This window comes from Acidobacteriota bacterium, from assembly GCA_016196035.1.
In the GTDB taxonomy this organism is placed as follows: domain Bacteria; phylum Acidobacteriota; class Blastocatellia; order RBC074; family RBC074; genus JACPYM01.
In genome coordinates this window covers 57672-115342 of the sequence record JACPYM010000007.1, presented here as the reverse complement: position 1 = coordinate 115342, position 57671 = coordinate 57672, and the positions used below count along the sequence as shown (strand labels likewise).

Here is a 57671-nt window from a genome sequence, read left to right as displayed (position 1 = left end):
CAAACGAGCTTTGACTTCAGGCGTCAGCTTGATGCCGCGACGGTCACTGTAAAGCGCCCCGTCTTTGGTGAAAAGTTCAGTGATCATTTCCCCCAGACTTGCACCGCGCGCCGCCACCATTTCCGCGACTAAGAGACAGGCGAGAATGCCGTCTTTTTCGGGGAAATGGCCTTTGACCGTCAGGCCGGCGCTCTCTTCGCCACCCAAAATGATCTTGTCCGCGTTGATCAATTCGCCGATGAATTTGAAGCCCACCGGCGTTTCAAAGCTCTCGCGTCCGTGCCGCGCGGCGACGCGATCCAGCAGATGCGTCGTGGCGACCGAACGCGCCACGCCGCCCGACCAATGCGGGCGCGTATCACATAAGTAATCCAACAAAATTGCCAACAAATGGTTGGCTGAAATGAACGTGCCATCGCGGTCTATGAATCCGAACCGGTCGGCATCGCCATCGGTCGAAAGGCCCAGCGCCAAACCTTTCTCAAGCACCAGCGCGCGCAGCACGGCCAGGTTGCGTTCTGAAGGTTCCGGGCTAAAACCACCGAAAAGCACGTCGCGGTAATCGTGCACGTTCGTGACTTCGCAACCGTGCCGCCGCAACGCTTCGTCCAGATAGCCTCGGCCAGTTCCCCAAAGTGGATCGTAGGCCAGCTTGAGTTTGGCCGAGGCTATCTTGGCGAAATCAATCTTGTCAGCCAGCGAATTGAGATAATCTTCCAGCGGATTCAACTCAATCGCTTTGGCCTTGCTTGTCATCGCAGGCGCTGGGGCAGAACCTGTCTGCAATTCGGCGATGCGATGTTCGATCCGCCGGGTGATCTCCGGCAAAGCCGGTGCCCCATCTGCGGTCGAGAATTTCATGCCGTTGTATTGCGGCGGATTGTGGCTGGCGGTGAAGTTAATTCCGCCGCGCGCGCCCTTGGTGCGGATGCAATACGAGATCACCGGCGTCGGCGTTTCACGGTTGGTCAGGTAGGTTTCAAAACCCAACCCGGCAAACTCCGCCGCGCACGCCGCCGCGAAATGCTCACTCAAAAAGCGCGTGTCATAGCCGACGATCATGGCTCCGCCCGCACGCTCTTCGTTGAGCACAGAGGCAATCGCCTGCGTGACCAAACGCACGTTGGCGTAGGTGAACTCTTCGGCAATGATCGCACGCCAACCGGATGTACCGAAAGTGATGCCCATTGCACCCCCTCTTTCCGTCTTCCGTAGGCAGGAAGATGGCGCTTCAATCGTCTGTTTTGAATTGTTGTGGAAAAATCAGAATCACCTGGCCGTTGCGGAAGCGTCTGCTTGCCCGCTGCTTCCGTTACCCTCACACCAAAAATGCTTGCTTCTCCTCAAGCGTAAGCAAAGTAACATAGGTCGAAAATTGAGTAAAGGTCTTATTTGGCAATGGTTTCAAGCGTGAAACTTAAAGCCATACCTAACAACTTAAATAAATGCTTTTTGCACATTGTGGAAAACTTTCCGACAGGCTGTCTGGCGGAAGCTTTAACGAGAATCAAGGCAGTTTTTGCTGCTTTCGCGTGCAGCCAAAACTGTTTCGTTTGTTTAGGCCATGCAACAAAGATAACGAACGGTCTCTAAAACGAAAGCGCGCGGCCAAAGCTAATAGCTTTGGCCGCGCGCCTATTGAAACAAGAAATTTAGGCCGCAAGTTTCTTGGCTTTAGGTTTTTTACCGACCAGCGCATCTTCAATCATCTGCTCGACTTCTTCCGTTGTCTGTTTCGTCACGTAGGAGATTTCGCGGATCAGTAAATAGCGCGCGCGGCCCATCATTTGTTGCTCCTCTGGCGAAAGCGTCTTACTTTTGCTCAACTTCGCCATCGTCTTCAGCGAATCGGCAATTTCATTAATTTCACCGGAAGCCATGCGCTCGGCATTCTTGGCGTTGCGCTTGCGGTGATCACTGGCGACCTCAATGTCCTTGCTCAAAAACTTAAGCAACTTGGGAATATCAGTCTTTTCAATCAATTTGCGCACGCCAACATCTTCGGCTTTATTGACTGGCACGCGCACCACCGTTGTTTCCTGGAAGTCTAAGGGCTGTAACTCGTAGCACTTAACCGTCATTCCACCGGCAGCTAACTCAACCACGCCGGCGACACGGCAAATGCCTAAACGCGGATAGATAACTTTGTTGCCTTCTCTGTATGTCAACGTTTGATCTCCTCACATACCGTGAAATTTTCGCATACTATAGCACGGAAATGTCGGTTTGAGGGGGGCATCTTTTTTATTTTCTGTGGTTTGCTGGCGCTGCCGCGCTAAAATCCTTAATTTACAGGGCTTTTGCCGCAGTGTGTCAAGGAACAGCGACAATGAAAGGAGTTATGAGCAGGCTATCATAAAACCAGCGCTTACCGAGTTAGCGCCGCTGACCGATGTTTTGCGTGCCAAAGGTGCCGATGCCTTTTAAGGTGAATGCAAAGATGTAACGAGTCTCATTACGCACTCCGGCGTTGAAGGTAAAGCTATTAATCTGAACGCTGCAACAATCCCAAGCCCAACCCGCCGAAGATACCAGCGCAGTCATTCTACGATAAGGCGAGCCATCGAAGCTCTTGCGCGCCGTGCCGTCAAAATACTTATTGCGCAGATCGTAAATGATGGTGAAGCCGCCATACGGGCCGCGCCCCGGATTGCCGGCAAAGGCTGAAAAGTCGAATTGGTTGCCCGGCAGGCTTGAAGGGTCATTCGTCAAGCCTTCACGAGAGTTATCCACAGCGACACGACGCGTGTAATACCAGGAATTGCTCACTTGAAAAATGCCTTTGGCAGCCCCGCCCCCAAAAACCACATCGCGCAATTGGTGGAATTCGGTGTCATAATTCAATTTTACGTCCGCGAAAAGCGTGTCATTGGGCCGCATCCGCGCACGAACGTTGAGCGGCGAGGCATTCCGTTTCAGCCCGGCGTAGTTAAATCCGGTCAAAGTCATCAACGGAAGAAATTGATTACGGGTACAGTTTGAACTGAGAAATTCCGCCTGCGTGCAGCTTTTGAACGCGCCGCCAAAGGTCGGATCAAAAAAGTATTTTTGTACAATCGTGAGGTCCAGCCATTCATGCGCCTGCGTGCTCTGGCCGTCAGCGGATGGGCGTTTGACAAAAAAACGATTCGTTACGCCGTATTCAATCTCGTTGGTGTCGGCCACGACATCGCGCTCATCTGTACGGATGGTGCGCGCAAAATCATCAATCCCGATAATACGCCGGTATTCGGCATACGGCTCGATGACGTGTTTGAACCACGGCGAATTGTCTTTGTGACGATAGACCTTGGCCAACGCAGGCGGCCGTATGTCTACGCTAACCTCGGCATAGTGGCGGAAGAGATTTGCGCCTACGACTTGCCGCTGCACCGGATCGAGGCTATCGCTATAAAACGTCGAACGCACCGCCACGGTCGGCGTCAAAGTAAACCCCGCGATGGGTTTTAACGGGAAGGTAAAGCGCGGAAAGAAATCCAGCCGCTGAACGATGGAGGGGGTTTTGAGCAGCGCTTGATCCCCGCGCGTCTCGCTGCGCCGCACGCCACCCAACGACGATTCAAAGGAGAAATAAAATGGCAGCCTATCTGAAATCTTGGTGCTGCGCTTATTCAGTTCAATCGCCGGGAACTGCCGCATCTTGACGATCTGGTCGTCTCCGACCAGACCACCATCAGGATTGCGCAGGTATTTCCCGTCGCTCGACAAAAAGCGCCCGATAAAAAAGCTCTGTTCGCCAAAAAGCGCATTGAAACTATAGGATCCCCAATTTTTGTTCAAATAAAAGATCGAACGTTCTTCCGGTGAAATGGCGGTGAACACGTTTTCGGCAAACACATTGCGAAACGTGAATGAAGAAGTGATGTTGACGTCAGCGACCGCCACAAAGCCATTCTTGAAGTAGTGCACCCCGTCAGCATAAAAGCTGGTACCGCTGGCATCATCACCCTTTTGACCGAACAACCGATCCAGCACGGTGAACGAACCGATATAAAGGCGCGAAGTCTCGTTCGTGCGCGCGCGAAAATCGAAGCCCAGCCCAACGCCGCGCTTCGAGAAAAAGTCTGTCCGAAAGAGGATGTCCGCACTACGGCCCAAGGTCTGGTAATAGGCGATGTGCGCCGTCCGCCCTTTCAAATTTGACGACCCCGTACTCGGCAGCAAGAAACCTGACGAACGATCCTTTTTATCAATCGAAATCGAAGCGTAGGGCACCCACAACACCGGCACGCCTTTCACACGAAAGAACGCGTTATAAACCTTCGCCCGATGATCCACGCGAATGCGGGCACGTTTCGCAGTGAACGCCCATTTCGGCACGCGGTCGCCACACGCCGTCAACGTCGCATCGCTCAGGTTATAGGTGTCTTCGCCCGTCTTGTCCGCGCGCGAGGCATCAATCGTCAGCACCGTGCCGTCCCGCGTGCTGCTGGTAAAGCCGGTCGGTTTGAAGATCGAACCGCGTTCGGTCTTCAAATTGAATTCCATGCGCTCTCCCACGAACTTCTCGCCGTTTTGCTCAAAGTAAACGTTGCCTTCCGCCTGGGCATCCTCGGTCAAACCATTGTAGGTAAGCCGGTCAGCGTATATGGCGATGTCACCATACCGACCGTGATAGTGGACTTCGACATTGCCAGTATAGATCGTGACTTTATCTCGCCCCTCGCCTTCTTGTTTATCGGCCGTGATCGTGACATCTTCGGTCGTGGTGGCACCGAGTTGAGCGGAAATCTTTACTTGTTGCGCAGGTTCCTGACGTTTGGCTTTGCGTTGCGCCTCAGCCGCGCCAATCGGGTTTTCGACTTTTCGTTCGGCTTGAATCGGCAGTTGCGCATAGGCAACTGGAAATGCGGCGCTGAGGGTGAAGAGGATAGCGAGGAAATACTTCGTTTGAGGCATGGAATCCGGGGCGATGAGTCACAAAATCAAAGCTGCGGGGGAAGCACAATTGTGGGAGTTCAATTCAAATTGGAACGACGCGCAGCACATCCGCCCTAAGCGCAGCGTGCCCACACGGTCGCCTTAAAAATTCTGCCGTAAAGTTCATCCGGCACATCAACCTGTTCGCTTTCTTCCAGCGATTCGCGCACGCCTTCCACCAAACGGCGGCAGCTTGCGCACACGGCAAAATGCTCGTGAAAGATGCGCTCATAAGAAGACTCAATCAGGCCATCAAAGTAATCCGAAATCAGCGCATCCAGCGTCCGGCAACTCAGCATTTCGCCCGCCGTCGTTGCGCTGATAATCCGGCGTTCGACATCGGTCATCAACGCGATCTCGCGCATCTGCGCCTCTTTCAATTCGTGGCAGGCATCAATCGCCTCGCGCACGTCATTGAACGTATGGTGGCACGGACGGCACGCCAACAGATGCTCCGCGAACGAACGCCGCGTCGGACGATCCAAATTATGGTCCAAATAATCGCTGATTAAATCTTCGAAGTGGAGATGATCCAGCACCAATTGATTCATTGCATTGAACTCCCTTACAGAATCACGCGCGCATTGTAGGGACGCGCTTCCCAGATTTCAAGCCGTGCATTCGAGCCTCACAAGACCAACGACCATTCAATTCAGGTTCAGAGTTCGCGCTTCAGCGTGTCTTCAATCTTAAACACGCTGAAGCGTGAACTCTGAACCTGAACGAACGCCATTTTGCCTTTGTAGCCCTGAATTTTGACACCGTCTGCCCGCCTCCTTATCATCGCAGCCTCTCATCGTCACTTCGCACTACGAATCAAGCAGGAGAAAGTTCATGGCGAGTTCAGTGCTCTTGCTACTTCGGCGATGTTGCGGCGTGACACGCTTCCAGCAGATTTCCTGATGAAAGGTCGGCCTATGCCAACGATCCTCGATTTTCAGATTCAGCCCTTGTCCGCCGAAAGCTATTCGCTCGCCGTTTGCGAACGCAGTTCGTCCCAGCCGCTCGCGTCCGCCACGTTCAGCCACCGCGTGGATTTCCTGACCGATTTCAGCGTGGATCGGCTCAACGCTTCAACAAAGGACGCGGCGGAACGCTTCGATGAATTGCAGAAGCTTGGGCGCGAGCTTTATCAAAAACTCTTCCTGCCCGCCGTCGAGCAGGTCTGGCACGAATACAAACAGCGCAGCGAGTTTCTGATTCTCTGTCTGCGTTTTGCCAAAGACGCGGCAAAGCTGGAAGTCTTGCCCTGGGAGACGCTGCACGACGGCGCGGAATTCATCGCCGCCGGAACCAAGACGACGCTGACGCGGCTGCCGTTGGATGTCGCGCCGCCAAGCGAACTGCCGCCGATTCCGCGTCAGTTGAAGCTCTTCGGTTTCTTTGCCAGCCCGCTCGATTTGCAAGACCACGAGCGCTTGAACGCCGAACGTGAACAGGAAATCCTGCTCGAAGCGATCAACGACCCGGCGGCTCAGGGACGCATCTCCGCCGATTTTGAAGACGAAGCGAAGCTGGAAATCCTCGCACGCAGCTTAAAAGACGGCTACCACATTCTGCATTTCACCGGCCACGGCATCAGCCCGCGCGACGGCGGCGGCTTGCTGCTGGAAGATGCGCACGGGAAGAAGCTGCCCGCCTCCATTGCCGAAGTGATGCAGGCCGTCGAGAGCGGTGTGGACAGGCTGCGGCTGGCGGTGATCTCCGGTTGCCAGACGGCGCGCACGCTGCACACGGGGGCTTTCAACGATCTGGCGCGCGAACTGCTGCGGCAGCGCGTGCCCGCCGTGATTGCGATGCAGTTTTCCATCACCGATGAAGGCGGTTTGAAGTTCGCGGAAGTTTTGTACCGGGAGATTGCCAAAGGCGTCGAACTGGAACGCGCGGTTCACGCGGCGCGGCGTGTGCTGCTTGCGGACGAAAGGTTCTTCATCAACAACGACGCGCTGGCCATCGTTTTGCTCGCGGCTGACGGCGCTTGCTTGCAGACGACCGAAGCGCAAAGCTCAGCGCCGCAAACTGAGCCAGGCGCAACCTATCTTGGCGACAGGCTAGACCCGCTGGCGCACGGCTTTTATGGCCGTCGCCGCGAGTATCGCAAGCTTCGTGATGCCTTGCTGCATCAGGATCAGCGCGCCGTCATCATTCACGGCATCGGGGGCATCGGCAAGACGGCGCTGCTCACCCACGCCATTAATCGTTTGCGCCCACGCTTCAAAGACGTGATGAGCTTTGATTGCCGCCGCGCCGCGCTCGGGCCGGAAACGATTCTGCTGGAACTGCATCGTTACTTTGCGGCGCAGGGAAAGCCGCAACTGCAATCCTTGATCGGGCAGAACCTGCCGCCGGAAACGTTGGCGAATGAAATCGAGAAACTGCTGACCGAGTGGCCGCTGCTGATCGTCTTCGATAATTTTGAATCGCAACTTGATGAGCGGCGCGAATTCATCAACGAAGATTTGCGCGTCTTCCTGACGACGCTGGTGCGGGCGACGGCGACGGGCAGCCGGTTTCTGTTCACGACGCGGTATCTGTTCGATCTCGACGGCGAACGGCTCGGCAATTTGCAGGAGTTGCCGCTCGGCGATCTCAGCCGCCCCGAAGCTCTGATGCTGATGCAGAAGCTGCCGAATCTGGCGCAGGCTGCGTATCGTGACAAACCGGCGGTGCTGGAAAAGTTCGGCGGTCATCCTTACGCGCTGGTCACGCTGGATCGGCATTGCAGCCATCAGCCGCTCGACCAAGCCTTGCAGGACGCAAGTTTGCTCAAGTCGGAACTGCGCGAATTTCTGGCGATTGAATTGAACTATCGGCGATTGTCCGACCGGGCGCGCGAACTACTCACCCAGCTTGCTGCATTCCAGCAGACAGTGCCCACCGATGCAGCGGAATGGATGATGGGCGAAAAGGTTTCGCAAGCTGATGAAGTCGATCGGATTCTTGCATCGCTCGACCGCAACAAATTGCCCGTTGAATGGAACCAGTGCGATGATGCTGCGTTGCGGGCGCAAATTGAAAAGGAATTGCCGGAACAGAGGTCAACGCTCGAACTCGCCAACGAGATCCGCGAATTGATCGAATGGGGGTTGGTCACGCCCGTCAGTGAAGACGGTCAAATGCGCGCGCTGTCGGTTCACAGTCTGGTGCGCGATTTTTGTTGTGGTCAACATTTGCGCGAAACATGGCGCGAACGATTGCGGGACGCCGCAAAGTTCTTCACAAACCATACACTATTGACTCGAAAGGAAGATAAAACCCCGGCCGACGTGTGGAGCGAGATGGAAGCATTCAAGTTGCTAATGGAAGCCGAAGAGTTCGAAGATGCCACGTGGTTACTGGCAAACGCACACTCGCTACTTGAGAACTGGGGCTTCAACCGTTTTGTTGGAGAACAATTTCGGCGATTATCAAGCAAACTAGATAGTGATAGTGACGTGCTGGCTACTTTTTTACACCATCAGGCCAGGACGATGCTGGATCAAAACGAGTACGACGCGGCCTTAGAGCAGTTTCAACGCTCAGTGAAGATCGCGGAGAAACAGGGTAATCAAGCAGGTGTGGCGAGTTCGTTGCTTCACATTGGAAATATTCATCATGATCGCTGCGAGTACAAGGCTGCCTTGGAGCATTATCATCGTTCGTTGGCGATCAGTGAGGGCTTAGGTCATCAAGCAGGTGTGGCGAGTTCATTGCAGCAGATTGGAATCATTCATCAAGAGTGCGGCGAGTATGGTATGGCTTTGGAGCAGTACCGGTGCTCACATGCAATCCGAGAGGAGTTGGGTGATCGCGCTGGTATGGCTAGTACGCTGCATCAGATTGGGACGATTCATTTCTATCGCAGAGATTACGGATTGGCTTTGGAGCATTATCAGCGCTCGCTGGCGATTAGTGAGGAGTTGGGTCATCGAATTGGCCTGGCTGGTACGTTGTATCATATTGGGATTATCCATCACGATCGCGGCGAATACGATGCGGCTTTGGAGCATTATCGGCGTTCTCTAGCGATTACAGAAGAGTTGGGTAATCGCCCTGGCCTGGCGAGGTTGCTACATGAGATCGGGATGATTCATCAAGAATGCGGTGATTATGGATTAGCTTTGGAGCAGTATCAACACTCACTGGCGATCAATAAGGAACTTGGCCGTCGCGAAGGTGTAGCGATTTCGCTCTGTCAGCTTGGCCAGCTCTTCACCGAAATCGGGCGATATACCGAGGCCTTCCTGATGTTACTGAACGCGCAGACGATACGTCTTGAACTGCAATCTCCGAAATCTCCGCACGCGCGGATTGTGGTAAATAATCTCATAATGCTTCGCGTAATGTGGGGCGTGAGAAATTTTGATGCGGCGTGGCGTGAAGTAACTGGTGGAGAAGTATCTGATGACATCAAAAAAGGCACAGATGACATCAAAAAAGGCGTAGGAATTCGCGGTATTCTGAAGTTGCTATGGAAAAGCGTAAAGCAAGCGATTAGCCAATTTCGCAGCGCCTTCAAAGGCAAGATGTCATGAGCGACGAAGGACAGACAGGAATGGCAAAACTCATCAAGATTAAATGCAATGGCGCGGGGCAGCACATCAACGACGTGGATTTAGACCGCGCGCTGGAAGAAGCAGTGGTGTACAGGGGCGCAGAGGCGCGGCTGCAAAATTTGCCGGAGCGCGTGACGTTGCGGTGTCGCGCGTGCGCGGAAGGCCGCATCGTCATCACGCGCCCGATGCTCGAAGAGATGCTGGGAGCAGACCATGCCTGACATCCAAACCGACCGGGCCAACCCATCCAAGCAGGCTGAAGTCATTTACCAGAGCGCGCCGTCCGAGCCGGATGATGATTTCTGGCTGGAGCAGGCGAACAAGCTGATCGTCGAATCGTTGCCGGCGGTCAGGGCAGCAGCCGCGTCGCTGATGACCGGACTGGGTGCATTGCAGGGCATCTACCTCGGCATGCTCGGCTTTGCGAAATTCGTCCCCGAAACGGCGGAGTTGTGGATGAAGGCGCTGTTCCTCGCGCCGCTGCTGTGCTGGATGCTGGGGCTGTACCAATGCCTGAAGGTGGTGAAGACCGAAGAACTGCGCCTCTATCGCCACGCGCCCGCTGACATTCGCCATAAGCTGGGCGAGTTGGCCAAAGAGAAACAGCGCGAACTCGAGCTGGCGTTTTACTGGATGCTGGGCGGATTGCTGGCGGCGTTTGTGTTGGTGGCGTTGCGGATGAAGCTGTGAGTTTGGAGTTCACGACCCGTTCAGAGTTCACGCTTCAGCGTGTCTGGGCGCTTCAAACACGCTGAAGCGTGAACTCTGAACGGGTGACTCTGAACTGGTCGCCAATGTGGCGGAATCGCCGGGAAGCGGTTGGCGGAATGCAGCCTAGCCGGTAGAATCCTCGCTCCCTTCAACCAACAATCCCGAAAGGAACAACAACTAGATGAGTGTTTTCGATAGCAATGATTTGTTGAGTTTCAAAGGTGCGGCGCGCGAATACGACGTGCCCGTCACGACGCTGGAACTGGCTGCCGAAGAGGGCAATCTACGGGTGATCGAACAGGACGGTGCGCGCTGGCTGCCGCGCCCGGCGCTGGAACAATTCGTCAAACGCACGGTCAAACAGGGCGCGGGCACGCGCGTGGTCAGCAGGCTTTCGGCGTAAGAATCCGATGAAAGAATTTATTTCCCGCAAAGCGGCTCTGTTCACCGAATCGGTCATTCGCGAAATGACGCGCCAGGCGCAATTGCACGGTGCCATCAATCTATCGCAAGGTTTCCCTGACTTCCCCGCCCCGGATGAACTGAAGCAGGCGGCCTGCGACGCGATCAATGCCGACATCAATCAGTACGCGGTCACCTGGGGGTCAAAACGTTTTCGTGACGCTATCGCGGCCAAGACCAAATGGAATCTGGGGCTGGACGTTGACCCTGACCGCGAAATCGTCGTCACCTGCGGTTCGACCGAAGCGATGATCGCCACGATGCTGGGCACGGTTGATCCTGATGAAGAAGTGATCGTGTTTGAGCCGTATTATGAAAACTACGGCCCGGATGCGATTTTGACTGAGGCGAAAGTGCGGTATGTCACGCTCCATCCACCGAATTGGAGCTTTGATCCGGCGGAATTGCGCGCCGCGTTCAACGCCAACACCAAAGCCATCATCATCACCAATCCGCACAATCCGACGGGCAAGGTGTTCAGCTACGACGAGCTGCGTTGTATCGCCGATCTGTGCATCGAATTCGACGCGTTTGCCTTTACGGATGAAATCTACGAACACATCTGGTATCCCGCTGCGACACGCGACGTGCGCCACATTGCGATGGCGACGCTGGACGGGATGCGCGAACGCACGGTGACGATCAATGGCATGTCCAAAACCTATTCGGTGACGGGCTGGCGCGTGGGTTATGCGATCGCGCCGCCCGCCGTGACCGACGCGATTCGCAAGGTGCACGACTTCCTTACTGTGGGGGCCGCCGCGCCGTTGCAGGAAGCGGGCGTACACGCGCTGAGCTTGCCGCAGAGCTATTACGACAAGCTGCAAACGACCTATCTGCAAAAGCGGGATTTTCTGCTGGGCGTGTTGGAAGAGGCGGGCTTTCGTTGTTACAAACCGGATGGGGCCTATTACATCATGACCGACATCTCCAGGTTCGGCTTTGCCAACGATGTCGAATTCACTAAGTATCTGATCAGTGAAATCGGTGTCGCGGTCGTCCCCGGCAGCAGCTTTTACAGCCAGCCGGAATTGGGTGCGCAACAAATCCGCTTCTGTTACTGCAAACGCGAAGAAACCTTGCAGGCAGCGGCGGAGAAGCTGCAAAAGCTCAAGTAAAGCATTAAGCCGCAAGCGGATGGAGCGCCAAAATTATGTTCTCTTCAAAATGGAATTGGGCTTGACGCTCCTACACGCTTGTGGCAAAAATGACAGCAATCTGACTGTTGATGGGGTGAGGACATCAGCAGTTCCGAGCCGACCCGAAGGTCCCAAGCCGGACGGTCGGCTCTTCTATTTTCGTGCATGGGAAAGGAGTCGCAGTTTATGCCGAACCCAAAACACGCGGTCACTGAAGCCGAGCCATTGCCGCCGGTGCGCCGGGCCTACATTCCGCCTGACCTAACGTATGAAACGATGTCGGAGATGGGGCGCGAGCTATTCGATCTAAGTCAGGAGTATGCGGCTTCCGGTGAAAAGCTTTATACCGAAGAGGAACTCGAACGGGAGTTGAAGCGCAGGAAGGGCGGATATTATCCCGATGACGACGAATAAACAGCCAACCGTCGTAGATTCTTCCGTACTATCAACGCCATCGCTGGGAAAGACCCGGCGCGAAAGCTGCGGGCGTTGGGGATTCTCGCGGATACAACCCGCGAGTTCGTTGCCACCAAATTTCTGCTGCTTGAAGTGCTTGCGATTCCAACCAAGTATCGGTTGACCAGGGAGTTGAATTTCTACAATCGCTTTTTTAACAACGTCGCCATCTGGGTTGACGAAGCGTCACTCATTCAACCTGCGCTCACATTGGCTTGCCAATACGGGATCGGCGGGATGGATGCGTTGCACCTCGCTGCCGCCATCGCGGCGAAGGCGGATTTCATCTCCGCCGAAAAACCGACCAAGCCCTTTTACCAAGCTTACAGCCACACCTTCTCAATCTATTGAACCGGCTGCACGCGCCGCCTTCAATTCCTGCCGCACCTGCTCCGGCGCCGTCCCGCCAATTGCCCGTTTCCCCGCCAGCGAAGCTTCCAACGAAATCGCCTCAAACAAATCAGCCTCAAACAGCGGCGAAAATTGTTGGCATTCGGCCAGCGTCAATTCGTGTAACTCCCGGCCCTGCTGCATCGCAAAAACCACGATGCGCCCGATGACTTCGTGGGCCTTGCGGAATTCCAAGCCTTTGCGCACCAGGTAATCCGCCAGGTCCGTCGCGTTGGTGTAATCGCTGATCGCGGCGGCCCGCGCGCGTTCGGCATTGAATTCGATGTTGCGTAACACCGTCGCCGCCACGCGCAAGCTGCCGTTGAGCGTATCCAGGGTGTCAAAGAGGGCTTCTTTATCTTCCTGAAAATCTTTGTTGTAGGCGAGCGGCGTCCCCTTCGCCAGCGTCAGCAGCGCGGTCGAATGGCCAAAGACACGGGCCGCTTTGCCGCGCATCAATTCCAGCGAGTCGGGGTTTTTCTTTTGCGGCATCAGGCTGCTGCCGGTGGCAATCGCATCGCCCAATTTGATAAAGCCGAACTCCTGCGTCGAATAGATAATCAAATCTTCGGCCAGCCGCGAGAGATGCATCATCGTCAGCGCCGCCGTGTGGACGAATTCGATCACGTAATCGCGGTCACTCACAGCATCCAGGCTGTTGCGCGTCACGTTGTCGAAGCCAAGCTCGGCGGCCATCCATTCACGATCAACCGCGAAGTTCGTGCCTGCCAACGCCCCGGAACCGAGCGGCAACACGTTCACGCGTTTGCGCACATCGCGCAGCCGGTCGCGGTCGCGCGCCAGCATTTGGAAATAGGCTAGCAGGTAGTGCGCGAACAGCACCGGCTGCGCCTTCTGCAAATGCGTGTAACCGGGCAGCGGAGCGTCTTGATACTTTTCCGCCAGTTCAATCAACGCGCGTTGCACATCGCACAGCAATTCAGCGGTGGCGTCAATTTCGCCGCGCAAGAATACGCGCGTGGCGACGGCCACTTGATCGTTGCGGCTGCGGCCTGTGTGCAGTTTGAAGCCCGTTGGGCCAATCAATTCGACGAGGCGCGCTTCGATGAAGCTGTGGACGTCTTCGGCGTCGGCGAAGTTGGGATCGTCGAGGGTGGCGGGATCGGCAAAGGTTGCGCCGATTTGTTGCAGGCCGTTGACGATGGCCGCGACTTCATTGTCTTGCAACACGCCTGCTTGGCCGAGCGCCTGGGCCTGCACGGCGCAGGCTTGCAAATCGGCGTGCAGCAGGCGGCGATCAAAGCGGAAACTGGCGTTGTAATAAGCGAAGAATGCGTCGGTCTCGCCGGTGAACCGGCCTCCCCAAAGGCTCATTGTTTTGTGTATTTCTACCTGGGTACGCACGCTTCGTGAGCGTGCGGGCGTGGCGTCAGACCGATTCATGCTGAAAGGAAATTCTCCGGCTTGATTCCGTCTCATGCCACGCCTGCACGCTCACGAAGCGTGCGTACCCAGGGTTTAGCGTGTCTTTTTCGTAACGTAAGTTTGCAGCAACCTGACGATCAAATCCGCCTCCGCGCCGTTCTTTGAAGCGGGCGAGAATTGAATGACGAGGCGCGCCATCGTTTGCACCACAACGACCGGCGCGACGGGCAGCCGTTCGAGCTTGCTGACCTGTGCGCCTTGCAACGTCGAGATCGTTTGGTTCGGATTGCTGACATCGGCCAGCACAGCCTTACCTTCTTGCACGCGCAACCAGGCGGTCTTCGGGTCTTCCCAAACAAAACCGCCAGGTGTGCGTTTGGGCCGCCGCCACTGGCTGTCGTATGAAACTTTGAACATGCCCGCGCCGCCCAGTTTGATCGCCTGTTCCATCTGGCTCACGGCTTTGGCGGGGTCGTTCTTGTAGTAAAGATGCAGCACGCCCAGCAGTTCATACGCGCCCGGTTTGGTGGCGTCTTCGGCGATCAGTTCATCGAGCTGTTTGATCGTCTCGTCCACGCTGGCCGTTTCGCCCGCTTTGAAGCGGCCTGAAATCAGTTGCAGGCGCGCGCTATACGCCGCTTCCGTCATGCCGGTGCGCATGACTTTCAGCGAATAAGCGCCCAGCGCTTTTTTGTCATCGGTCGCGTTCAGCACGCGCACGCGATATTCGCCATCGGCGGGCACAGTGCCGGTGGGCGTATCGAAGCGGTAATCGCCCGTCATCGAATCTTTGACGATGGGCAATTCGGCGCGCGCTTGATCGTAAACATGCAAACTGAGCGGAGTGCTGTCCGGTTGAAACTGAATCATCAGCAAGTCGGACGCCTTCGCCGTGAGCACGTATTCGTTGTAGTAATGCCCGGTTGCCAGGCGGCCTGTGCCCGGTGCTTCCAGGCTCGCGATCACCGGCTGGTTGAAGGTCAACGCGGGTGTGCTGGCCGGACGGCGCGTTAGCGCTGAAGGCTTGCTCTCGCTGGGCGCATTCGTGCCGGCAGTCGTGCCAGGCGCAGGTTTCGGCGTGCTGGGCTTGCCTTTTGGCGCGGGCGTAGGTTTCGCTTTCGGTTTGGTGGCCGGCGGCAAATCGCCGCTGCCCTGCGCGCTGGCTGACAAGGCCAGAAAAGCTGTCAGCGCAAAACTCAAGGTCAGACGATAGAGTTGCGGTCTTTTCATACGCTTTGCCTTTGGGTGGTGGCTCAACTGGGAGAGTTTGTAGTCCCGGCTTCAGCCGGAAGCGTCAAGCGCTAAGCTTTCCGGCTGAAGCCGGGACTACAAACTCTCCCCTCTGAACCACTATCTGCCTTTGAACTATTTCTGCGGCGCATCCTGGGCGCAGCGGAAACCGGTTTGTTTGTAATCCAGCGGCGCGCCTTCGGGCATATCGTTACGGGTGGCGGGCCAGCCGCGCCGGTACGTGGCGGTCGCCAGTTTTGCCGAACAGCCGTAAGAGCAGCCGCGAATCACTTTCAAATTTTGATAGCCTTCGGGAATCGTCACCGGTTTTCCCCCGGCATATTCTTTGTAATCGCTCGCCGTCCATTCCCAGGCATTCCCCACCATATCAAACGCGCCATAAAAACTTTGCCCGCGCAAATAGGTGCCGACGGGCGCGAGCTGACGTTTGTCCGCTTCATCTTTGGCGACGTTTGCCAAATCGTCGGCCCAGGCGCTGCCCCACGGATACACGCGGCCATCTGTGCCGCGCGCCGCAATTTCCCATTCCTCTTCGGTGGGCAAACGCTTCTGCGCCCACTTGGCGTATTCGTTGGCGTCCGCCCAGGTCACATCGGTCACGGGCAATTTGTCAGCGCCCACCGGGTAGCGTTTGCCCTGCCAGAAAGGCGGCAACAGATAACCGGTCGCCTCGATGAATTTAGCGTACTGTTCGTTGGTGACTTCGGTCTGATCAAGGTAAAACGGCGCGACAATGAGCGAATGCGCGGGCCGTTCGTTTTCCTCGCCGTCCTCGCGCCCGACTTTGAATTCGCCACCAGGGATGTAAACCATTCCGGCAGGCACGACGGGCGCGTTTGCAATCGGCGTGTTGGCGGCGACAGGTGCGGCCGGCGTCGCGGGTTTCTCGACCACCAGCGGTTTGTTGTCCTTTGTCAAAAACGCCCAGGCCGCAATGGCTCCGGCCAAAGCAATGGCCGCGATCCCCATCAACAGGACTTTTTGTGCGCCGCTCTTGGAAGCCGTGTGAACGATGGTGCTGGCGACAGCGGACTGCGGAATCTCGATGACCGGGGCAGCGGCGAACGCGGCGGCTTTGGCCGCAGGCTTATCTTTGCCTTTCTTCTTTTCTTTCTTTTCTGAACGCGCGCCACTCTGGACAGTTTTGGTTTCGGTTTGTGCTTTGGCCGCTGGCGGAACGGCGGGGGCCTTCGCATCGAGCAATTCCGTACCCTCGAAAACCTGCGCCATGGTGGTAAATGGCAGCGGCATGCTTTCGGTGGCACTGGCGCGCGGTTCCGCGTTAGGTTCGGGGGCGGCAGGGATCATCGTCGCATAGGCATCGCGCACCGGTTCCGGCGCGGGCGGCGCTGGAATCATCGTCGCATAAGCATCACGCGGGAGCACTGACGCCGCCAATGGCTCATCGGTGAAGATCGTATCGAAGGAAGCGGCGGCTGATTCAGCACTGATGTCCGTTCTGAACTTGTTTTCGGTTTCGGCGCTGACCGTGGTTTTGAAATCATCTGCTGTCCCATCCTCTGCCACATACTCTGTCATGGACGGCAACACAGCCGTCAGGCGCGGAGCCGGTGCCGGGGCTGGCGGCGCGGCGGGCGCTGGCGCTGCTTCGGTAACAGAGGTCTTAAAATTGTCGCCTTCATCATCGTCCTTTGGATCACCCTTTGACATCACCAGCGTCGCCCGCGTGCCCTGCACCTCATCCGTGCGCGGCGTTTCGATGTTGATGGCTTTGGTGCCCGCTTGCAGCGGACGGCCGAGCAAGGATGTGGCATCAGCCTGTTTCAAGGCAGCGGCAAAAGCGCGCGCGAGTTCCAGCATGGATTGCGGACGCGCTTCGGGCGTTTTTTCCAAGGCGTGCAGCACGACGGCTTCGACTTCGGGGGGCAACCCCGGCTGTAATTCGCGCAAGGGGCGCGGCGCTTCGGTGACGTGCTTGATCGCCACGGCGGTGGCTGTTTTGGCGACGAAGGGCATGACGCCGGTCAACATCTCGTACATCACCACGCCCAGCGAATACACATCCGACCGCGCATCGGCGTCTTCGCCCTGGCATTGTTCGGGCGACATGTAATTGGGCGTGCCGATGACGGTGCCGACGTTGGTCAGATTGTTCTCGACGCTCAACGTGTCGAGCGCTTTGTCGCGTAATTTGGCGATGCCGAAATCCAGAATCTTGACGTGATCGCTGTCTTCGTCGTGGCTGAGCAGGATGATGTTGTCGGGCTTGATGTCACGGTGAATGACGCCGCTGCGATGACCGGCTTCGAGCGCGGCGCAAGCCTGCCGAATAATGCTGTACGCCCGCAAGGGATCAAGCGCACCCTCATCCGCCAACACCTGCCGCAGACTGCGCCCGTTGAGCAGTTCCATCACGATGTAGGCAATCTGCCCCACCGCGCCGCCATCATCTTCGCCAAAGTCGTGGATCACCACCACGTTCGGATGATGCAGCATCGCGGCGGCGCGGGCTTCGCGATAGAAGCGCTGGCGCGTCTTCTCATTGCCGACCACATCCGCGCGCAAGACTTTCACCGCCACGGCATCGCCGATGTGCGTGCGGCGCGCGCGATAGATTTCCCCCATCCCGCCGCTGCCGATCAACTCGCCCAGTTGATAACGTCCGCCCAACAGACGGCCCGCCAATTGACCTGGTGCGGGCGCCATGTCAGCGCCACCTGTCGTCGGGCCTGTCGCGGCGGCCTGGGTTGCACTTGGTTTTCCGGCTTCGTTATTCATTGATTCATTGGACTCATTGGACTCATTGGACTCATTGGACTCATTGAGTTCACAGACATTCCACAATCCGGGCACTGGCTCGCGCCCGCACTCACTTGACTGCCACACTTGCTACAAAACATTGCGCTGATTTGAGAGATAAGCTTTGACGCTTTGCCTGAGCGCCGCTCTTGGTCAACTCAAACAATGCGGCAGATGAATTCGGTCTCTGAAAACCTGGCGCATTCAAAGGCTGCCCAATTGAAAAACGCGCGCAGTCTAGCACAGCGCTCTAGCGGTGGCTATTGCGCGAAAACGCGCACGGCACGCCAATCAGGGCTGCCAGCAAAGTTTGCGCGGGCGGCCTTGAGTCGTCAAAAAGTTCGGCGCGGCTGAAAAATTTCCGGCGAAAGCCGCTGCTTGACAGCCCGCGCCCGGATGAAGACAATGCACGGCGTTCGGAGGCATGGCCGAGTGGCTGAAGGCGGCGGTTTGCTAAACCGTTGTAGGGGCTAAAACTTCTACCGAAGGTTCGAATCCTTCTGCCTCCGCTTTTCTTTTCTTACAGTGCCAACTCAGCAGCGCACAGATTTTCCAAACGCACAGAGCAACGATTCATAGCCAAGCTATTGATAAGCGCGGGAGGTTCTTTCTCGCCGTCACCACCCGTGATCCTGCGGGTCAAACAGCAACGGGAAGAATTGCCCTTCCATCTTTGCGCCCGGCGGAATCGGCGGCACGCCTGCGAGCGGCGGTTCCGCGGAGTTTGACCAGACCCCCTCACGAAAGACATTGATGACCGTGGCGCGGCGCGGCGTGCCGGTTTCGTTGCCGTATGAACCGTGCAGCAGGCGCGGATGGTGAAACGAGCATTCGCCCTTTTTCAACTCAATGGCAACAGGTTTGAATTGCGCTCTTAGCTCGTCGCTTAAGCTGCTCTGCACCGCGTCCATATCGCCCGCCAAACCAGTGACAGGCAAATCAGGCCAGCGCTGACTGCCCGGCACATATTGCACACAGCCATTGGCGCGCGTTGCATCGTCCAGCCCAATCCAGCAAGTCAGGTGGGCCAGCGGCTGCGTGCGCGTCCAATAGGAATAATCCTGATGCCAGGCGACGACTCCGCCGTGCCGCGCCGGTTTGCAAAACAATTGATCGTGCCAGAAGCGCACCGCGCCGCCCAACAATTGCGCGGCGGCCACCGTGAATTGCGGATGCCAAAGCAAATCATGAAAGCCTGGCGCGATACGCCACGCGCCCAACGCATGAAAGAGCACGCGCGCCGGATCAAGCGACTCATTGCGGTGAAATTCGTAAAACAGATGCCGCTGCGGATGCGCGCCGTCCATCAATTGCGCCAGCTCAACACGCAGTTGTTCGACTTGTGCATCATCAAGCAATCGCAAGCCGGCCAGATAGCCGTATTCGTGAAAAAAGGCGATTTGGGATTCACTCAACCGATAGGCATCCCATTGCTCTGCTGTGGCTGGCAGCGTCAGCAAATTTCCAATCGGGTAGTGATAAGTCGAGAGGTCTGTGTTCATAGCTTTGCTACCGCCGAATTAGAATGGCATCGTTTCATATCACTTACGCAAGCGCGTACTGTTTGTAAAGGCGACGGTTTAAGCGCTCTTGGTACCACCACACAACTGCTCATACCAGGATCATCTAGTCTGACAAGCCTATTTTGACCGGCTATTTGACTGGCGCTTGGCACGGCATAACTATCCGGCTGGACAATTAATCCGGGGTATTTATAATTTGCACGCTGATTGCTTGTTCTTTTACCCGTAATCAGCGACATCCCAAGTGAGATCAACTTTCCCCCAAGAAAGTCAGCAGGTAGTAGTAATGAGAATATCCGAGCGATGCCCCACGCATTGCGCGTCTTGCAATTATCCTATTTTTGATTATCACCGCTGCTGTCCCATGTGCAGCCGTTCTGTCGAAGAAGCGGCCACCACCTCTTTCACTGCCGTTCCGCCGAATCCAACCACGGCAACGACGCGCTTCGATTTCTGGCTGGCTCATTTGAAGCGTAGCTGGCGCGGCTATGGCTCGGCTTCGGCTGAATCCTGAAGCAAAATCTTATTTCCGCAAAAAGAAGGGCAAGCCGTAACCGATAGCGCTACGCCTGCCCACTTTCCACTTGGATAAACTTCCCCGCCGGTTCGCGTTACTGGGTTACATCTTTCAAGAATTGCTGGTAAAGAGCCTCGGTCTGCTCTTTGGTCAGCTTGCCCGAATGGATCAGGATGCGGAAACGCAGGGTCACGCTTTGCCCGGGCTGTAAGGTGTAATTGAGCGTGGTTGCGCCCTTGGTGAATTCCTTGGCGCCAAACGGATTCGCGGCGAATAAGCCATAGCCCCGCGCGTGCCAATACGTCGGATAGGTCGGATTCTTCGGGTGATCGAAGATGCCGATGACCACGTCTTCACCTTTGACCGTGCCGCTCAGCGTCATCCATTTGGCGCGTGTGCCCCAGCCTTCTTTCTCACCGACCTTGCCCTCACTGCTCAGGTAAACGCCCGCGACGCCGGTATTGTCGAGCGCCTTGACGGTCGTTGGCACGCCATTCTGATCGGTGAAAACCAGCGGTTCTTTGGTCGGCTCTTCCAGCGTGCGCGTGACGCGTATGCCGAGCGCGCCTTCCTTGCTGTCGTTGAAAACGACCTTTTCTTTTTGCGCGGTCAGCGTGATGACGCGGTCAACGATGCGGATGTTGTTGGCCGCGCGGAAAAAGATTTGATCGTCTTCCTGCATGATCTTCGCACCGTCGGGCATGAGCCAATCCATCGAAACATCGAGCGAGGCTGTGCTTTTGCCGCTTTTCAAATTCTTTAGCGCGGTGTGTTTGATCGTGCCGAACTTTTCAATCGCGCCGCGGTCGCGCGTGACGCCTTCGGGCGGCGTATTCCAGAAATCTACGCCGTTGATGTTGCCGTAATTGAACCAGCTTGAAATGTGGTGCGGATGATCCGTGCGTTCGCCCGCGACTTTTTCGAGCGGATAGCCGCGCGTCACCGTCGTGCCCTTCGACGTGCGCAGCGGATAGAGAATCGGCTTTTTCTGATTGTCCCAGTAAACGTAAGAAGTGAAGGGCTGCCCATCCACCAGCACGTCAACTTGTTTCTTCTCCTTCGCGTCAACCAGTTTGATGGTTTGGGCCGGCAGGCTAATCGTCGCCAGGGCCGTCAACAAACAAGCAAATAGCAATGTGTTTTTCATAGTGGTTCAAAAAAGTTTCAGGAAAGTCACAGGATGGTCAGGTAAGTATCCCAACCTTCAGTCGGCAGCAAACGCAAGGACTGCTTTTGCAGATCGAGTTCGATGCCCATCGCTTCGAGCGGCACAACGCCCAACAGCGGACGCTCGCCGCCCGGCAATTCAAGACATTCAAACGTACCCGCGCGTCCGAGCAAAGCGATCTTAGCGTCCTCAAACACCTGCGTATGTGAATAACCATTTGCCGTCGAGACCGCCACGGCCCGCACCGGGTTCAGGCCAAGCTGCTGAATGATTGCGCGCGGCAAACACAGCACGGTCGCGCCCGTATCCACCAGCACATCATCGAGCGTAACGGATCTGACTTGCTCCGAAGCAATCACACCGCGACGGGCAAGCACTTCATCCGCATGATTCACCACAGTAAGCGTCGTTTTGATTTGTCCCATAACAGTTGCTCAGCCTGTCAAAGCAGGCGTGAATGGAGAACGGGAGAAGCATGTGTGGCTCCTCCCGTTCGTTGGCATAAGGCAAGCACTAAGCGGCGACGACCTGGCGTTTGACATCGTCGAAAGTCACACGCGATCCGGTTTGAATCGCCTTGATCGTCATGCACAGCGCCGTCGAATGGTTGTAGGCCGCGTGAATGTCGGCATTCGTCTTTTGATTGCGCGACTTCACGCATTCCATCCAGTTGCGCATATGCGCCAGCGTCTGCTTGTCCACGCCGGTGTTGGCCGCCGTGGTCACGCCGCCTTCGTCGGTGAGCGTGACTTCCGCGAGGTCGCTGGCTTTCATGCCCATCGCCCGCGCGTGTTTCTCGATCAAGCCGCCGTCGCGCGAGACTTTGTTCGTATCGAGATTGATCGTGCCCTGATTCGACATGTACAGCTCGCGGATGTTGCCTTCGTCATTGGTCGCGCCCTGCGCGTTGGTTTGCCGCGACGAGTACAGCACTTGGAACGCCTTGTCGGTTTTCGGATTGTGATAATCAAACACCGCCGTCATGGTGTCCCAATTCGCGCGCCCGTCTTTCCACAGGTAAATGCCGCCGTTCGCCACGACGCTGCGCGGATGCGGGATGCCGGTGAACCAGTGCACGGTGTCAATCTGGTGCACCATCCATTGATCGGGAATGCCCGATGAGAAGGGCCAGAATAGGCGGAATTCAAGATGCTTGCGCGCATCGAAGGCAATCTTCGGGTCGCGGTTGATGAGGAAGCGCTTCCAATCGGTGTCGGCCTCTTTCATCAACGGCACGACGTTCGGACGCCGCCAGCGGCCCGGTTGATTGACGTTCCAGGTCATGTCGGCAAAGACGATGTCGCCGAACTTGCCCGAATCCAGATACTCTTTGGCTTTCATGTAACTCGAAGTCGAACGCCGTTGCGTGCCGACCTGAAAGACCTGCTTCGAGCCGCCGATGACCTTCAGTGCCAGGTTCGCGTCTTCCATAATGTTGGCGAAGGGCTTTTCGCAATAAACATCCTTGCCCGCGCGCACGGCTTCGGTGGCGTGATAGGCATGCTGAAAATCCGCCGTCGCAATCATCACCGCGTCAATGTTCTTCATGGCGTACAGTTCATCGGTGTTGCGCGCCAACGCGAGGTTGGCGTCTTTCGCGGTGTACTTGGCGTTGTTTTTGATCTTGTCGCTATTAGTCTCGCGGTGATACTTCCAGATGTCGCACACGGCGGCCAACTCGAAATTCAGTTCGCTGGTGTGGGTGAAGAATGCGGGGACGAGCGAACCCATCATGCGGTCGCCCGCGCCGATGATCGCCGTCCGTACTTTGTCGTTCGCACCTAGCACGCGGCTGTAACTGAGCGCGCTCAGGGCGGTCGCCGCCGTGCCGGTCTTGATAAAATCTCTACGTGATGTGTTGCTCATAAGTAGCTCCTTGCAAAAGTGGTCAGTGGTCAGTGGTCAGTGGTCAGTTGGCAATGGCATTGCGCAACCACCGACCACTGACCACTATTTCAGATAACGGTCGAACCATTCCCACACTGTCGGATAGTTTTTTTCCAGTCCAAGCCAGTAAGTGTGGCCGCCGCCCGGTTGAATGATTACCTGTATGGGGCGTTTCAACGTTTCGTACTTCGCTTTGAAAATATGGGCTTGCTGCACGGGCACCGTCTTGTCCGCATCGCCGTGAATCAACAGCACTGGCGGTGCAGTCGCCGTGACAAAATTGATCGGCGAGATCGCTTTCAACTGGGCTTTCAGATCGGTGATCTTGCCGAAAATATCGGTGAACAGTTGCGGGCGCGTCGTCTGCATCAGCTTGTAAGCGTTCTCCGCGCCGAAATTTACGATGTCAGTCGGGGGAAACCAAGTCACCAACGCCTGGACACGACTGCTGACGCGCTCGACTTCATCCTTTGCCTCCGCCTTGCCATCGTCCGCCTGTAGCGCCGCCATCAAGGATAAATGCCCGCCCGATGAACCGCCAGTCAAGCCGAGGCGCTGTGGATCAATGCCATATTCCTTGGCGTGCAGCCTGACAAACCGAATCGCGCGTTGCACGTCGCCGATCATTTCCGGCACGAAGTAGCGCGGGCTGCTGCCGTGCCGCACGACAAAGACCGTGAAGCCGCCATTCAACAGCCCTTGAATCCAATGCTGGCCACGCAACTTCGCTTCGTCTGCCGGCAATGACTTTTTCGATTTCCAACTGCCGCTGGAAAGTATGAGGACGCCTAATCCCTTCGCTTTGGTTTCAGGAATCAACACATCATAGGTCAACGCCAAGCCATCTTTATGCCCATAGACGACATCTTCGGTAGCCCGAAATTTAATCGTTTCGAGTTTGAATTCCTGTGCCGCAACCTTGCCGCACAAACCGATCAGCAGCAAGGCCAACCCGGTTTTCCAGCATCGTTTCATCTGCTTGACCTGAATGGCTCGGTTGTCCGGTGCCGTCACTCAACGGCACCGGGCAACCGACTCCAAGTGATAAGAAGCGACGGGTTAAAAGACCAGCCGCAACCCGATTTGCACGTTTCGCGCCAGATTGTTCTGGCCCGTGATCTTGCCGAAATTGGAGTTGTTCGGCGTCAGGTTCGGGTTGGCGAAATTCGGCGTGTTGAACGCATTCAGAAATTCGCCGCGCAGTTGCAGCTTGATCGTCTCGGTAAACGCGACATTCTTGCTCACCGACAAGTCCCACAGATTCAGGTTGTCGCCCCGGAATTGCGCGAACCGCGACGGTAAACTGCGGTAATGGCTTTGCAGCGCGATGCGCGGGTCAGCCCGCTGCTTGGCCGCATCCACCACGCCGTTGGTTTGCACCGCCGCATCGGTGAAGTAAAAACCGCTGATGTCGAAGACCGTGCCGTCAATGTTGCTGCTCTTGACGCTGGTCTTGAGCTTGGTGATGTCGCCGTTGTAGTAAACATCGCCCATGGTGATCGGGCGTCCGCTCTGCAACTGTCCGATGCCCTGGAACTGCCAGCCGCCGAGCACGACATTCACCGCCTTATGCCAGCCCGCGCCGAACTTGCGGCCATGTCCGAAAGGAAGCTCCCAAATCCCGCTGATAATCAGGCGATGTGGAATATCGGAGTCGGACAAGCGGCGCTCGTACTCGGTGTCCACTTCATTGAGGAACGACCCGGCTTCGAGGAACTTCGACCAGGTATAAGCTCGCCAGGAAGGTGTAGCCGTGGCTAAAGCGTTTCTCAAGGCGCGCCTGCGCGCTGTGATAATCGCTGGTCGCGTCGTTGCGTGTTGACGTGAGGGTGCCGAATTCGGGGAAGGCGCGCAGCAGTTGCGAGCGCGAAGTCGTCGCATTGTTAAGGCCGGTGCCTGGAATCAGATTGCGGAACGGATTCGTCACCGTCGTGTTGAGGAAGCTGTTCGCGTCAATCTGGCTTTGATCGCGGATAGCGCTGGTCGAAAGATACTTCCTGGGTATGGTGTTAAGAATGTTCGTGCTGACCACGCCGTCATAACCATGGTTGCCAACGTATTGCAACTCGACCAGCCAATTGGCGGGCAATTCACGCTGGAGGCCGAACGACCAACGTTGCGCCTGCGTGTTGTTCAACTCTCTGGGCAAGAAAGTCACGCCCTGACCGAGCAGTACCGACAACCCCAAACTCGCGCCCGCTGGCACCAGCACGCCGCTCGGAAACGGCGTGGCGAGGCTGGAGACGAAGGTCAAGCCATTGTCATTGCTGCCCACAATCGGCGTCGAGAGCGAGAAGCCGGCCTGGTTAATGACCGGCGAACTGACGAAAGGCACCGTGTAAAGCCCCCAACCGCCCCGCAGCACGGTCTTGTCGTTCCACTTATAAGCAAACCCGGCGCGCGGCTGCACGTTGTTCTTGTCCGCGTCCCAGAAACTGCGGTGCTTGTCATCGGCGAAAATGACGCCGCCTTTGACCTGGAAGCTGGCCGCCGGGACTTCGGGGATCGGGCTGGCCGCATAAGCTGCTTTGGCTGCCGCTTCGATGGGGCTGGCAACGGTCGTGTCGAAGGTGAAGATGTTGCGGTTGTACCGCTCTGTCGCCGCGCCTTCGTACTCATAGCGCAAGCCCAGGTTGAGCGTCAGCTTGTTCGACACCTTCCAGTCGTCGTGGAAGAACATGCCGTTAAAGAGCGTCTGGTTTGAACGCGAAGTGTTGCGAGCGATTGATCCGCCCGTCGTCCGCCCCAACAGGAACGAGGCCAATTCCTGCCCAATGGCGCCACCCGCCGAATTATCGAGCGGCCCCCTGGTATAGGCGTTGGAGAATTGATAGTTGCCGGCTGAATGCCCCGCGCCATACGCATTTTCGCGGTAGCTGCGGAAATCATAGCCCGCCTTGAACGAATGCCGCCCCGCGATCTTGGTCAACGTCGGTTGCACCGAGTAAATGTTAAAGGTCGAGCCGCCACCATAGTCCGAACCGAGCGTCGAAAAGTTGCCGATGTCGAATTGCGGCAAATACTTTTCCGGCCCGAACAAGGCCGCTGTCGCCGCCGGAAAGCCCAAGCTGGCCGGATCAATCGCGCCTTGATGCTGGCGGATGTTCGGTTCATTGAAGCGCGTGAAACCAACGCGCGTGTTGAGTACGACGGTCGGGCCGAAGTTATAGAGATGATCAACCGCGCCACCGTTGTTGATGCGGAATAGGTAATTGCCCGTCGGGCGAATGCCGTTGACCACTTCCGTCCAATTGCTGCGCGCCTCGCGGCGGCTGTTGTGCGTGTAACGGGCAAAGAGACGCTGCCGGTCGCTCAGCACCTGATCGAAGCGGTAAGACTCGGAATGAAAGGTGTCGGTGCGCGGTTGGCCGCTGATGTAATTGTTGCGGCCTTGCGAATCGCCCGGCTGATTCGGCAGCGGGTAATATTTCAAGTAGTTTTTGGCAATCTCGCTGAGGCGGTTGGCCGGAATAATGTTGCCGGGGAAGGGATCGCGGCGCACGCGTGCGCCTTCAGCACGCGCCGTTGCCGGGTCGTAGATGACAATGCTCGGCAGCAGCGCGGAAAAATTCCCGTTGCGTTCGGCCTCCGTCGGCACGGTGAACAAACCCGGCTCCGGGAAAACGTCCTTCAGCTTCTCCAGCGCGAAGAAGAAAAAGCTGCGATTGCGGCCATCATAAGCCGCCGGCCCGAAGACTTTCTTCGGTGTCCAGATGGGGCCACCGACGGTCAAACCGTAGCGGTTGTAACGCAACGAGTCGCGGTCGGCCTTACCGTCCTTGTTCGCATCGCGCGAAGGATTGGCCGTCAGGTTGGTGCGGTTGATAAAGTAATCGTTGGCCGAGAGCACGTCATTGCGCACGAACTCATAAACCGAGCCGTGCAACTGATTGGTGCCGCTCTTGAGCGTCACGTTGACCGTCGCGCCCGCCGTGTGCGCCTGCTGCCCGTCGTAGTTTGCGGTTTCGACCTTGAACTCTTGCACCGCATCAGCGGGCGGCACAAACGCCACGCGGCCAATGCCGCCACCGCTCGCCATATTCGGCACGCCGTCCAGCGTGAATTCGTTACGGCCCGGCGCGCCATCGGCCACGATGCCCGCCGTGCCCGCGTTGTCGAAGGGGCGCGAGAATTTCAAATCGCCCGTGTAAGCGATGCCCGGCGCCAGCCGCGAGAGCACAAACGGATTGCCATCCGACAAAGGCAAATCGGCGATGCGCCGCTGGTCAATCACCTGCCCCGCCGAAGCCGAATTGGTTTCAAGCAAGGGCGCGTCAGACGTGATGTTGACGGTTTCCTGCACCGCGCCGACTTCGAGTTGCACATCCAGCGCCAGCTTGTCGCCGATGCGCACCTCTACGTTTTGCCGCAAGGATTTCTTGAACCCTTTAGCTTCGACGCTGACCTTGTATTGGCCCGGCGTCAGGTAAAGCACACTGTATTCGCCGCTGTCGTTGGTGGTCGTGTTGGTGGCGGCATTGGTGGCCGTGTTGGTGACGGTCACGACGGCATTGTTGACCGCTGCGCCTGATGCTTCGGTGACGCGCCCTGAAATCGCGCCGCGAAAATCCTGGGCCTTGAGCGCCGCGCCGGTCAGCACAACCAGCGCCAGCATGAGCAACATTCGTTTAAGGGTGAACATCATTACTTCCTCCTGATGACTTCGTTGATAAAAAGGCCGTGGCGCCAGAATGCCAACTGCCGGCTCATGGCTATTAGCTCATGGCCGCAAGCTCCTGGCCAACACCACCGCCAAGCCATCCCAGCTTGACCTTGCGCGTCGCCCTTCACTGCTCGCGCGAACGATTTTGGTGAAGGATAAAATTTAGAGGTTGAAAATGGTCATACCACTTCACTGGCATTATATGCACACGCACGGCCTCTGTCAGCAGTAAAGCCGTCTGGCGCACAAAGAAATCGTGCCGCGCCCCCTCTCAGCACCACTCAACGCGCGCCATTCTGTTTGGGACGCTCTGCTTGATGGTCGCGCTTCCAACCGGCCAGCGCCGCCCTGAGATGGCCGGTCATGACCTCTTTGGCACGTTTGGGATCGCGTTTTTTCAGCGCCTCATAAATCTTCTCGTGCCAGGCAATCGCTTCGTGAAAGTCGCTGGCCTGCGAGATGAATTCGCGCCGCATTTGATAAAGCAGATGGGCAATCGTATCCATCACGCCGCTCATCACCCGGTTGCCGGCGGCGCGCGCAATCGCCTGATGAAAGCGCACGTCGTGGCGCAGGAACTGTTCGGGGTCGTCCAGCGTTTCGCGCATCGCTTCGATTTCGACGGAGAGCGCCCGCAGATCCGAAGAGGTCGCGCGTTCGGCGGCCAGTTCCCCCAGTCCGGCTTCGATAATCAAGCGCGCTTCGAACAATTCTTCATCGCTCGTGTTGTTGATGAGCGTCATGAAACGCATCGGCTCGGTGAAAACTTCGGGCAACGATTCGGCGATGTAAGTGCCCGCGCCCGGTTTGGCGCGGATGATGCCCATCACCGAGAGCGCCTTGAGCGCGGTGCGCAAGCTAGGGCGGCTGATGCTGAGCATGTCGGCCAGTTCGCGTTCGGGCGGCAACCGGCTGCCGGCTTTCAAATCGCCTTGCTCGAGCAACTCCTTGATGCGTTGGACAACCAGTTCCGTGATCCCAGCACGATCTATCGGAACCATCTTCGTGTTGAGATGATTCTCGTTCTGTTTCGCCATACGGCTCCTTTTTTGGTGGCTTGGTAAGACCGGCGCAATATAAGTTTGCGTAATGGGGTTGTCAACGTTGGCTAATGTCAGGGCGGGACGGTACCGGCAGCAGTGGCGACGGGGATGTTCGACAAGCTGCCAGCTTGTCGAGGCGCGGCCGTTCAACCGACTGGCTGCCAGCCGAGACTTCGACAAGCTGGCAGCTTGTCGAACATCCAAGCGACTGATTTCTTTCATGACACGCGCATTGACGCTCACCCGGTCGTTACTGCTGCCGGTACTGCAGCAGCTTCAACGTGTTTGCGCCAGCAATTGTTTGCGCTCAGCTTCAGGGAAGCGTTCGATGGCGTAACGCAACGCCGTGCGCGGCAGGCGCGGGCCGTGTTGCAACAGAAAGGCCCGCAAGCGCGGCAGATCGGCCCTGCCCGCTTCGCGCAACAGCCAGCCGATGGCTTTGTGAATGAGGTCTTCGGGGTAGCCAAACAGGCGTTCGGCATTGGCATAGGCGGCGTCGAGGTGTTCGCTCTTGCGCGCCAGCGGAATCAAGGCCACGACCGAAGCGCGCCGTACCCACAAATTCTCAGCCTGCGTCCAGACTGCGACCTGCGGCAATAAATCGGGAAAGCGGCGTAACAACGGCGCGAGCACGGAGGGGGCCAGCGTATCCACCAGCGCCCAGTTGTCGCAGTAATTACGGGTCAGCCAGTTTTCACACTTGCCCAACAACGCGCGCTCATACGTTTTGTGAAAGCGCGCCAGCAACAGTATGCCGAACATCCGCGCTTCGTGGCGTTTGTCTTTCAGCAGCAACTCGCAACAGGCAGTGGCCTCGGTGACGGTCCAACTGCCTTTGACCTGCTGATACAACGCGCGTTCGAGTTGGCGCAGGGCCGGCACTGAAACACCGAAGAAATGCACCTCTTCGTGGCTTTTGAAATAGACGCGGGACTGTGCGGCGACACGTCCGTCCGCGCCGGCCTGCAAACTTTGCAGCGCTTGCCGGGCCAGTTGTTTGACAGTGATTGTTTGGGTGGTGTGCGTCTTTGCCATTGATAAAGGCCGTGGCAGTAGCCCGACCGTGAGGAGGGTTGGCGGATGAGGCCGGCGTCCTCCCTCACGGACTCACGGTCAGACTACTGCCACTTTATTGCTTAGCGAAGGTCAGCCAATCGCCCGGCGCTTCCTTTTCGCCTGACGTGATGGCAAAGAATTCTTTTTGCAAAGCGGCGGCGACGGGGCCGCGTTTGCCATCGCCGATCTTGATGCGGTCAATCGTGCGGATGGGCGTAATTTCGGCGGCGGTGCCGGTGAAGAAGACTTCGTCAGCGGTGTAAAGCGTCGCGCGCGGAATCAGTGCCTCGATGACTTCGTAACCGTGCAAGCGTGCGATTTGCATCACCGAATCGCGCGTGATACCGGTCAGGCCCGCGCTCGACAAGGGCGGCGTATACAGCTTGCCGTCGCGCACGACGAAGATGTTCTCGCCGCTGCCTTCGCTGACGTAACCTTGCGTGTCGAGCGCGATGCCTTCGACGTAGCCGTTGGTGATGGCTTCCATCTTGATGAGTTGCGAGTTCATGTAATTGGCGGCGGCCTTGGCGGTCGGCGGCAGCGTGTTGCTGTGCATGCGCGCCCAACTCGAGACGCAAACATCCACGCCCTCTTCGATGGCTTCGGCGCCCAAATACTTGCCCCACATCCAACTGGCGATGTAGGTCTCGACCGGATTGTTGAGCGGATTCACGCCAAAGGCGCCGTAGCCGCGAAAGACGACGGGCCGCAGATAGCACTCTTTGAATTCGTTGATGCGAATGGTTTCTAAACAGGCTGCGCTGAGTTGCTCGACCGTGTATTCGAGCGGCATGCGGTAAACGTGGCAGCTATCGTGCAGTCGTTTCATGTGTTCGCGCAGGCGGAAGACAGCCGGCCCCTGCGGCGTCGCGTAACAGCGAATGCCTTCAAACAGCGCCGAGCCGTAGTGAATCACGTGCGACATCACGTGAATGTGGGCGTCGTTCCAATCAATGAATTTGCCATTGTGCCAAACCTTCTTGGCGGTTTCGGTAGACATTTTGTTGCGAACTCCTTCTTCAGTGGTTGTGGGTGCGGGATGCGCAAAAGCCTGGGCATCATACGGGCGGCCTCTGGCAAGTTCAAGATTCAATTCGGCAAAATTCGGCGCGCTGATTGGCTGGGCCAATGGTCGGCGCTTGTTTGCTGAGATTCGTCCGGGTTTGTGGCTTGACTGAAATGATTGGATCAAGTCAGCAACCGGCATTCTCAATTCTCAATTCTCAATTTTGCATTCTCAATTCCTTTGCAGCGGTCTGCCTTTAGCCAAATACCCCATTGCAAGGAATTGAGAATGCAAAATTGAGAATTGAGAATACGATGCAATCACGGCGATTCCAATGTTACATGTTCTGATTTAGAATGCCCGCGCTGCGGAAGCAAATCCCATCACACCGACAAGGAAGCAGAATGAGTTTGAGTCCTGACTTTTTAGAAATCGTCCGCTGCCCGGCCTGCAAAGCGCGCGTCGAATTGAAGCCCGATGGCAGCGGCTTGAAATGCGTCGAATGCCGCCGCGTCTATCCGATCCGCGACGACATCCCGATCATGCTGATTGACGAAGCGCAAATCGAAGCCGAAGCGCCCGCGCCTCGCTAACGCCACATGCCGCCTTCCTTCTTTCAACAGCTTCCGGCTAATGCGCGCGTGCTTTTCATACGCCTGCGCAATCTGGGCGAAGCCGTGCTGGATACGGCGAGTTTGCGCGCGCTCAAACGCTACCGGCCCGATTTGCAAATCACCACGCTGGTCGAGGCGCTTTACACCGGCCTGTACACCACCGACCCGGACATCACCGCGCTCCCGCTGCCGCGCGCGGTGCAACACCAGCGCAGTTCGTTGGCCGCGCGGTTGCAGATCATCCAGACGATCCGCCGCCACAAATTCCACGCCGTCATCAACCTGCACGGCGGCCCAACCAGCGCGCAATTAACGCTGCTGAGCGGCGCCAAACACCGCCTGGGCGCGCAACATTTTCGCAACGGTTACGCTTACAACCTGCGGCTGCCGCCTGCCGAAGAGATTCTGGGCCGCGCCGATCTGCACACAGTTGAATACCAATTCGGCTGGTTCAAATGGCTGGGGCTGCCGTTGGACGAGCCGGAACCGACGCAGCTTTTCGTGGATGAAGCCGCGCGCAGTCGCACGCACACGCAACTGCGCGCGGCGAGCGTTGATGCGGCAAGACCCTACGCCGTGCTCGCGCCGACCAACGAGTTTTACACCAAACGCTGGCTGCCCGAACGCTTCGCCGTTGTGGCTGAACGCTTGAGCGCGCGCGGCTTTCAAATCGTGATGACGGGCGCGCCAACCGCTGAACAGCGCCAGCAACTCGCCGCCGTGCAAGCTGCCACAGCGCAACCGCTGGCGGCGTTGAGCAGTTTGAACATCGGCGAACTGGTCGCGCTGATTGCCGATGCCAAGCTTTTTGTCGGCAATGACAGCGGCCCCGCGCATATCGCCGCCGCCGTCAAAACGCCGCAAGTAGTGCTCTTTGGCCCCGCTTCGGCGCAACGCTGGCGGCCCTGGCGCGCGCCGGCGGAGTTGGTGCAGAACCACTTCGCCTGCAATCCCTGCGCGATGTACACTTGCGAAGCATTTGCCGAACCCGAATGCATCCGTTCGATCAGCACCCAACAAGTGCTGCACGCCATTGCCAACGTCACCAGCGATCCGCGTTTTGAGTTATGCGAATAAAGTCATGAACCAAGCCCGCGCCCAACAAATCCTGCAACACTTCAATCGTCAAACCATCGTCGTACTCGGCGACCTAATGCTGGACGAATTCATCTGGGGCGAAGTGCGCCGCATCTCGCCCGAAGCGCCCGTACCCGTCGTCGAAGTCAAACGCGAATCGTGGCATTTGGGCGGTGCGGGCAATGTCGTCTCGAATCTGCTGGCGCTGGGCGCGCAAGCCATCCCCATCGGCCTGATCGGTGATGATACCGCAGGCGCGCGCTTGCGCGAGGCATTCGAGGCAAGCCACGCAGACACCTCCGGCTTGGTCGTTGACGCGGCACGCCCCACTACACTGAAAACGCGCATCGTCGCCCACAGCCAGCAAATGCTTCGGACCGATCGCGAAGACCGCACTCCCATTCACCCAAAGAACGAAGCGCAGATCGCAACGGTGTTTGAACGAGCTGTGGCAAAGACCAACGCCGTGATCATCTCGGATTACGATAAAGGGCTGTTGACGCCGCTTCTGTTGCAGCAGGTGATCGAGCGCAGCCAAACGTTGCAGAAACCGGTTTGCCTCGATCCCAAGCTCAAAAACTTCCAGCACTATCGCGGCGTGGACGTCATCACGCCCAACCAACACGAAGCCGAACGCGCCGCCAATCTGGAAATCACCGACGAGGCTTCAGCGCGCACTGCCGCCGCCAGTATCCGCCACCAGTTAGGTTGCAAAAATGTGCTGATTACGCGCGGCGAACACGGCATGAGTTTATTGGCCGAAGACGAGTCGCTTTTCCACATTCCCACCGTCGCTCGCGAGGTTTATGACGTCACCGGCGCAGGTGACACCGTCATCGCCACCTTGACGTTAGCGCTGGCGGCTGGCGCCACCCTGCTCGAAGCCGCCGTCCTTGCCAACCACGCGGCGGGCATAGTCGTAGGAAAAGTAGGTACCGCCACCTTGACCCGGGCCGAATTACTCACCTCACTCGTCAATCTGCCGGCTGCTTAGCCGATAAAATTGTCCCGATTTCTCATCCTAACAGCCGAATTGAAACGAGTCAGTTAGCGCTAATCTCCACGTCTCTTTTCAATCCACTTCTTGCTTTCTAATCCAAAACCCGTCGGCGGCTTTGCCAGGTTGCCTCGTTACGAAAAAAAAATTGGTCGCTAAATTTGCCCGTAAATTCGGGTTACTTCGCTACTCGAAATCGTGTGCTGCGGGAAGCTGGGGCGCGTGCTAGTATCCGAGGCGTCTTAAGAGAAGCTCCAACTTCAACTGTGAAATTCTTTCACAGTGGCTGCTGATTCAAATTGCGGCCGCCGGGGATTCAACCCCAACTGAAGACGACTCAAGCATAAAATCCCTTACTCGACCGGGCTGCTTATTTTCGGCATTTACCGGAGAGCCTGTCGAGCTTGATGGTGTCAGATCCACAACAATGCAGATAACGGAAGTAGATTGCGGTTTGGAGCCTGCGCAATCAAAAAGGCACACAAGGGTATAAGAAATTTATGGTTAGCTTTAAGCATCTCTTCCCACAGATTGTTGCGGCAATCTGTTTGACAGCAATTATTCAATTTGCCGCCTGCGCGCAAGCGAAACCTGCGAGCGACGCGGCCCAAACGGTTGAAACCAATCAACCCGCGCAAGCCGTAAATCAGACGGTTGCGGCCCAAACGGCAATTGATAAAACAACCGCTGCTACGCTGGTTGAGAATTTTGATTTCACTGCGCTCAACAACGAAATGCTTTGTTCGCCGGAAGTATTGCTTGAGTCTTTCACGGTAACGCCACAATACATGACACCGAAGCAACCGAAAGTTCAGGCTGCTGTGGCCAAATCAAATCTAGTGGCACAACCGCCCGTGCAAAAGCTGCACGAGGTCAACTTTGCTGAACCCGAGAAAGACAGCAAGCACGCACCCAAAACATTTCACGCTTCGGCCTATGCGATTCAGGGCCGCACACGCAGCGGAGCTAAGACCGAAAAAGGTGTCGTCGCGGCTGACCCGCGCGTGCTGCCGCTGGGAACGGTCGTACAGATGAGCGCGGGGAAATATACGGGCGTTTACACCGTGCATGACATTGGCGGCGCAATCAAAGGCAATCGCGTGGATGTCTGGGTGCCAAGCGTCAAAGAAGCGCGCCGCTTTGGCCGCCGCAATGTAAAATTGGTGGTTTTGCGTTACCCTGGTCAAAATAAACCGGTTGCGCAGAAATAGGTTTTTCTTCGAGTTACTTGGTTTTCGTCTCCTTTCGTCTCTTTCCTTGTTCGCCGCTTGCTGCTAAAGCAGGCGGCGATTCTTTTTTGTGACTGTAATTTGTGCGGCATCGCCAACCTCTCCTATGATGCCCGCATGCTTGAACCTGGAACATCCATACCACTCGTCGAAGTCACTCGCGGTGACGAAGTCGAAGCGCGGCATCGTGGATTCATAGCCGTTGTTGACCCGGCTGGTAACACGCTCGCGCAACTCGGCGACATTGAAACCCGCACACATTTTCGCTCTGCTGCCAAACCCTTTCAGGCCCTGCCTATTGTGACCACAGGCGCGGCGGATCACTTCCAATTCACGCCCCGGGAATTGGCCGTCATCAATGGCTCACACAGCGGCGAGCCACAGCACTTAGCCACCGTCCAATCCATCTTCGACAAAATCGGCCTGACCGAGGCGGCGTTGCAATGCGGCGCACACATGCCTTTTGACGAGGTGACCACCAAACAGTTGCGGGCGGCTGGGCAAGCGCCGCGCGTGCTGCACAACAATTGTTCCGGCAAACACGCCGGCATGCTGGCGCTGGCAAAACATCTGCATCATCCCATCGAAAATTACCTTGATCCCGCACATCCGATTCAACGCTTGATTCGCGCGACGCTGGCCCGTTTTGCCGCTGTGCCCGAAGCTGAAATTGGCGTGGCCGTAGATGGTTGCAGCGCCCCGGTCTTTATCACCACAATGGCGGCGCTGGCGCGCAGTTACGCCCAACTCGTGGGCATCGAGCACAACGACCTCGCCACCGACCAATCCTTAACTCAAGCCGCCCAGCGCATCGTTCAGGCGTTCATCCTGCACCCGGTCATGATCGGCGGCACGCGCAATCGCCTCGACACCGATTTGATGCGGGTGGCGCACGGCCAGCTCATTTCCAAAGTCGGGGCGGAAGGCGTGCAATTGCTCGGCTTGCTCCCTTGCGAACGCTACCCGCGCGGACTGGGCATCGCAATCAAAGTCGAAGACGGCGACATCAGGCGCGCCCGCGATCCCGTCGTCATCGAAACGCTGCGGCAACTCGGCGTGCTCAACGCTGAGCAACTCGCGCAGCTCGCACCCTACGCCCACGCCACCATTTACAACCATCGCAAGCTCGCGGTTGGGATGGTTCGCACTTGCTTTGAATTAGCGGTCAGTGATCAGTGAACGGTAACCGTATCCGACCACTGACCACTGACCGCTGACCACTGCTGTTATGAATGACGAAATCCGCCAACTCTTCCCTGTCACGCAACACTGCACCTATCTCAACCACGCCGCTGTCGGCGTGCTGCCCGTGCCCGTTTACACAGCGATGGAGCGCCATCTGCGCGACCAGCGGGATCACGGCGCCATCAACTATTTGGACTGGTTTGCCGCAGTCAAACGCACGCGTGAATTGTGCGCGCAATTCATCAACGCCCAGCCGGATGAAATCGCCTTTGCGCCCAACACCTCCGCTGGCTTGGCCATGATCGCCAACGGCATTGGCTGGCGCGCGGGCGACAACCTCGTCACGGCGGCGTGCGAATTCCCCGCCAATGTCATTCCCTGGCAACGAGTGGCGCGTAAACACGGTGTTGAAATCCGTTTCGCCCAGGAACGAGACGGGCGGTTGGAGACGGAAGAAATCCTCAGCCTGATTGACGAACGCACCCGCGCCGTCACGCTCAGCTTTGTCGAATTCGCCAGCGGCTTTCGCAACGACCTCGTGACGATTGGCCGCCATTGCCGCGCGCGCGATATTTTGTTTGTCGTGGATGCGATTCAAGGGCTGGGCGCGTTGCGGCTGGATGTGCAAGCGGCCTGTATTGACGCGCTCGCTGCCGATGCACACAAGTTTTTGCTGGGGCCGGAAGGCGTCGCGTTGTTTTATGTTTCGCGTCGTGCGCTGGAGCGCGTTAAACCTACCTTGGTCGGCTGGCTCTCGGTCGAACGGCCTTTTGACATGGACAATTTCAACCAGCCCTGGGCGGCCAACGCACAACGTTTTGAACCCGGCGCGCTCAACACGGCAGGCGTGCGCGGCTTGGGCGCGGCGGTTGAACTGTTTTTGCAAGTGGGGCTTGAACGCATCGAAACTCACTTGCTCGAACTCGGCGATTATCTTTGCACAGGCTTGCGCGAGCGCGGCTATCAGCTCGTCAGTTCGCGCCGCCCCGACGAGGCGTCAGCCATTATTGCCTGTCAACACGACCATCACACTGCCGAACAGCTTTACCAGCAACTCGAAGCGCAACAAATCATCACGACCGCGCGGTTGGGACGGTTGCGCATTTCACCGCATTTTTACAATACCCACGCCGACATTGAACGGCTGCTCGAACACTTGCCGCAATAACTTAGATCGGTTTTCGCTTCAGTTTACGGGCGCGAGACGGTACCGCGCGCGTGAGCAAGCGGAGCCTGTGCGATTCGGCCAATGGCGTAAGCTTGACGCACCGCTTGCTCACGCGCGCGGTACTGTCCCGACACAAGCTGCTCCCGTAAACGCAATTGCAAACCGCTCTAGCCGGCCAGCCGCGCAAAGAAGTCGCGCGGCATTTCAGCCAATGATGTAAAGACCCAATCGGCTTCCAAATCAGGATGCGTCGTGCGCACGCCGACCGCTTTCATACCAGCCCGGCGCGCCGCTTCGATCCCGGCGGGTGCGTCTTCGACCACAAAACAATGTTCCTGTGCGACCTTCATTTGTGCGGCTGCTGCCAAGAAAACATCCGGCGCGGGCTTGCCGTGTTTGACCTGTTCCGAAGACAGCACCGCCGCGAAATAGGATTCCATCTCAATTGCGTCAAACACGGCTTCGACGTTGCCGCGCGGGGCCGAAGTGCCCAACGCCTGTAACCAGCCGTCGTCGCGCAAGCGTTGCAACCAGTCCGCGCCGCCCGGCAACAATGCCAAACCCTGTGTGCGCACGAAATGCCGATACTGCTCTTCTTTCGCCAATGCGATGCGCGCAATCTCAGCGTCTGGCATGTCGGACGCTACCCGCAAGCGCAAAATCTCGTCATTGCGCTTGCCGAAATCCGCGACGAAATCGGCGTGCGTGTAGACAAAGTTTTCGGCTTCCATCACGGCGCGCCAGGCTTGCCAGTGATAGGCGACCGAATCAATCAACGTCCCATCCAAATCCCAGATCACTGCTCGTTGCTGCATTTGCTCCTCAAAAAATCTCCCACGAAGGCACACGAAGAAGCACGAAGATCGTCACAGGACTTCGTGTGCCTTCGTGGGAAGAAACCTCTCGTTTCAAAATCTCGCCCCGAATAGACTGAAAACCAAACGTCATTTCGCGCGCGGCAAATCCGCCGTATCAATCCAAATCGTCACCGGCCCCGTGTTGTGAATCTCGACTTCCATCAGCGCCTGGAATTCGCCGGTCTCGACTTTGAAACCCAACTCGCGCAACCGCGCCACGAACTTGTCGCACAAGGGCGCGGCGAACTCAGGGCGCGCCGCGTCAGTAAAACTGGGCCGCCGCCCCTTGCGCACATCGGCATACAGCGTGAATTGCGAGACGACCAGCAATTCGGCCCGCACGTCCAGCGCCGACAAATTGAACTTGCCGTCGACGTCCGCAAAGATGCGCAGGTTGGCGATCTTTTGCGCCAGCAATTCGATTTCGGCCTCAGTATCGTCAGCGCCAACACCTAACAGGATCACCAAGCCATTGCCAATTTCGCCAGTGACTCGCTCGCCCACCGTCACGCGCCCGCGCGTCACGCGTTGCAATAATGCCCGCATCGGCTCACCTCACTCCCACGATACCCAACGCAATTAACAACGCGCGCTGTGTGCCCAGGTGACTGTTCGTCGTGTCAAAGCGTTCATCCAGCGCATGTGCGCCGAAGCCCTGCCCACCGCCGTCAATCGTGATTGCGGGAATGCCCAAACTGATCGGGATGTTTGAATCAGTGCTGCCCGAACTCAACTTGGTCGTGAGGCCCAACGCGCGATCCGCCGCGCGCGCGATTTGCACAATCGGCGCATCCGCCGGCGTCACGCCCGCCGGACGCTGGCTGACGATCTTCAATTCCGCCATCAGTTTCTTGTCGCCCGTGCCGCGCTCGTTCTCTTCATCCAGCGCGGCTTGCACGGCGCGTTTGAATTCGGCTTCGAGCTTGTTCAATTCAGCGGCGCTTTCCGAACGCATGTCCACTTCCATCCACGCCGTGTGCGCGATGGAATTGACCGAGGTGCCGCCTTCGATTTTGCCGACGTTGAAGGTCGTCTTCGGCGCTTGCGGTACCTGGAAACGCGCGATCTTTTCAATCGCCCGGCCCAGCGCGTGAATCGGACTCGGCAACCCGAATGCGCCGTAGCTGTGTCCGCCCGGCCCGTGCAACGTCACGCGGTAACGCACCACGCCGACCGCTGTATTCGTGATGCCCAGTCCCGTGCCATCCACCGAAATAAAATGTGTCGCGCGCCCTTTGAGTTCTTCGTTGAACAAATGCCGCACGCCGCGCAGATCGCCCAGGCCCTCTTCGCCGACGTTGGCAACGAATAGGATCGTGCCCGCCGTTTCGATTTTCGCTTCGTTCAGCGCGCGCGCCACGCCAACGATCACGCCCAAGCCGCGCGAATCGTCGCCGATGCCGGGCGCGCTCAGCATCGTGCCGTCGCGTTTGACGCGCACGTCGGTGCCCGCCGGGAAAACCGTGTCGAGATGCGCGGCCAGCACCAACACAGGCCCGCCGCCCGCGCCCGGACGTTCGCCGATCACGTTGCCGATGCGATCAATCCGGACGTTCTTCAAACCCAATTCAGTAAACCGCTGCTTGAACCAGGCCGCGCGCTGCTCTTCCTGAAACGTCGGCGCGGGAATCTCGCACGCCTTGATCTGGTCGCTTAGCGTTTCAGCCTCGGTGGCTTTCAGGTAATCCAGCGCGCGGCGCACGTTGGGCGCGGCAAAGAGTTGGTCAGGCGTCTGCGCAGACGCCGCGCACGAAAAGAGCGCGCACAGCGCGCTCAGCAGCAATGATTTCATCAATCAAAAACCTCCCTTAAATCTGCGTTTGTCTGCGTTCACCTGCGGCGCGCCTTGCTGGCGGCCTTTGGTGAAATGCGCAGCTTGATGCCCTGTTCTTCGGCGAAGCGTTGAAAGATGCGATAAAACGCCTCGCGGTCGGAGCCGCTCAACACGGCTGCCGCGTCGGCGGTTTCCAGCGCGTAAGGATAGCCGTTGCCGACGATCACCTCCGCGCGCACCAGATCAACGACTTCATCCAGCAACCCCTGTTCATAGACCCAGCGCGGAATTTCCAAGCGCGCGGGTGGCGCCTGCGCGTTGGTCTTCAGATAAACAAACCCGATGCCGCGCCGATATTCGGCAAACCCTTCCAACACGCTTGGCTGATTGCTGCGCGAACTGCCCCGCGCGCAAATGAAAAACGGCGAGCGAGCGCCCCAGTTCATACGCGCGCTCAACAACTGCGCATCGTGCACGCGCTCGGCTTCGCGCAGGTTGAAGCAGATGGAAAGCAGTTTCGTCAGATCGTGCGCGCGGCTGGAATCCACATAACCCACCACGGGCACGCGCGTCTGTTCCGAACAGCGCAACAGTTCGAGTACCGCGCTGATGTATTGCTGCCCCAACTCTTCGTGCAACTGTTCGGCAAACGAAATCACGAGGGAACTGTCAAAGAGCACCAGCGGCAATTGCGCCCGCTGCGTTTCATCGGCAGCCAGCGCGCACATCTGCTCGCAAAGTGTTTTGACCTCCAACCGAAAGCGCCGCACGCTGACCGCCTGTTCGGAAAACTGGCGCTCACCGCGCAATTCGATCAACAAGTCTTCGGGCGGCAACAATTCAAACACCAAGTCTTTGACATAACGCCCCGCGCGCGTGTGCGCATTGCTGAACCAGGCCACCTGCACCGCCGCGACCGGGATGCTCATTTCATCATTCGGCAAAATCTGGCTGCCATCGGCGGCGACCGTGGTGTGGCCCAGCAACATTGCGCTGGCCCAGGCGCGCGCGTCGGCGTGATGGTTGAATTGCGGCGCGAAGTCCAGGCACATCTGCGGCACGCTGCCAAACTCGGGCGTCGGCAAAGCGCCGGGGCATTCGTGCGCGCTCAGCCGGCTTTCCAATTCCGCCAGCGACAATTGGCAGAACTGTTCCAGCGCGGCGGCATAGGTTTCGGCCTCCTGCTGAAACTCGTCTTCAAAGGCCAGCAGGCTGGTTTTCTTGGCGGTCAATTGTTCGAGAATTCGTTCGCGCAGAATCATAGTCTTTATCCCTGGGTACGCACCGCTTCCAGCGTGCAGGCTTGGCAATTGGCGGACGGATGCTGAAAGGAAACCCTCCGGCACTGATTCGTCTGTAGCCAAGCCCGCACGCTGGAAGCGGTGCGTACCCAGGTTATTCGTCCAGTTTGAGTTTGAAGCGTTCCGCCATGCGATAAAGCGTGCGTCGGTCAATCTGCAAGACCTCGGCGGCCCGGGTGCGATTGCCCGCAACGGCGTCGAGCACGTAAATCAAATAGCGCCGCTCCAATTCTTCCAGCGCAGGCAGGTCGGCAAAGAATTGCGCCTCGGTCACCGGCTGTGGTTGCGCTTGCACGTCCTGGCCACGCACACGGGCGGGCAAATCATCCGGCGTAATCAACGCGCCACGCGCGTGTAACACGGCGTGTTCGATGGTGTTCTCTAACTCGCGCACGTTGCCGACCCAGGCGTAATGGCGCAAGGTTTCGAGTGCGCCTTCGGCCAGCGTCACGCGCTTGCCCGTCTCCTGGCAGGCCCGTTGCAGGAAGTGATGCGCGAGCAGCGGAATGTCTTCGCGCCGTTCGCGCAAGGGGGGAACACGCAATGTGATAACGCTGAGCCGGTAATACAAATCTTCGCGAAAGCGGCCCGCTTTGACTTCATCTTCCAGCTTGCGATTGGTGGCGGCCACGACGCGCACGTCCACCGTGACGGGTTTGCTCGAACCGACGCGGCGGATTTCGCTTTCCTGCAAGGCGCGCAACAGCTTGACCTGCAAGGCGGGCGAGGTCTCGCCGATTTCATCCAGAAACAAGGTGCCGCCCTCGGCTTCTTCAAACAACCCTTTCTTGTCGGCGATTGCGCCCGTGAAGCTGCCTTTGGTGTGGCCGAAGAGTTCGGCTTCGAGCAGCGTTTCGGTGAGCGCGCCGCAATTGACGGCGACGAACGGCTGCGTCACACGCGGGCTGTGCGCGTGGATGGCGCGCGCGACCAGTTCCTTACCCGTGCCCGATTCGCCGATGATGAGCACGGTCGAGCGATAGGCCGCCACGCGCGCGATTTCCATATACAACTCAATCATCTGGCGGCTGTGGCCGACCAGCCCCGAGGTGGCGTAACGCACCGACAGTTCCTGCAAGGCTGCGGTTTCGGCGCGTTGTTCGGCGCGGGTCAGCGAGAGCGCGCGCCGCGCCATCGCCACGATTTCCTGCACGTTGAACGGCTTGCTGATGAAATCGAAGGCGCCCCTCGCGCACGGCTTCGATGGCGGTTTCGAGCGTGCCGAAACCGCTGACGAGAATCACCTGCGTCTCGGGCGCGAGTTGGCGGAAATGCTTGAGCAACGCCAGCCCGTTGAGTTCTTCGTTCAGATTGATGTCGCTGACGATGAGCGCAAACGGTTCTGCCTGCACCGCCGCCAGCGCGGCATTGGCATTGGAGGCCGTCCGCACCTGCCAGCCTTCCTCTTCGAAAATCTCGCGCAGGAAGTTGCACGTGTCGGGATCGTCGTCAATCACTAGAATTGTTTTGTTATCTGTCATAGGCCGCTTTGCGCCAATTCACGCCACACGGCCCAAGAGCATGGAGTTCAAGCGTTAGCTTGTTCAGCGCGCGGCAGCGCGCCCAGACAGCCTAAAGGCTGAACTCCATGCTCTTGGGCTTCGTGCGTAGCTAAATTCTCGATGCCCGCCAACGGCAGGCGCAACTGAAATTCCGCGCCTTGTCCCAGTTCGCTTTCCACGGTGATTTCGCCGCCGTGTTCGCGCACGATTTGTTGCGCGACGGCCAAACCCAAGCCGGTGCCAAGCCCGCGCAATTTGGTCGTGAAGAGCGGATCGAAGACGCGCGCTTTGATCTCGGCGCGAATGCCCTCGCCCGAATCACGGCAACTGACCAGCGCAAAGTCATCAACCACGGCGGTGCGAAAGCACAGCTCTCCGCCTTGCGGCATCGCATCGAGCGCATTGTTGATCAGATTGATGAAAACCTGCTGCAACTGTTCGTTGTCAGCCTGCACGAACGGCAACGTTTCAGCGAGTTCGGTCTGCAATTCAACCTGATGCGCGGCCAGGGTCGGCGCGGTGATTTCAAAAATGCGAGTCAGCAAGGCATTGAGATCAAGCGCTTCGAACTGTGGCTGTGGGCGGCGCGTGGCGTCGAGCATATTGCGCACAATGCGCTCGATGCGCGCGATTTGCGAACCGATCAGTTCCAACCGCTCCGCCGTTTTGGCGTCGCCCTTGCGCGCGGCCAGCAATTGCACGTGGCCCGAAATCAGATTGAGCGGCGTGCCGACTTCGTGGGCGAATTGCGCGGCCATCTGTCCGGCCGCGGCCAGACGCTCGAATTTGGTCAGTTCGCGCTGGATTTCAAACAACGCGGCGTTGGCTTCTTCGAGCTGCGTGTTGCGTTCGGCCAACTCGGTGGTGGCGTCGTGCACGCGCTCTTCCAACTGTTTCTGATAGGCCTCGCGCTCCGCCGTCATCGCGCGCAACTGGGCCAGCAAATGATTGAACGAGACGGCCAACTGTCCAAATTCATCGTGTGCGTGCACGGGGGCGACGGCCTCCAGGCGGCCTGTGCGCGCTTCGGTCATGGCCGACAACAAACTTTCCACCGGGCGATAGAGCACCTGGCTGAACAGAAAGTAAAGCAGCGCCGTGATCGAAAGCAGCGCCAGCGCCAGCAAGGCCAGCGTCAACGTAATCAAACGGCGCGCCAACGACGAGAATTGGTCACGCCGCGCCGTCAGCGTGACGACGCCTTCAAAGCGGTCTTCATTGAAGATGGGCGCGGCGGCATAGATTAGCGGTTCACCCGCCGCCTCATTCTCTTTTGGACGCGCCAGCGAAGCGCCACGGTGCAAACTGTTCAGATCATTTTGCGCCAGGGTTTCCGGTTCGTCAGCCACGAGGCTGACGACCTCACGTCCGGTTGCGCTGTAAATCCGAATTTGGCGAATCTGCCGCTCGTGCTCTTGCCCGAAGGAAATCACACGGCTGTGCAATTCCAGCGTCTTTTTCGAGGGGTTGATGGCGATTTGATTGGCGAGCACGGTGGCCCATAACTCCGCACGCTGCTCCTGCTCCTGCCGCTCGATGGCGCGCGCCTTCGTGATAAAAAAGAACGCCACCACCACCAACACCGCCGTCATGACAGCGGAGGTCAGCAAGGTCGTGCGGGTGTAAAGCTTGAGATTTTCCATAGCGCGGTGGGCATCATAGCATTGGCTTTGAATGGCGAAAAATGTGCATCGGCCACGGATTGTCGAGGTCACTGGCGCAAGGTACAGTACCGCGAGCGATAGCGACCGGGTTGTTCGACAAGCTGCCAGCTTGCCGAGGCCGGACCGTTCAACCAATCGGCTGTCAGCCGAGGCTTCGACAAGCTGGCAGCTTGTCGAACATTCAAGCGACCGGGTACTGCACTAATCACGAGTAATCCTATGACCCAACTCTTCAAACTCCATTCCGACTACCAACCCGAAGGCGATCAACCAGCGGCGATTGAAGCCCTGGTCAACGGCCTCAACGCGGGCGAAAAGCACCAAACACTGCTCGGCATCACGGGCAGTGGCAAGACCTTCACCATCGCGCAGGTCATCAACCGCGTCCAACGCCCGACGCTGGTGATGGCGCACAATAAGACGCTGGCCGCGCAACTCTTTCAGGAATTCAAAACCTTCTTTCCCGAAAATGCCGTCGAGTATTTCGTGAGCTACTACGACTACTACCAGCCCGAAGCTTATGTGCCGTCGAGCGATATTTACATCGAAAAAGAAGCGACGGTCAACGAAGAGATTGACCGGCTGCGACTGAGCGCGACGCGCTCGGTGTTTGAGCGCCGCGATGTCATCATCGTCGCCTCGGTCTCGGCCATTTACGGCATCGGCGATCCGAACACCTACTTCGGCATGACGCTGTTTGTCGAACCGGGGCAGAAGATCAAACGCGACGAGATCATCAAGAAACTGGTCGAACTGCTTTACGAACGCAACGACATCGAATTCGGACGCGGCACCTTTCGCGTGCGCGGCGACGTGATCGAGGTCTATCCCAGTTATGAAGACAAAGCCCTGCGCATCGAATTGTGGGGCGACGAGGTGGATGCGGTTTCGTTGATTGATCCGCTGCTCGGCGAAGTGCTGCAAAAATTCGAAGGCGGCATCGCGATCTATCCCAAAACGCATTACGTCACCACGCGCCCGACCGTCAAACGCGCCGTGCAAACCATCAAGGCCGAGTTGGAAGCGTGGGAGCCAAAGCTGATCGAACAAAACAAACTGATCGAAGCGCAACGGCTGCACCAGCGCGTGATGTACGATCTCGAAATGTTCAACGAACTCGGCTATTGCCGCGGCGTCGAAAACTATTCGCGCCACCTCACCGGCAAAGCCGTCGGTGAACCGCCGCCCACGCTTTACGATTACCTGCCCGCCGACACGCTGGTCGTGATTGACGAAAGCCACCAATCTATCCCGCAAATTCGCGGCATGTATAACGGCGACCGGTCACGCAAAACCACGCTGGTGGATTACGGCTTCCGCCTGCCGTCGGCCCTAGACAACCGTCCGCTGAAATTTGAAGAGTGGGACCAGCGCGCCACCCAACGCATCTACGTCTCGGCCACGCCCGGCCCTTACGAATTACAACAGACGCAAGGCGAATTCATCGAACAGGTCATCCGCCCCACCGGCCTGCTCGACCCCGAAGTCGAAATCCGCCCCGTGCGCGGCCAGATTGACGATTTGCTGGAAGAAGTCCGCGTGCGCGTCGAACGTAATGAACGCGTGCTGGTCACGACGCTGACCAAAAAGATGTCCGAAGACCTGACCGATTATTACGGCGACCTCGGCATCAAGGTGCGCTACCTGCACAGCGAAGTCGAAACGCTCGAACGCATCAAAATCCTGCGCGATTTGCGGCGCGGCGAATTCGACGTGCTGGTCGGCATCAACCTGCTGCGCGAGGGTTTGGATTTGCCCGAAGTCTCGCTCGTCGCCATCCTGGACGCTGACAAGGAAGGCTTCTTGCGCAGCGAATCGTCATTGATTCAAACCATGGGCCGCGCCGCCCGCAACGCGCGCGGCAAGGCGATTCTGTATGCCGACAAAATGACCGATTCCATGCGCCGCGCCATCGGCGAAACCGAACGCCGCCGCGCCAAACAGATCGCCTATAACACCGCGCACGGCATCACCCCGCAATCCATCATCAAACCCATCGAAGCCACGCTGGTCACGGCCTACGAAGCCGACTACTTCAAAGTGCCGCTGAATCTGGACGCCTACGACGATTACAGCCGGGAGAAAATCAAGGAGACGCTGATGCAGCTTGAATACGAAATGCGCGAGGCGGCCAAGCAATTCAAGTTCGAACAGGCGGCGGAGTTGCGCGACAAGATCAAGTATTTGCGGGAGCGGGAGCTTGCAGTAGCATAGCCACCGCAAAAGGAGCACAGCCAATGGCAAAAGTCTACATTGAAACCAGCATGGTCAGCTACCTGGTCGCACGCCGCAGCCGTGATTTGATTGTGGCCGCGCGGCAACAATTGGCCAATGACTGGTGGGACAATGAACGGGAAAAATATGACCTGTTTATTTCAGAAGTCGTGTTGCAAGAAGCGCGCTTAGGTGATCCTGGCGAGATTGCCAAACGGATGCAGGCACTGGCCGGACTGTCCTTGCTGAAAGTGACGAATGAAGCGCACGCGCTGGCGGATGAGCTACTTAAACGCGGAGCCTTGCCGGTGAAAGCGCAACGTGACGCCTTGCATATTGCCGTAGCAACGGCCAACGGGATTGATTATTTGCTATCTTGGAATTGCAAACACATCGCCAATGCGCACGTGCGGCGTATGGTTGAGCGCATCTTTCGCGCTACTGGCTATGAGCCGTCAGTCATCTGCACACCTGAAGAATTAGGAGAAATACTATGACGACCGATCCGATCATTGAAGAGTTGCACCAAATCCGCGACCAACTGGCCGCCAAATTCAATTACGACCTGCAAGCCATCGTGGCTGATCTGCAAGCGCAGGAAAAAACTGAAGACCGCCCCGTCGTCTCGTTTGCGCCACAACGCATCCCCGTTGACGAACCGGCAGAAGTTGCCAACAGTCAACGCGCGGCCTAACGGGCGGTGGAACCACTTTGTCAGCTTCGGCCAAGCTTGCGTCTGGCAGGCTTGCGCTGCCACGCGCACATCGGTTAGATAGTGCGCGCTCAGTCCGCTGCAACAAGCCCCAACGCTGAGCCGCAACCCTTCAATGCAACTTCAGGTATCCCTCGATGGCGCAAATCTTCATCAGCTATGCCCGCGAAGACTCGACGCGAGTCAAGGCTTTGCATCAGCGTTTGAAAGACGCGGGGTTTGAACCCTGGCTCGACCGCGAACATATCGTGCCGGGCCAGCAGTGGGAACCGGTGCTCAAACGCGCGCTCAAAGGCTCCGATTTCGTGCTGGTGTGTCTGTCGGAAACTTCGATCAACAAGCGCGGCTTTTTGCGGCGCGAGATCAAACAGGCGCTTGAACAGGCGCAGGACAAATTCGAAGACGACGTTTACCTGATCCCGGCGCGGCTGGATGATTGCGTGGTGCCGGACATTTTGGAGCACCTGCAATGGGTGGATTTGTTTGAGGATTATGGCTGGGAGGATTTGCTGGGCGCGTTTGAGGTTGGCTTACGGAAGCTTGGAAAGCCGTCCCCGCAGCCACCAGCACAGCCACAGCCGCCTCAACAGCCCACGCCCGCGCCGCGTGTTGAGCCTTCCCCAAGAGTGCGGCCACACCCAGCACATTTAAGTGCTTCGATGCCCTCGCCCGCTATACTTCTCAATGAAGCGGTGCTTGCCCCCCAATTCAGCGAAAACCTCAACGGTGTGCCGCTTGAAATGCTGCTCGTGCCCGGTGGCAAATTCCTGATGGGTTCGCCAAAGAACACGGGCTATGACAACGAAAGGCCGCAGCACGAAGTCATTGTGCCCGCGTTTTATTGCGGCAAGTTCGCAGTGACACAGGCGCAATGGCAGGCTGTGCTGGGCAGCAATCCGTCCCACTTCACAGGCGATCTCAAGCGTCCGGTTGAACTGGTTTCGTGGGAAGATGCGCAAGCCTTCTGCAAAAAGCTGAGCGAGTTGACGGGCAAAACGTATTGGCTGCCGAGCGAAGCTGAATGGGAATACGCTTGCCGCGCGGGCACGACGGGCGATTACGCGGGTGAGTTGGAGGCGATGGCTTGGTATGGCAAGAACGCTGGCAGCACGACGCATCCGGTCGGGCAGAAACAGGCGAACAAGTTTGGGCTTTACGATATGCACGGCAATGTGTGGGAATGGTGCGAAGATGTTTGGCATAGTGATTACAAGGACGCGCCGGCGGATGGCTCAGCTTGGTTGAGTGGCGGAGACTCAAGTCGCCGGGTGCTGCGCGGCGGTTCCTGGAGCACTTCAATTCAAGGTACTGCCGCTCGGCCTATCGTCTCAATAATACGCCCGGCCACCGCGGCCTCTTTATCGGCTTTCGTGTTGTGTCCGGTTCGAGGACTCCGTAGCCCTTTGCCCTTTTACCCTCTTTACCCTTTTAACTATGCGCGAAGCGCATGAAATTTTTTGAGAATTTTGGATCGGGCTGATCCATTGCTCTTCCGCCGCCTTCGTGTGAGCGAGGCGGCGCAAGCGGGGGACGCCACTCCGGGTGCTCTATTTGTTGACCTGGAACTGCAAGCACATCGCCAACCTGACGATGCGCGGCGCGATTGAGCAAAGCTGCCGCGCCGCAGGTTATCAACCTCCGGCCATCGGCACGCCGGAAGAATTTGGAGTGTGAGAAATGCTGGAAGACCCAATCCTTGAGGAACTGCACAAAATTCGTGAAGAGTGGGCGGCGCAATTCAACTATGACATTCACGCCATGGTGGCCGACTTGCGCCAACGGCAAGAGGCGGAAAATCGCATCGTCGTGACGCTGCCGCCCAAACGGGTGCCCGTGCCGGACGCAGACGTATTTGTCGAAGCTGATGCGCCGCTGCCGCCGCTCACTTTTCCGCCGCTTCAAGCGCAAGACCAACCGTTGCTGGAAACCGTCATTGAAAAGCGGCGCTGACGGCCTCGCTGGTACGGTACCGCGCGCGCGCGCAAGCGGAGCCGTCGCCTGGCGCGCATTGTGCCTGAGTTGCCGACTGCCGCTTGCTTACGCGCGCGGTTCATCGCCGTCATTCACCAAATCAGTTTCACCTTCGCCCCCCGTACAATCCCACCTCTCGCTGCCGCTGACCCGCACCACAACGCCACTTCCCAATACCCCGCACTGCCCAAATACGCGAACAGTTGCTCCGGCTGCGCGGCTTGCGCGAAGTGCGTGCCGAATTGGGTGACCGCGTGCTCGCCGATGCTAAACATAGGCGGCGGCGGGCAGAGTGCGGAAGTGAGCGGCAATTCGCTTTCAGTGAAGTTCGTGAGGCAGTTGCCGAAGCGGTCAATGTGGATGATCTCGCCACTAATCGTGTTGGCGTCCGCGTCGGCTTGTGGTTGCGGAATGGCAAGGCGGACGTAATCGCTGATCTCCGGCCCGAACGAAGTGGGATGAATGCCGCGCGCGAGCCAGGCGACCAGCGGGGCAAAGACGTCGCGTCCGTGAAAGGTGGCGCTCGGTTGCGGGCGGTGAAATTCGGGACGAGCGGCGTGATAGACGCGCACTTCCGGTTCGCGGGCGTAGACAAAACTGAAAAGCCCGTTGTCGGGGCCGACAAAAAAATACTGTCCGGCTGCGACGACGAGGGGACGACGGGCGGAGCCTACGCCGGGGTCAACCACAGCGAGGTGAATCGTGCCGGGCGGAAAGTTGCGGTAACACGCGCCGAGCGTGAAGGCGGCGTGCTGAATGTCCTGGGCGGGAATGTCATGCGTCAGGTCAATCAGTTGGGCGCTTGGCTGAAGCGTGAGGATGACGCCTTTGACGGCGGGCACGAAATAATCGGTCGTGCCGAAATCGGTGAGCAGGGTAATCATTCGATTGCGGATTGCGGATTGTGGATTGTGGATTGGGAGGATGAATCCGCAATCCGCAATCCCAAATCCGCAATCGGTTAGTCGCGTGATTGCGCCGGGGCCGCCGTGCGAATCAGCATCTCTGTGCCGGGGTCGAGTTGCAGGTCTTTGCTGCCTTGATAAATCACGGAGCCTGCGCCCGCGCCCGCGCCGACAGCGGCGCCGATGGCTGCGCCTTTACCACCGCCGATGACGCCGCCAAGGATTGCGCCGAGCACTGCGCCGCCGCCGGTGCGCACGGCGGTGTCTTTGGTGCGGCTGCCGGTTTCGACATTGCCCTCTTCGTCAACGGTTTTGACCTGTTCGCTTTCATAAACGCGTTCGACCTGCGCGGCAAAGCGTCCGCGCTGGCCGTTGGGCATTTCAATCGAATCGAACGTCAGTGACAGTTCGGTCTTGCCGGACAGCTTGCCCGACTTGTTGAGTTTGGCGATGTGGCCGGTGACGGTGGCGTCGGCGTATTCGGACGGATCGAGCACGACGGCGGTGAATTGGTCGCCTTCGCGGTTGGTTTTGGTGCTGATCGGCGTTTGCAGCCGGACTTTCATCTCGACGCCGTCGCGCACCACGATGCGGTCGCGCGCACTGGCTGGGCGACGGTCATCCTGGCGCGGCGCGGGCGTGGCATCCGCCGTCCGCGTGCGATTGCTGGGCGCGGGCGTGGGCGGCGCGGGTGTCGTTTCCGCGCTGGCCGCCACATCGGCAGCCACGACTTTGCCTAGATTCGGCGGGATGGCCACCGTGTAACCGCGCCCGAAATAGCCATCGTCATAGCCTAATTCAAAGCCGATTTGGTAGGCGTCCTGAAACTCGGCCAGACGTCCCATTCTTTCCGCGTAGCCCCGGTCGGCACGGCGATAGGCTTCGCTGCTTTGCGCATTGCGCGGGCTGGCGTCGTTGAAATCGCTCTTGCCCTTGACGTAACCGTCTTCGTAACCCGCGCGATAGCCGTGTTCCCAGGGATAGCGATAGGTCGCGGGATCGTTGGTACGAACGGTCGGACGTGCCTGGCCGGAACTGGTGGTTCGGGTTTGTGCTTGCAAGTTGAAAACGCACAGCGCCACGGCGGCGAGCGCGTGGATAAAAAGGCGGGAACTCACTTTCATTATTGTCTCCTTCTGCTATTTCTACACAGCGGTTGCGTCAGGGGATTTCCGAAAGGGGTGCAGACTTTCTACAACATCAGGGCGAGCAAAACAAGCAAGCGGGGCGGCGGCAACGACGTGTTTCACTTTGGTTATGGCAACGGCCTCAGCGTCCTAGATCGGTTTTCACTTCCGTGTACGGGAAAACCACTGAACGGCGGTGCGGTACCGCGCGCGTGAGCAAGCGGCGCGTCAAGTGAGGCGAATTGGCAGCAGGGCAGCGCCTCCGCTTGCTCACGCGCGCGGTACCGCACCCCCCACGCTGCCCGTACACGCAATTGCAAACTGATCTAAGTCCCCTTTCTTAATCTTCCGCTGTGCCTATGATAAAGTTCGCCGGTCACCCACTCATCCAAACAACTCAGGAGGCGAAATGATCTTCTCCCGTAATCCTACGTTTGTAACGCGCTATGCCTTTACGATCGTGGCGGTAACGCTCGCCACGCTCTTGCGGTTTGCGCTCGACCCAATCCTTGAACTCAGAGCGCCGTTCATTATTTATTTACCGACGGTTGTCCTGTGTGCGTGGTTTGGCGGGATGGGGCCAGGGCTGCTGGCGACCGTGCTCAGCGCCATCACGACCTGGTACGTCTTTCTTCCGCCGCAATTTTCATTCGTGGTGACAGAGCCGACGGCACCAGCACAATTGATCATTTTTACGCTGGCGGGTGTGTTCAACTGTTGGCTGGCCGAAAGCCTGCATCGGGCGCGCCGGAAAACCGAAGCGAGTGAAGCCCGAGAGCGGGAACAACGCGAACGCTACCGCGTCACCCTCAGCAGCATCGGGGATGCGGTGATTGCCACTGACGCCCACGGCCAGGTGACGTTTATGAACCCGGTGGCGGAAACGTTGACTGGCTGGCAAAACACTGAGGCGGCGGGCCTACCGTTAGAAAAGGTCTTCCACATCATCAACGAAGAAACGCGCCAGCCGGTCGAGAATCCGGCGCTGCGGGCGATGCAGGAAAGCATCATTGTCGGCCTGGCAAATCACACGCTGCTGATCGCACGGGATGGGGCAGAAATCCCAATTGATGACAGCGGCGCGCCCATCAAAGATGCTGAAGGAAAGGTCATTGGCGCAGTGCTGATCTTCCGCGATATAACCGAGCGCCGCCAGGTCGAAAAAGAACGCGCTTTGCTCGTTGAACTGGCCCGGATGCTTGATTCCGGCTTCGATGCCATCATCGTGCGCGACGCGCAAGACCATATCATGCGCTGGAATCGCGCGGCGGCGGAACTCTACGGGTGGACGAGCGAGGAAGCGCTGGGCCAAGTCACGCACACGCTCTTCAAAACCGTCTTTCCCAAACCGCTCCCTGAGATCGTCACCGACTTGCGCCGCAACCGCCGTTGGCAAGGCGAACTGATCCACACGTGCAAGGACGGTCAGCTTGTGACCGTGCTCAGTTGCTGGGTGCTGGAATGCGACGCGCAAGGGCAGCCCGGCTCCGTGCTCGAGACGAACATGGACATCACCGAGCGCAAGCGGGCGGAGGAAGCGTTGCGTGCAAGCGAGGCCCGCGAGCGAGCGCGCGCCAAAGAGTTAGAAGCGCTGTTTGCGACTATGCCAACCCCCATCTGGCGGTCTGACGATCCCGACTGCAAACACATCGTCGGCAACCCTGTGGCCAACGCTCTGCTGGGCGCTTCCGCCGGAGGAAATGTCTCGCGCAGTACCCCAGCCAGCGAGGCGGTCGTTTATCGCACGTTGCGCGCTGGCGTGGATGTTCCACCCGAGCAATTGCCGATGCAGCGGGCGGCGCATGAACGGGTCCTGGTTCAGGATGAAGAGTACGAACTGGTCCTGAGCGATGGGCGGCGCGTTCACCTTCTCATGCACGCCGCTCCGCTTTACGATTCGGCAGGCAAAGTGCGGGGCGCGCTCGCAGGTGGGATGGACATTACGGAGCGCAAACGGGCAGAGGAAGCTTTGCGCGGGAGTGAAGCGCGCTTGGCCGGATTGATCAATTCGGCAATGGATGCCGTCATCGTCGTAGATGCCGCGCAACGCATCCTGTTGTTCAATCCCGCCGCCGAGCAGATGTTTGGCTGCTCAGGCGGTGAAGCGCGTGGTGGCTCGCTCGACCGGTTTATTCCAGCGCGTTTTCGTGACGCCCACCGCCAGCACATCGGGAGCTTCGGCACGACGGGGGTCACCAGCCGCCGCATGGGAGCGCTAGGCGCGTTGAGCGGCTTGCGCACAAACGGCGAAGAGTTTCCCATCGAAGCCTCCATTTCGCACATGGAAGCCGATGGTCAAAAGCTCTTCACCGTAATCCTGCGCGACGTGACCGAGCGTAAGCGTAGTGAAGACGAGCGCGCCCAACTCCTGGTCAGCGAGCGCGCTGCCCGTGAGCAAGCCGAAACGGCCAGCCGCGCCAAAGATGAATTCGTCGCCATGATCTCGCACGAAATTCGCTCGCCGCTCAATGCGATCCTGGGTTGGGTGCAGATATTGCGCACGGGCCAACTTGATCAGGCCGCCACCGAACGCGCGCTCGAAACCATCGAACGCAATGCCCAGACGCAAGCGCAACTTATCGAAGACCTGTTGGACACCTCGCGCATCATCACCGGCAAACTCACGTTGAATGTTCGCCCGCTGGAACTGCGGCAGATCGTCGAGACGGCGCTCGACTCGATTCGTCCGGCGGCGGAAGCCAAAGCGATTCAACTGCGCTGGCAGCTCGCCACCCAGGACGGCGAGGTTTCAGGCGACCCGGCGCGCTTGCAGCAGATTGTCTGGAACCTGCTGTCAAACGCGGTCAAGTTCACCCCCCATCGCGGGCGCATCGAGATCGGCCTGGCGCGTGCCGACAGCCACTTGCGGCTCACTGTGCGCGATTCAGGCGCGGGCATCAGCCCGGAGTTTCTGCCCTATGTCTTCGACCGCTTCAGTCAGGCCAACACCAGCAGCGAACGCAAATATGGCGGACTGGGCCTGGGGCTGGCGATTGTGCGCCACTTGGTGGAATTACACGGCGGAACAGTGCACGCCGATAGTCCGGGCGACGGACAGGGCGCGACCTTTACCGTAACGCTGCCCATCAGAGACCGGCAGAAAGAAAGCACTGAATTCAAAGCGGCAGACGCCAGCGGCGCATCCATCGCGGCCCTCGCTGAGGCGATTCGGCTGGATGGCTTGCGCATTTTGGTGGTGGACGATGAGGCGGGTTCACGCGACTTGTTGTTGACCATGTTGGAGCAGCGCGGCGCGGACGTAAGAGCCTGCGCCTCGGCGGCGGAGGTCTTAGAAGTCATTGCGCAATGGCCGCCGGCAATCCTGGTTTCGGATATTGGGATGCCGGAAGTAGATGGTTACGCCCTCCTCAGAAAGCTGCGGGCGCTGCCAGCCGCGCAAGGCGGCGAAATACCGGCGGTGGCGCTCACCGGTTACAGCCGCAGCGCGGATCGCACCAGGGCGCTGGCGGCTGGCTTCCAAATGCACGTATCCAAGCCGGTCGAGGCCGCCGAGCTAATCGCGGTGATTGCCAGCCTGGCTGGGCGCATGAACATAGGCGGACTCTGAAAACCAGCGGTGGCCTGCTACAGCAAGGTCTAGTCAGGCTCAGCCACAGCAGCACAGGTTGTTTGGGGGGCAGAAAAAAAAACCTTTACCCTGTGAGACTTTGGCTCCGGACACAACACACGCTGCCAGATCGTCCGCTGTGCCTCGGTGGCAAATTTTCGGAGCATACATAGACCCTGCCTGCTTGACATTGCCCGTCTGAAATCTATGCTGTGACCGCAGGAGACGAGCTATGACAAGCAAACAAATCTATTTGGATAATAGCGCCACCACGCGCGTGGATGACGCAGTCGTACAGGCGATGCTGCCTTACTTCAGCGAAGCTTTTGGTAATGCTTCAAGCACGCATCGCTGGGGGCAGCAAGCCAAACAAGCCATCGAAACGGCACGCCAGCAGGTCGCCCAACTCATCAACGCACAACCGTCTGAGATCACCTTTCTTTCGGGCGGCACCGAAGCCGACAACCTGGCAATCAAGGGTATCGCCGCCGCGCACGCCGCCGCGGGCCAACACATCATTACGTCGCAAATCGAACATCCGGCCGTGCTGGCTTCGTGCGCGGAACTCGAAAAGCAGGGCTGGACGGTGACGCGTCTGCCGGTTTATCACGAAGGCATCGTGCGGCTCAGCGATGTCAAAGCCGCGTTGCGCGACGACACCGTGCTGGTCACGCTGATGCATTCCAACAACGAGATCGGCACGCTGCAACCCATTGCGGACATCGCGGCGCTAATCAAAGAACGGCGCGCGGCAGGCCAGCGCCACTTATACCTGCACACCGACGCGGTGCAATCCATCGGCAAAGCGCCCGTGGATGTACAGGCGCTCGGCGTGGATTTACTGGCACTGACCGCGCACAAATTTCATGGCCCCAAAGGCATCGGCGTGCTTTATGTGCGCAAAGGCGTGCGGCTCACCAGCCAAATGCACGGCGGGCATCACGAACGCGACCGGCGCGCGGGCACTGAGAGCGTTCCGTTGATTGTCGGTATTGGCAAGGCAGCGGAATTAGCGCGGCTGAATTTAGCCGAACGCAGCGAGCAGTTGCGCGGGCTGCGCGATTATTTGGAAGCGGGCCTGCTCGAAAAAATTCCCGACATCGCGCGCAACGGCGATGCACAACAACGCTTGCCGCACGTCGCCAATTTCAATTTTGATTTTGTCGAAGGCGAAGGCTTGCAGATTTCACTCGACTTGAAAGGCATTGCCGTCTCGACCGGTTCGGCCTGCGCTTCCGGTTCGGTCGAACCATCGCATGTGTTGGTGGCTTTGGGGCTGAATCAGGATAACGGGCGGGGCGCGTTGCGCTTCAGCCTGGGCAAAGACAATACAAAAGAAGAAGTGGATTACGTGTTGGAAATCCTGCCCCCGCTGGTCGAAAAGCTGCGCCAGCTTTCGCCCTTAGCCAAACAAAAACAACTGAACGCGGTGCCAGGCTAGCGGTTGATGACAGACTCAACGCAAAGCGATCAACACATCGGTTAAGCGTTCCACCGCTTGCACCAGACTTTTGCCGGCTTCATCAAAGCGGCCACCGGCCACCAGCCGCTCCGCATTCGCCGCCGATTCGGCGGCATACGACAATTTCAGATACTGCACCTGTAAGCGGGCATTGGCCTGGAACCGCTTCGACAAGGTTTCCAGCCCGGTGCGCACACCACTGATGTTGGTAGCCACGGCCTCTTTGGTCTGGCGATTTTTGGCTTCCGCCGCAGGCGACAACTCGCCGCGCCGCGATTGCTCTTCCGCCAATTCGAGGCCATTGGCGATCTTGCCGTAAACGTAAACGAAGCGCGTGACGATTTTCAGTTGCTCGGCGACATAACCAGCCTCGGTGCTCAGGTTGACTGGCGGCGGCGTGGGTGTCGGTGTGGGTGCGCTGGTGCGCGGTTTGGTGCTTGTGCTCTTGTGTTTCTTTTGCGCGAATGCCGCCGGGCCAACTAGCAAACACACCAAGAGACAAACCAATCCGGTGCGACCTACAGTGGCGGAGACTTGCATAAACTTGTTTTTCAATGGTTCCTCCGTGCAATGGGGGAGTGGAGTTTTAGGGTGCCTAATCGTCTCTGATCTGCGCCAGCGAGTCAATCCACCCAACCCGCAATTTGAACTTGCCCAACGCGTATGTATAATGGCCGCGCAGTACGGGGCGTAGCTTAGCCTGGTAGAGCGCTCGGTTTGGGACCGAGAGGTCGGAGGTTCAAATCCTCTCGCCCCGATTAGCTACATCAACCATTTACGGGCATCACCAAGATGCCCGTTTTGCTTTACAGACACATTCACGGACACATACGAGTCTAAAACGTTGAGTTCTGCCCCGTCCTGCCTAATTGTCAAAGATGCGCCTGGTTCCGGGTATGTCCCGGCCCGTCTCAAAAAAAGTTATCCCAACCTGCTACGCCGCCATCTGCCTTTCGCGCAGCACTTGGCGCAAAGCGTCATTGACGGCTTCGGGCGTTGGGAAGGCTTGAGTTAGATCGTCGGCCAGGCGCACATAGTGTGCAGTGGCTTGGGCGCGGAATTTAGCCTGTAATTCTTTAGCGTGGGCGTGGTGCTGGCGCTCTTGCTCTGTCTGCGGCGCACGCGGGCTGTATTCAGCCGCACCGAAATCGTCAGCATTGTCTTCGTCTTCGTCAATCAGTTTGATTTCCATAGTTTGTCCTTTCACGCGGAGTCGCTTTGCGCGCCGAAATGAGATGAACGTTTTCGCCGCGATACACGAATACCACTAACAAAATACGCCCTTGCTCAGAAAACCCGATAGCCCAAAACCGTTGTTCATATTCTGAATGATCGTAATCAGGTTCGATCATCACACCGGCGTCATTAAACACCGTCGCAGCTTCTTCAAATGTCACGCCCTGATGGTTGGCGGCATTGCGCGCTGCCTTGTCGTCATTCCACTCAAAGGTCACTTGGCCTTGCCTTTCTG

At 57.9% G+C, this 57671-nt stretch carries 48 protein-coding genes, 2 tRNA genes and 2 pseudogenes (1 of these 52 only partly in view); 23 read left to right on the top strand and 29 right to left on the bottom strand.

The genetic code is table 11. From position 1 onward, the window contains the following. From HY011_03050 to HY011_03035, 4 genes are all read right to left on the bottom strand, one after another. On the bottom strand, positions 1 to 1188 hold the 5' portion of the coding sequence (locus HY011_03050) for a phosphoglucomutase/phosphomannomutase family protein (protein MBI3421890.1). 219 nt of this gene lie to the left of the window's left edge; the window shows 1188 of its 1407 coding nt (coding positions 1-1188); it begins with the start codon at positions 1186 to 1188; its stop codon lies off the left edge, out of view. A gap of 464 nt (positions 1189 to 1652) precedes the next feature. Continuing rightward, on the bottom strand, positions 1653 to 2168 hold the full coding sequence (locus HY011_03045) for a hypothetical protein (GenBank protein ID MBI3421889.1): 516 nt from the start codon (positions 2166 to 2168) through the stop codon (positions 1653 to 1655). Between the two features lie 208 nt (positions 2169 to 2376). Beyond that, a complete protein-coding gene (lptD, locus tag HY011_03040) occupies positions 2377 to 4899 on the bottom strand; it encodes an LPS assembly protein LptD (GenBank protein ID MBI3421888.1) in 2523 nt (840 codons plus the stop codon). A 95-nt stretch (positions 4900 to 4994) separates the two neighbouring features. Further along, complete coding sequence (locus HY011_03035) at positions 4995 to 5471, bottom strand: zf-HC2 domain-containing protein (protein MBI3421887.1); 477 nt, start codon at positions 5469 to 5471, stop codon at positions 4995 to 4997. Between the two features lie 366 nt (positions 5472 to 5837). Here HY011_03035 and HY011_03030 point away from each other — a divergent pair, with 366 nt between their 5' ends. The 7 genes from HY011_03030 to HY011_03000 all read left to right on the top strand — a co-directional run bounded on the left by HY011_03030 (position 5838) and on the right by HY011_03000 (position 12574). Continuing rightward, complete coding sequence (locus HY011_03030; GenBank protein MBI3421886.1) at positions 5838 to 9434, top strand: tetratricopeptide repeat protein; 3597 nt, start codon at positions 5838 to 5840, stop codon at positions 9432 to 9434. A gap of 20 nt (positions 9435 to 9454) precedes the next feature. Then, positions 9455 to 9676 (top strand): hypothetical protein, encoded by a 222-nt coding sequence (locus tag HY011_03025; GenBank protein ID MBI3421885.1) that lies wholly within the window; start codon positions 9455 to 9457, stop codon positions 9674 to 9676. Further along, a complete protein-coding gene (locus HY011_03020) occupies positions 9669 to 10145 on the top strand; it encodes a hypothetical protein (GenBank protein MBI3421884.1) in 477 nt (158 codons plus the stop codon). Before HY011_03025 ends, HY011_03020 begins: the two co-directional genes overlap by 8 nt. Positions 10146 to 10347: 202 nt before the next feature. Then, positions 10348 to 10569 (top strand): hypothetical protein, encoded by a 222-nt coding sequence (locus HY011_03015; GenBank protein MBI3421883.1) that lies wholly within the window; start codon positions 10348 to 10350, stop codon positions 10567 to 10569. Positions 10570 to 10576: 7 nt separating this feature from the next. After that, entirely contained in the window at positions 10577 to 11746 is a 1170-nt protein-coding gene (locus tag HY011_03010; GenBank protein MBI3421882.1) for an aminotransferase class I/II-fold pyridoxal phosphate-dependent enzyme, read from the top strand. A gap of 207 nt (positions 11747 to 11953) precedes the next feature. After that, positions 11954 to 12181: a hypothetical protein gene (locus tag HY011_03005; GenBank protein MBI3421881.1), complete on the top strand. Its 228-nt coding sequence runs from the start codon at positions 11954 to 11956 to the stop codon at positions 12179 to 12181. 75 nt (positions 12182 to 12256) lie between these two features. Next, entirely contained in the window at positions 12257 to 12574 is a 318-nt protein-coding gene (locus HY011_03000) for a nuclease (protein MBI3421880.1), read from the top strand. Here the strand turns inward: HY011_03000 and argH are convergent. The 4 genes from argH to HY011_02980 form a co-directional block, all read right to left on the bottom strand. After that, positions 12563 to 14053, bottom strand: a complete 1491-nt coding sequence (gene argH, locus HY011_02995; GenBank protein MBI3421879.1) for an argininosuccinate lyase — start codon at positions 14051 to 14053, stop codon at positions 12563 to 12565. The two genes, HY011_03000 and argH, sit on opposite strands and share 12 nt — an antisense overlap. A 39-nt stretch (positions 14054 to 14092) precedes the next feature. Next, positions 14093 to 15229, bottom strand: coding sequence for a hypothetical protein (locus HY011_02990; protein MBI3421878.1), 1137 nt, complete (start codon positions 15227 to 15229; stop codon positions 14093 to 14095). Positions 15230 to 15364: 135 nt separating this feature from the next. Beyond that, the gene (locus HY011_02985) at positions 15365 to 17989 is read right to left on the bottom strand and encodes an SUMF1/EgtB/PvdO family nonheme iron enzyme (protein ID MBI3421877.1); all 2625 of its coding nucleotides are present in this window, start codon (positions 17987 to 17989) and stop codon (positions 15365 to 15367) included. After that, on the bottom strand, positions 17986 to 18111 hold the full coding sequence (locus HY011_02980; GenBank protein MBI3421876.1) for a zinc-ribbon domain-containing protein: 126 nt from the start codon (positions 18109 to 18111) through the stop codon (positions 17986 to 17988). The genes HY011_02985 and HY011_02980 overlap by 4 nt, the downstream gene beginning before the upstream one ends. 317 nt (positions 18112 to 18428) lie before the next feature. Here HY011_02980 and HY011_02975 point away from each other — a divergent pair. Further along, positions 18429 to 18519 (top strand) — tRNA-Ser (locus HY011_02975). Positions 18520 to 18627: 108 nt separating this feature from the next. Here HY011_02975 and HY011_02970 read toward each other — a convergent pair. From HY011_02970 to HY011_02925, 10 genes are all read right to left on the bottom strand, one after another. Continuing rightward, positions 18628 to 19512: a phytanoyl-CoA dioxygenase family protein gene (locus tag HY011_02970; protein ID MBI3421875.1), complete on the bottom strand. Its 885-nt coding sequence runs from the start codon at positions 19510 to 19512 to the stop codon at positions 18628 to 18630. A 632-nt stretch (positions 19513 to 20144) separates the two neighbouring features. Further along, a complete protein-coding gene (locus HY011_02965; GenBank protein MBI3421874.1) occupies positions 20145 to 21197 on the bottom strand; it encodes a PmoA family protein in 1053 nt (350 codons plus the stop codon). Between the two features lie 26 nt (positions 21198 to 21223). Further along, positions 21224 to 21643 carry an aspartyl protease family protein gene (locus HY011_02960; protein ID MBI3421873.1) on the bottom strand — a complete coding sequence of 140 codons (420 nt, stop codon included), beginning with the start codon at positions 21641 to 21643 and terminating at the stop codon, positions 21224 to 21226. An 88-nt stretch (positions 21644 to 21731) separates the two neighbouring features. Next, complete coding sequence (locus HY011_02955; protein ID MBI3421872.1) at positions 21732 to 23084, bottom strand: Gfo/Idh/MocA family oxidoreductase; 1353 nt, start codon at positions 23082 to 23084, stop codon at positions 21732 to 21734. 84 nt (positions 23085 to 23168) lie between these two features. Continuing rightward, positions 23169 to 24080 carry a prolyl oligopeptidase family serine peptidase gene (locus HY011_02950; GenBank protein MBI3421871.1) on the bottom strand — a complete coding sequence of 304 codons (912 nt, stop codon included), beginning with the start codon at positions 24078 to 24080 and terminating at the stop codon, positions 23169 to 23171. Positions 24081 to 24164: 84 nt separating this feature from the next. Further along, positions 24165 to 24767 carry a hypothetical protein gene (locus HY011_02945; protein MBI3421870.1) on the bottom strand — a complete coding sequence of 201 codons (603 nt, stop codon included), beginning with the start codon at positions 24765 to 24767 and terminating at the stop codon, positions 24165 to 24167. Between the two features lie 25 nt (positions 24768 to 24792). Continuing rightward, positions 24793 to 27750, bottom strand: a complete 2958-nt coding sequence (locus HY011_02940; protein ID MBI3421869.1) for a carboxypeptidase regulatory-like domain-containing protein — start codon at positions 27748 to 27750, stop codon at positions 24793 to 24795. 299 nt (positions 27751 to 28049) lie between these two features. Then, positions 28050 to 28805, bottom strand: coding sequence for a FadR family transcriptional regulator (locus tag HY011_02935; protein ID MBI3421868.1), 756 nt, complete (start codon positions 28803 to 28805; stop codon positions 28050 to 28052). A gap of 282 nt (positions 28806 to 29087) precedes the next feature. Next, entirely contained in the window at positions 29088 to 29846 is a 759-nt protein-coding gene (locus tag HY011_02930; GenBank protein ID MBI3421867.1) for a DNA alkylation repair protein, read from the bottom strand. Positions 29847 to 29940: 94 nt separating this feature from the next. Then, positions 29941 to 30867, bottom strand: coding sequence for a branched-chain amino acid transaminase (locus tag HY011_02925; protein MBI3421866.1), 927 nt, complete (start codon positions 30865 to 30867; stop codon positions 29941 to 29943). A gap of 410 nt (positions 30868 to 31277) precedes the next feature. Here HY011_02925 and HY011_02920 point away from each other — a divergent pair, with 410 nt between their 5' ends. The 6 genes from HY011_02920 (at position 31278) to HY011_02895 (ending at position 37143) form a co-directional block, all read left to right on the top strand. Next, entirely contained in the window at positions 31278 to 31466 is a 189-nt protein-coding gene (locus HY011_02920) for a Trm112 family protein (GenBank protein ID MBI3421865.1), read from the top strand. A 6-nt stretch (positions 31467 to 31472) separates the two neighbouring features. Then, complete coding sequence (locus HY011_02915; protein MBI3421864.1) at positions 31473 to 32564, top strand: glycosyltransferase family 9 protein; 1092 nt, start codon at positions 31473 to 31475, stop codon at positions 32562 to 32564. A gap of 4 nt (positions 32565 to 32568) precedes the next feature. Next, on the top strand, positions 32569 to 33558 hold the full coding sequence (gene rfaE1, locus HY011_02910; protein ID MBI3421863.1) for a D-glycero-beta-D-manno-heptose-7-phosphate kinase: 990 nt from the start codon (positions 32569 to 32571) through the stop codon (positions 33556 to 33558). A gap of 551 nt (positions 33559 to 34109) precedes the next feature. Further along, on the top strand, positions 34110 to 34772 hold the full coding sequence (locus HY011_02905; GenBank protein ID MBI3421862.1) for a 3D domain-containing protein: 663 nt from the start codon (positions 34110 to 34112) through the stop codon (positions 34770 to 34772). A gap of 135 nt (positions 34773 to 34907) precedes the next feature. Continuing rightward, complete coding sequence (locus tag HY011_02900) at positions 34908 to 35969, top strand: asparaginase (GenBank protein MBI3421861.1); 1062 nt, start codon at positions 34908 to 34910, stop codon at positions 35967 to 35969. A 49-nt stretch (positions 35970 to 36018) separates the two neighbouring features. Next, a complete protein-coding gene (locus HY011_02895) occupies positions 36019 to 37143 on the top strand; it encodes an aminotransferase class V-fold PLP-dependent enzyme (protein MBI3421860.1) in 1125 nt (374 codons plus the stop codon). Positions 37144 to 37310: 167 nt separating this feature from the next. Here HY011_02895 and HY011_02890 read toward each other — a convergent pair whose 3' ends face one another. The 6 genes from HY011_02890 to HY011_02865 form a co-directional block, all read right to left on the bottom strand. Continuing rightward, positions 37311 to 37958: an HAD family phosphatase gene (locus HY011_02890; protein MBI3421859.1), complete on the bottom strand. Its 648-nt coding sequence runs from the start codon at positions 37956 to 37958 to the stop codon at positions 37311 to 37313. A gap of 129 nt (positions 37959 to 38087) precedes the next feature. Beyond that, on the bottom strand, positions 38088 to 38546 hold the full coding sequence (locus tag HY011_02885; protein ID MBI3421858.1) for a D-tyrosyl-tRNA(Tyr) deacylase: 459 nt from the start codon (positions 38544 to 38546) through the stop codon (positions 38088 to 38090). Positions 38547 to 38550: 4 nt separating this feature from the next. After that, entirely contained in the window at positions 38551 to 39792 is a 1242-nt protein-coding gene (locus HY011_02880) for a M20/M25/M40 family metallo-hydrolase (protein MBI3421857.1), read from the bottom strand. A gap of 38 nt (positions 39793 to 39830) precedes the next feature. Next, positions 39831 to 41036, bottom strand: a complete 1206-nt coding sequence (locus HY011_02875) for a DNA double-strand break repair nuclease NurA (GenBank protein ID MBI3421856.1) — start codon at positions 41034 to 41036, stop codon at positions 39831 to 39833. Between the two features lie 133 nt (positions 41037 to 41169). Further along, on the bottom strand, positions 41170 to 42210 hold the full coding sequence (locus HY011_02870) for a sigma-54-dependent Fis family transcriptional regulator (protein ID MBI3421855.1): 1041 nt from the start codon (positions 42208 to 42210) through the stop codon (positions 41170 to 41172). A gap of 393 nt (positions 42211 to 42603) precedes the next feature. Then, positions 42604 to 44220: a HAMP domain-containing protein gene (locus tag HY011_02865; protein MBI3421854.1), complete on the bottom strand. Its 1617-nt coding sequence runs from the start codon at positions 44218 to 44220 to the stop codon at positions 42604 to 42606. A gap of 240 nt (positions 44221 to 44460) precedes the next feature. Here HY011_02865 and uvrB point away from each other — a divergent pair, with 240 nt between their 5' ends. From uvrB to HY011_02835, 6 genes and pseudogenes are all read left to right on the top strand, one after another. Then, positions 44461 to 46455 carry an excinuclease ABC subunit UvrB gene (gene uvrB / locus HY011_02860; GenBank protein ID MBI3421853.1) on the top strand — a complete coding sequence of 665 codons (1995 nt, stop codon included), beginning with the start codon at positions 44461 to 44463 and terminating at the stop codon, positions 46453 to 46455. 23 nt (positions 46456 to 46478) lie between these two features. Further along, the gene (locus HY011_02855) at positions 46479 to 46952 is read left to right on the top strand and encodes a type II toxin-antitoxin system VapC family toxin (GenBank protein ID MBI3421852.1); all 474 of its coding nucleotides are present in this window, start codon (positions 46479 to 46481) and stop codon (positions 46950 to 46952) included. Continuing rightward, positions 46949 to 47149, top strand: a complete 201-nt coding sequence (locus tag HY011_02850; protein ID MBI3421851.1) for a hypothetical protein — start codon at positions 46949 to 46951, stop codon at positions 47147 to 47149. The genes HY011_02855 and HY011_02850 overlap by 4 nt, the downstream gene beginning before the upstream one ends. A gap of 155 nt (positions 47150 to 47304) precedes the next feature. Further along, positions 47305 to 47670, top strand: a pseudogene (locus tag HY011_02845) (toll/interleukin-1 receptor domain-containing protein). Between the two features lie 156 nt (positions 47671 to 47826). Continuing rightward, a pseudogene (locus HY011_02840) lies at positions 47827 to 48566 on the top strand (formylglycine-generating enzyme family protein). A 278-nt stretch (positions 48567 to 48844) separates the two neighbouring features. Further along, positions 48845 to 49117, top strand: coding sequence for a hypothetical protein (locus HY011_02835; GenBank protein ID MBI3421850.1), 273 nt, complete (start codon positions 48845 to 48847; stop codon positions 49115 to 49117). Between the two features lie 113 nt (positions 49118 to 49230). Here the strand turns inward: HY011_02835 and HY011_02830 are convergent, their stop codons facing one another. Beyond that, a complete protein-coding gene (locus HY011_02830; GenBank protein ID MBI3421849.1) occupies positions 49231 to 50022 on the bottom strand; it encodes an SAM-dependent chlorinase/fluorinase in 792 nt (263 codons plus the stop codon). A 77-nt stretch (positions 50023 to 50099) separates the two neighbouring features. Beyond that, positions 50100 to 51167, bottom strand: a complete 1068-nt coding sequence (locus HY011_02825; protein MBI3421848.1) for a hypothetical protein — start codon at positions 51165 to 51167, stop codon at positions 50100 to 50102. Between the two features lie 412 nt (positions 51168 to 51579). Between HY011_02825 and HY011_02820 the strand changes: the two genes are divergently transcribed. Continuing rightward, positions 51580 to 54738, top strand: coding sequence for a PAS domain S-box protein (locus tag HY011_02820; protein MBI3421847.1), 3159 nt, complete (start codon positions 51580 to 51582; stop codon positions 54736 to 54738). A 232-nt stretch (positions 54739 to 54970) separates the two neighbouring features. Continuing rightward, entirely contained in the window at positions 54971 to 56179 is a 1209-nt protein-coding gene (gene nifS, locus HY011_02815) for a cysteine desulfurase NifS (protein MBI3421846.1), read from the top strand. A gap of 15 nt (positions 56180 to 56194) precedes the next feature. On the opposite strand, the gene HY011_02810 is transcribed toward nifS, so the two are convergent. Next, on the bottom strand, positions 56195 to 56755 hold the full coding sequence (locus HY011_02810; protein ID MBI3421845.1) for a hypothetical protein: 561 nt from the start codon (positions 56753 to 56755) through the stop codon (positions 56195 to 56197). 129 nt (positions 56756 to 56884) lie between these two features. Between HY011_02810 and HY011_02805 the strand changes: the two genes are divergently transcribed. Next, positions 56885 to 56958, top strand: a tRNA-Pro gene (locus HY011_02805). A gap of 176 nt (positions 56959 to 57134) precedes the next feature. Here HY011_02805 and HY011_02800 read toward each other — a convergent pair. Together HY011_02800 and HY011_02795 are read right to left on the bottom strand one after the other, a co-directional pair. Further along, positions 57135 to 57392 carry a hypothetical protein gene (locus tag HY011_02800; GenBank protein MBI3421844.1) on the bottom strand — a complete coding sequence of 86 codons (258 nt, stop codon included), beginning with the start codon at positions 57390 to 57392 and terminating at the stop codon, positions 57135 to 57137. Then, a complete protein-coding gene (locus tag HY011_02795) occupies positions 57373 to 57654 on the bottom strand; it encodes a BrnT family toxin (protein ID MBI3421843.1) in 282 nt (93 codons plus the stop codon). Before HY011_02795 ends, HY011_02800 begins: the two co-directional genes overlap by 20 nt. Positions 57655 to 57671: the final 17 nt, after the last annotated feature.

What these genes read in the sequence shown, in the direction of transcription:
- lptD (MBI3421888.1), bottom strand. Translation starts at nt 4,899, where the DNA reads ATGCCTCAAACGAAGTATTTCCTCGCTATCCTCTTCACCCTCAGCGCC.
- HY011_03035 (MBI3421887.1), bottom strand. Translation starts at nt 5,471, where the DNA reads ATGAATCAATTGGTGCTGGATCATCTCCACTTCGAAGATTTAATCAGC.
- HY011_03030 (MBI3421886.1), top strand. Translation starts at nt 5,838, where the DNA reads ATGCCAACGATCCTCGATTTTCAGATTCAGCCCTTGTCCGCCGAAAGC.
- HY011_03025 (MBI3421885.1), top strand. Translation starts at nt 9,455, where the DNA reads ATGGCAAAACTCATCAAGATTAAATGCAATGGCGCGGGGCAGCACATC.
- HY011_03020 (MBI3421884.1), top strand. Translation starts at nt 9,669, where the DNA reads ATGCCTGACATCCAAACCGACCGGGCCAACCCATCCAAGCAGGCTGAA.
- HY011_03015 (MBI3421883.1), top strand. Translation starts at nt 10,348, where the DNA reads ATGAGTGTTTTCGATAGCAATGATTTGTTGAGTTTCAAAGGTGCGGCG.
- HY011_03010 (MBI3421882.1), top strand. Translation starts at nt 10,577, where the DNA reads ATGAAAGAATTTATTTCCCGCAAAGCGGCTCTGTTCACCGAATCGGTC.
- HY011_03005 (MBI3421881.1), top strand. Translation starts at nt 11,954, where the DNA reads ATGCCGAACCCAAAACACGCGGTCACTGAAGCCGAGCCATTGCCGCCG.
- argH (MBI3421879.1), bottom strand. Translation starts at nt 14,053, where the DNA reads ATGAGACGGAATCAAGCCGGAGAATTTCCTTTCAGCATGAATCGGTCT.
- HY011_02990 (MBI3421878.1), bottom strand. Translation starts at nt 15,229, where the DNA reads ATGAAAAGACCGCAACTCTATCGTCTGACCTTGAGTTTTGCGCTGACA.
- HY011_02985 (MBI3421877.1), bottom strand. Translation starts at nt 17,989, where the DNA reads ATGAATAACGAAGCCGGAAAACCAAGTGCAACCCAGGCCGCCGCGACA.
- HY011_02980 (MBI3421876.1), bottom strand. Translation starts at nt 18,111, where the DNA reads ATGTTTTGTAGCAAGTGTGGCAGTCAAGTGAGTGCGGGCGCGAGCCAG.
- HY011_02970 (MBI3421875.1), bottom strand. Translation starts at nt 19,512, where the DNA reads ATGAACACAGACCTCTCGACTTATCACTACCCGATTGGAAATTTGCTG.
- HY011_02965 (MBI3421874.1), bottom strand. Translation starts at nt 21,197, where the DNA reads ATGAAAAACACATTGCTATTTGCTTGTTTGTTGACGGCCCTGGCGACG.
- HY011_02960 (MBI3421873.1), bottom strand. Translation starts at nt 21,643, where the DNA reads ATGGGACAAATCAAAACGACGCTTACTGTGGTGAATCATGCGGATGAA.
- HY011_02955 (MBI3421872.1), bottom strand. Translation starts at nt 23,084, where the DNA reads ATGAGCAACACATCACGTAGAGATTTTATCAAGACCGGCACGGCGGCG.
- HY011_02950 (MBI3421871.1), bottom strand. Translation starts at nt 24,080, where the DNA reads ATGAAACGATGCTGGAAAACCGGGTTGGCCTTGCTGCTGATCGGTTTG.
- HY011_02940 (MBI3421869.1), bottom strand. Translation starts at nt 27,750, where the DNA reads ATGATGTTCACCCTTAAACGAATGTTGCTCATGCTGGCGCTGGTTGTG.
- HY011_02935 (MBI3421868.1), bottom strand. Translation starts at nt 28,805, where the DNA reads ATGGCGAAACAGAACGAGAATCATCTCAACACGAAGATGGTTCCGATA.
- HY011_02930 (MBI3421867.1), bottom strand. Translation starts at nt 29,846, where the DNA reads ATGGCAAAGACGCACACCACCCAAACAATCACTGTCAAACAACTGGCC.
- HY011_02925 (MBI3421866.1), bottom strand. Translation starts at nt 30,867, where the DNA reads ATGTCTACCGAAACCGCCAAGAAGGTTTGGCACAATGGCAAATTCATT.
- HY011_02920 (MBI3421865.1), top strand. Translation starts at nt 31,278, where the DNA reads ATGAGTTTGAGTCCTGACTTTTTAGAAATCGTCCGCTGCCCGGCCTGC.
- HY011_02915 (MBI3421864.1), top strand. Translation starts at nt 31,473, where the DNA reads ATGCCGCCTTCCTTCTTTCAACAGCTTCCGGCTAATGCGCGCGTGCTT.
- rfaE1 (MBI3421863.1), top strand. Translation starts at nt 32,569, where the DNA reads ATGAACCAAGCCCGCGCCCAACAAATCCTGCAACACTTCAATCGTCAA.
- HY011_02900 (MBI3421861.1), top strand. Translation starts at nt 34,908, where the DNA reads ATGCTTGAACCTGGAACATCCATACCACTCGTCGAAGTCACTCGCGGT.
- HY011_02895 (MBI3421860.1), top strand. Translation starts at nt 36,019, where the DNA reads ATGAATGACGAAATCCGCCAACTCTTCCCTGTCACGCAACACTGCACC.
- HY011_02890 (MBI3421859.1), bottom strand. Translation starts at nt 37,958, where the DNA reads ATGCAGCAACGAGCAGTGATCTGGGATTTGGATGGGACGTTGATTGAT.
- HY011_02885 (MBI3421858.1), bottom strand. Translation starts at nt 38,546, where the DNA reads ATGCGGGCATTATTGCAACGCGTGACGCGCGGGCGCGTGACGGTGGGC.
- HY011_02880 (MBI3421857.1), bottom strand. Translation starts at nt 39,792, where the DNA reads ATGAAATCATTGCTGCTGAGCGCGCTGTGCGCGCTCTTTTCGTGCGCG.
- HY011_02875 (MBI3421856.1), bottom strand. Translation starts at nt 41,036, where the DNA reads ATGATTCTGCGCGAACGAATTCTCGAACAATTGACCGCCAAGAAAACC.
- HY011_02870 (MBI3421855.1), bottom strand. Translation starts at nt 42,210, where the DNA reads ATGGCGCGGCGCGCGCTCTCGCTGACCCGCGCCGAACAACGCGCCGAA.
- HY011_02865 (MBI3421854.1), bottom strand. Translation starts at nt 44,220, where the DNA reads ATGGAAAATCTCAAGCTTTACACCCGCACGACCTTGCTGACCTCCGCT.
- uvrB (MBI3421853.1), top strand. Translation starts at nt 44,461, where the DNA reads ATGACCCAACTCTTCAAACTCCATTCCGACTACCAACCCGAAGGCGAT.
- HY011_02855 (MBI3421852.1), top strand. Translation starts at nt 46,479, where the DNA reads ATGGCAAAAGTCTACATTGAAACCAGCATGGTCAGCTACCTGGTCGCA.
- HY011_02850 (MBI3421851.1), top strand. Translation starts at nt 46,949, where the DNA reads ATGACGACCGATCCGATCATTGAAGAGTTGCACCAAATCCGCGACCAA.
- HY011_02835 (MBI3421850.1), top strand. Translation starts at nt 48,845, where the DNA reads ATGCTGGAAGACCCAATCCTTGAGGAACTGCACAAAATTCGTGAAGAG.
- HY011_02830 (MBI3421849.1), bottom strand. Translation starts at nt 50,022, where the DNA reads ATGATTACCCTGCTCACCGATTTCGGCACGACCGATTATTTCGTGCCC.
- HY011_02825 (MBI3421848.1), bottom strand. Translation starts at nt 51,167, where the DNA reads ATGAAAGTGAGTTCCCGCCTTTTTATCCACGCGCTCGCCGCCGTGGCG.
- HY011_02820 (MBI3421847.1), top strand. Translation starts at nt 51,580, where the DNA reads ATGATCTTCTCCCGTAATCCTACGTTTGTAACGCGCTATGCCTTTACG.
- nifS (MBI3421846.1), top strand. Translation starts at nt 54,971, where the DNA reads ATGACAAGCAAACAAATCTATTTGGATAATAGCGCCACCACGCGCGTG.
- HY011_02800 (MBI3421844.1), bottom strand. Translation starts at nt 57,392, where the DNA reads ATGGAAATCAAACTGATTGACGAAGACGAAGACAATGCTGACGATTTC.